The 56,228-nt window shown below is 72.0% G+C and carries 52 protein-coding genes and 1 rRNA gene (1 of these 53 running past the window's edge); 38 read left to right on the forward strand and 15 right to left on the reverse strand.

Annotated features, from left to right (window positions below; genetic code table 11):
- Together rrf and AB0M82_RS35990 are read left to right on the forward strand one after the other, a co-directional pair.
- Positions 1 to 94: ribosomal RNA gene (rrf, locus tag AB0M82_RS35985) — 5S ribosomal RNA — on the forward strand; the annotation flags it as partial.
- 114 nt (positions 95 to 208) lie between these two features.
- Positions 209 to 808, forward strand: a complete 600-nt coding sequence (locus tag AB0M82_RS35990) for a hypothetical protein (RefSeq protein ID WP_364731849.1) — start codon at positions 209 to 211, stop codon at positions 806 to 808.
- A 130-nt stretch (positions 809 to 938) separates the two neighbouring features.
- Here the strand turns inward: AB0M82_RS35990 and cobF are convergent, their stop codons facing one another.
- Entirely contained in the window at positions 939 to 1,703 is a 765-nt protein-coding gene (gene cobF / locus AB0M82_RS35995; protein ID WP_364731851.1) for a precorrin-6A synthase (deacetylating), read from the reverse strand.
- A 101-nt stretch (positions 1,704 to 1,804) separates the two neighbouring features.
- Here cobF and AB0M82_RS36000 point away from each other — a divergent pair, with 101 nt between their 5' ends.
- From AB0M82_RS36000 to AB0M82_RS36010, 3 genes are all read left to right on the forward strand, one after another.
- Entirely contained in the window at positions 1,805 to 2,011 is a 207-nt protein-coding gene (locus AB0M82_RS36000; protein WP_364731853.1) for a heavy metal-associated domain-containing protein, read from the forward strand.
- Positions 2,008 to 4,143: a heavy metal translocating P-type ATPase gene (locus tag AB0M82_RS36005; RefSeq protein WP_364731855.1), complete on the forward strand. Its 2,136-nt coding sequence runs from the start codon at positions 2,008 to 2,010 to the stop codon at positions 4,141 to 4,143. Before AB0M82_RS36000 ends, AB0M82_RS36005 begins: the two co-directional genes overlap by 4 nt.
- 69 nt (positions 4,144 to 4,212) lie before the next feature.
- Entirely contained in the window at positions 4,213 to 4,494 is a 282-nt protein-coding gene (locus AB0M82_RS36010) for a metal-sensitive transcriptional regulator (protein WP_364731857.1), read from the forward strand.
- Here the strand turns inward: AB0M82_RS36010 and AB0M82_RS36015 are convergent.
- From AB0M82_RS36015 to AB0M82_RS36025, 3 genes are all read right to left on the reverse strand, one after another.
- Positions 4,491 to 5,183, reverse strand: coding sequence for a CPBP family intramembrane glutamic endopeptidase (locus tag AB0M82_RS36015; protein WP_364731859.1), 693 nt, complete (start codon positions 5,181 to 5,183; stop codon positions 4,491 to 4,493). The two genes, AB0M82_RS36010 and AB0M82_RS36015, sit on opposite strands and share 4 nt — an antisense overlap.
- 129 nt (positions 5,184 to 5,312) lie before the next feature.
- Positions 5,313 to 6,161: a M protein gene (locus AB0M82_RS36020; RefSeq protein WP_364731862.1), complete on the reverse strand. Its 849-nt coding sequence runs from the start codon at positions 6,159 to 6,161 to the stop codon at positions 5,313 to 5,315.
- Positions 6,162 to 6,280: 119 nt separating this feature from the next.
- Complete coding sequence (locus AB0M82_RS36025) at positions 6,281 to 7,000, reverse strand: MgtC/SapB family protein (RefSeq protein WP_364732000.1); 720 nt, start codon at positions 6,998 to 7,000, stop codon at positions 6,281 to 6,283.
- A 122-nt stretch (positions 7,001 to 7,122) separates the two neighbouring features.
- Here AB0M82_RS36025 and AB0M82_RS36030 point away from each other — a divergent pair, with 122 nt between their 5' ends.
- A complete protein-coding gene (locus AB0M82_RS36030; RefSeq protein WP_364731864.1) occupies positions 7,123 to 7,794 on the forward strand; it encodes a maleylpyruvate isomerase family mycothiol-dependent enzyme in 672 nt (223 codons plus the stop codon).
- Positions 7,795 to 7,837: 43 nt separating this feature from the next.
- On the opposite strand, the gene AB0M82_RS36035 is transcribed toward AB0M82_RS36030, so the two are convergent.
- From AB0M82_RS36035 to AB0M82_RS36045, 3 genes are all read right to left on the reverse strand, one after another.
- Positions 7,838 to 9,166: a copper resistance protein CopC gene (locus tag AB0M82_RS36035; protein ID WP_364731866.1), complete on the reverse strand. Its 1,329-nt coding sequence runs from the start codon at positions 9,164 to 9,166 to the stop codon at positions 7,838 to 7,840.
- Positions 9,163 to 9,735, reverse strand: coding sequence for a hypothetical protein (locus AB0M82_RS36040; RefSeq protein WP_364731869.1), 573 nt, complete (start codon positions 9,733 to 9,735; stop codon positions 9,163 to 9,165). The genes AB0M82_RS36035 and AB0M82_RS36040 overlap by 4 nt, the downstream gene beginning before the upstream one ends.
- A 114-nt stretch (positions 9,736 to 9,849) precedes the next feature.
- Positions 9,850 to 10,545: a winged helix-turn-helix transcriptional regulator gene (locus AB0M82_RS36045; RefSeq protein WP_364731872.1), complete on the reverse strand. Its 696-nt coding sequence runs from the start codon at positions 10,543 to 10,545 to the stop codon at positions 9,850 to 9,852.
- A gap of 299 nt (positions 10,546 to 10,844) precedes the next feature.
- Here AB0M82_RS36045 and AB0M82_RS36050 point away from each other — a divergent pair, with 299 nt between their 5' ends.
- From AB0M82_RS36050 to AB0M82_RS36060, 3 genes are all read left to right on the forward strand, one after another.
- Positions 10,845 to 13,175 (forward strand): TOMM precursor leader peptide-binding protein, encoded by a 2,331-nt coding sequence (locus AB0M82_RS36050; RefSeq protein WP_364731874.1) that lies wholly within the window; start codon positions 10,845 to 10,847, stop codon positions 13,173 to 13,175.
- A 48-nt stretch (positions 13,176 to 13,223) separates the two neighbouring features.
- On the forward strand, positions 13,224 to 14,678 hold the full coding sequence (locus AB0M82_RS36055; RefSeq protein WP_364731876.1) for a SagB/ThcOx family dehydrogenase: 1,455 nt from the start codon (positions 13,224 to 13,226) through the stop codon (positions 14,676 to 14,678).
- 76 nt (positions 14,679 to 14,754) lie between these two features.
- Entirely contained in the window at positions 14,755 to 15,963 is a 1,209-nt protein-coding gene (locus AB0M82_RS36060) for a histidine kinase (RefSeq protein WP_364731878.1), read from the forward strand.
- A 71-nt stretch (positions 15,964 to 16,034) separates the two neighbouring features.
- On the opposite strand, the gene AB0M82_RS36065 is transcribed toward AB0M82_RS36060, so the two are convergent.
- Together AB0M82_RS36065 and AB0M82_RS36070 are read right to left on the reverse strand one after the other, a co-directional pair.
- Positions 16,035 to 16,640 (reverse strand): response regulator transcription factor, encoded by a 606-nt coding sequence (locus tag AB0M82_RS36065; RefSeq protein WP_364731880.1) that lies wholly within the window; start codon positions 16,638 to 16,640, stop codon positions 16,035 to 16,037.
- Between the two features lie 222 nt (positions 16,641 to 16,862).
- Positions 16,863 to 17,612 (reverse strand): AraC family transcriptional regulator, encoded by a 750-nt coding sequence (locus AB0M82_RS36070; protein ID WP_364731882.1) that lies wholly within the window; start codon positions 17,610 to 17,612, stop codon positions 16,863 to 16,865.
- A gap of 454 nt (positions 17,613 to 18,066) precedes the next feature.
- Between AB0M82_RS36070 and AB0M82_RS36075 the strand changes: the two genes are divergently transcribed.
- Together AB0M82_RS36075 and AB0M82_RS36080 are read left to right on the forward strand one after the other, a co-directional pair.
- Positions 18,067 to 18,267 carry a hypothetical protein gene (locus AB0M82_RS36075; RefSeq protein WP_364731885.1) on the forward strand — a complete coding sequence of 67 codons (201 nt, stop codon included), beginning with the start codon at positions 18,067 to 18,069 and terminating at the stop codon, positions 18,265 to 18,267.
- Positions 18,268 to 18,557: 290 nt separating this feature from the next.
- Positions 18,558 to 19,163: a response regulator transcription factor gene (locus tag AB0M82_RS36080; RefSeq protein ID WP_364731888.1), complete on the forward strand. Its 606-nt coding sequence runs from the start codon at positions 18,558 to 18,560 to the stop codon at positions 19,161 to 19,163.
- 106 nt (positions 19,164 to 19,269) lie between these two features.
- Here AB0M82_RS36080 and AB0M82_RS36085 read toward each other — a convergent pair whose 3' ends face one another.
- Together AB0M82_RS36085 and AB0M82_RS36090 are read right to left on the reverse strand one after the other, a co-directional pair.
- Positions 19,270 to 21,606: a histidine kinase gene (locus tag AB0M82_RS36085; protein WP_364731891.1), complete on the reverse strand. Its 2,337-nt coding sequence runs from the start codon at positions 21,604 to 21,606 to the stop codon at positions 19,270 to 19,272.
- A 170-nt stretch (positions 21,607 to 21,776) separates the two neighbouring features.
- The gene (locus tag AB0M82_RS36090) at positions 21,777 to 22,289 is read right to left on the reverse strand and encodes a DUF899 family protein (RefSeq protein ID WP_364731894.1); all 513 of its coding nucleotides are present in this window, start codon (positions 22,287 to 22,289) and stop codon (positions 21,777 to 21,779) included.
- 282 nt (positions 22,290 to 22,571) lie between these two features.
- Here AB0M82_RS36090 and AB0M82_RS36095 point away from each other — a divergent pair, with 282 nt between their 5' ends.
- Positions 22,572 to 23,192 carry an L-threonylcarbamoyladenylate synthase gene (locus tag AB0M82_RS36095; RefSeq protein WP_364731896.1) on the forward strand — a complete coding sequence of 207 codons (621 nt, stop codon included), beginning with the start codon at positions 22,572 to 22,574 and terminating at the stop codon, positions 23,190 to 23,192.
- A 6-nt stretch (positions 23,193 to 23,198) separates the two neighbouring features.
- Here the strand turns inward: AB0M82_RS36095 and AB0M82_RS36100 are convergent, their stop codons facing one another.
- A complete protein-coding gene (locus AB0M82_RS36100; RefSeq protein ID WP_364731899.1) occupies positions 23,199 to 23,861 on the reverse strand; it encodes a maleylpyruvate isomerase family mycothiol-dependent enzyme in 663 nt (220 codons plus the stop codon).
- 270 nt (positions 23,862 to 24,131) lie between these two features.
- Between AB0M82_RS36100 and AB0M82_RS36105 the strand changes: the two genes are divergently transcribed.
- Together AB0M82_RS36105 and AB0M82_RS36110 are read left to right on the forward strand one after the other, a co-directional pair.
- Positions 24,132 to 24,515, forward strand: coding sequence for a YciI family protein (locus AB0M82_RS36105; protein WP_364731902.1), 384 nt, complete (start codon positions 24,132 to 24,134; stop codon positions 24,513 to 24,515).
- A gap of 1 nt (position 24,516) precedes the next feature.
- Positions 24,517 to 25,785 carry a DUF6596 domain-containing protein gene (locus tag AB0M82_RS36110; protein ID WP_364731905.1) on the forward strand — a complete coding sequence of 423 codons (1,269 nt, stop codon included), beginning with the start codon at positions 24,517 to 24,519 and terminating at the stop codon, positions 25,783 to 25,785.
- A 19-nt stretch (positions 25,786 to 25,804) separates the two neighbouring features.
- Here the strand turns inward: AB0M82_RS36110 and AB0M82_RS36115 are convergent, their stop codons facing one another.
- Together AB0M82_RS36115 and AB0M82_RS36120 are read right to left on the reverse strand one after the other, a co-directional pair.
- Positions 25,805 to 26,503, reverse strand: coding sequence for a winged helix-turn-helix transcriptional regulator (locus AB0M82_RS36115; RefSeq protein ID WP_364731907.1), 699 nt, complete (start codon positions 26,501 to 26,503; stop codon positions 25,805 to 25,807).
- 66 nt (positions 26,504 to 26,569) lie between these two features.
- The gene (locus AB0M82_RS36120) at positions 26,570 to 27,376 is read right to left on the reverse strand and encodes an AfsR/SARP family transcriptional regulator (protein WP_364732003.1); all 807 of its coding nucleotides are present in this window, start codon (positions 27,374 to 27,376) and stop codon (positions 26,570 to 26,572) included.
- A 563-nt stretch (positions 27,377 to 27,939) separates the two neighbouring features.
- On the opposite strand from AB0M82_RS36120, the gene AB0M82_RS36125 reads away from it, so the two are divergent.
- The 17 genes from AB0M82_RS36125 (at position 27,940) to AB0M82_RS36205 (ending at position 50,112) form a co-directional block, all read left to right on the forward strand.
- Positions 27,940 to 28,767: an AraC family transcriptional regulator gene (locus AB0M82_RS36125; RefSeq protein ID WP_364732005.1), complete on the forward strand. Its 828-nt coding sequence runs from the start codon at positions 27,940 to 27,942 to the stop codon at positions 28,765 to 28,767.
- A 131-nt stretch (positions 28,768 to 28,898) separates the two neighbouring features.
- A complete protein-coding gene (locus AB0M82_RS36130) occupies positions 28,899 to 29,894 on the forward strand; it encodes a DUF1702 family protein (RefSeq protein ID WP_364731910.1) in 996 nt (331 codons plus the stop codon).
- Between the two features lie 115 nt (positions 29,895 to 30,009).
- On the forward strand, positions 30,010 to 30,993 hold the full coding sequence (locus AB0M82_RS36135) for a DUF1702 family protein (protein WP_364731913.1): 984 nt from the start codon (positions 30,010 to 30,012) through the stop codon (positions 30,991 to 30,993).
- Positions 30,990 to 32,963 (forward strand): CRTAC1 family protein, encoded by a 1,974-nt coding sequence (locus AB0M82_RS36140; RefSeq protein ID WP_364731915.1) that lies wholly within the window; start codon positions 30,990 to 30,992, stop codon positions 32,961 to 32,963. Before AB0M82_RS36135 ends, AB0M82_RS36140 begins: the two co-directional genes overlap by 4 nt.
- Before the next feature lies 1 nt (position 32,964).
- Positions 32,965 to 33,975 (forward strand): enediyne biosynthesis protein, encoded by a 1,011-nt coding sequence (locus AB0M82_RS36145; RefSeq protein ID WP_364731917.1) that lies wholly within the window; start codon positions 32,965 to 32,967, stop codon positions 33,973 to 33,975.
- Positions 33,972 to 35,369 (forward strand): cytochrome P450, encoded by a 1,398-nt coding sequence (locus tag AB0M82_RS36150; protein ID WP_364731920.1) that lies wholly within the window; start codon positions 33,972 to 33,974, stop codon positions 35,367 to 35,369. Before AB0M82_RS36145 ends, AB0M82_RS36150 begins: the two co-directional genes overlap by 4 nt.
- A gap of 34 nt (positions 35,370 to 35,403) precedes the next feature.
- On the forward strand, positions 35,404 to 35,973 hold the full coding sequence (locus AB0M82_RS36155) for a DUF5987 family protein (protein WP_364731922.1): 570 nt from the start codon (positions 35,404 to 35,406) through the stop codon (positions 35,971 to 35,973).
- Entirely contained in the window at positions 35,970 to 37,622 is a 1,653-nt protein-coding gene (locus tag AB0M82_RS36160; protein ID WP_364731925.1) for a GMC family oxidoreductase, read from the forward strand. The genes AB0M82_RS36155 and AB0M82_RS36160 overlap by 4 nt, the downstream gene beginning before the upstream one ends.
- 71 nt (positions 37,623 to 37,693) lie before the next feature.
- Entirely contained in the window at positions 37,694 to 38,764 is a 1,071-nt protein-coding gene (locus AB0M82_RS36165) for a carboxymuconolactone decarboxylase family protein (RefSeq protein WP_364731927.1), read from the forward strand.
- Positions 38,765 to 39,018: 254 nt separating this feature from the next.
- Positions 39,019 to 39,816, forward strand: coding sequence for a TIGR03084 family metal-binding protein (locus AB0M82_RS36170; RefSeq protein WP_364731930.1), 798 nt, complete (start codon positions 39,019 to 39,021; stop codon positions 39,814 to 39,816).
- A gap of 264 nt (positions 39,817 to 40,080) precedes the next feature.
- The gene (locus tag AB0M82_RS36175) at positions 40,081 to 45,909 is read left to right on the forward strand and encodes a type I polyketide synthase (RefSeq protein ID WP_364731933.1); all 5,829 of its coding nucleotides are present in this window, start codon (positions 40,081 to 40,083) and stop codon (positions 45,907 to 45,909) included.
- 2 nt (positions 45,910 to 45,911) lie between these two features.
- Positions 45,912 to 46,361 carry an acyl-CoA thioesterase gene (locus AB0M82_RS36180; RefSeq protein WP_364731935.1) on the forward strand — a complete coding sequence of 150 codons (450 nt, stop codon included), beginning with the start codon at positions 45,912 to 45,914 and terminating at the stop codon, positions 46,359 to 46,361.
- A gap of 1 nt (position 46,362) precedes the next feature.
- Positions 46,363 to 46,926, forward strand: coding sequence for a flavin reductase family protein (locus AB0M82_RS36185; protein WP_364731937.1), 564 nt, complete (start codon positions 46,363 to 46,365; stop codon positions 46,924 to 46,926).
- Between the two features lie 12 nt (positions 46,927 to 46,938).
- Positions 46,939 to 48,009, forward strand: coding sequence for an SDR family NAD(P)-dependent oxidoreductase (locus AB0M82_RS36190; RefSeq protein ID WP_364731939.1), 1,071 nt, complete (start codon positions 46,939 to 46,941; stop codon positions 48,007 to 48,009).
- Positions 48,006 to 48,188 carry a DUF6222 family protein gene (locus tag AB0M82_RS36195; protein ID WP_364731942.1) on the forward strand — a complete coding sequence of 61 codons (183 nt, stop codon included), beginning with the start codon at positions 48,006 to 48,008 and terminating at the stop codon, positions 48,186 to 48,188. Before AB0M82_RS36190 ends, AB0M82_RS36195 begins: the two co-directional genes overlap by 4 nt.
- Positions 48,185 to 49,894 carry an acyl-CoA carboxylase subunit beta gene (locus AB0M82_RS36200; RefSeq protein ID WP_364731945.1) on the forward strand — a complete coding sequence of 570 codons (1,710 nt, stop codon included), beginning with the start codon at positions 48,185 to 48,187 and terminating at the stop codon, positions 49,892 to 49,894. Before AB0M82_RS36195 ends, AB0M82_RS36200 begins: the two co-directional genes overlap by 4 nt.
- Positions 49,895 to 49,917: 23 nt before the next feature.
- Complete coding sequence (locus tag AB0M82_RS36205; RefSeq protein ID WP_364731947.1) at positions 49,918 to 50,112, forward strand: acyl-CoA carboxylase subunit epsilon; 195 nt, start codon at positions 49,918 to 49,920, stop codon at positions 50,110 to 50,112.
- Between the two features lie 352 nt (positions 50,113 to 50,464).
- Here AB0M82_RS36205 and AB0M82_RS36210 read toward each other — a convergent pair whose 3' ends face one another.
- The gene (locus tag AB0M82_RS36210) at positions 50,465 to 50,686 is read right to left on the reverse strand and encodes a hypothetical protein (RefSeq protein ID WP_364731949.1); all 222 of its coding nucleotides are present in this window, start codon (positions 50,684 to 50,686) and stop codon (positions 50,465 to 50,467) included.
- Positions 50,687 to 50,840: 154 nt separating this feature from the next.
- Between AB0M82_RS36210 and AB0M82_RS36215 the strand changes: the two genes are divergently transcribed.
- The 7 genes from AB0M82_RS36215 to AB0M82_RS36245 form a co-directional block, all read left to right on the forward strand.
- The gene (locus AB0M82_RS36215) at positions 50,841 to 50,975 is read left to right on the forward strand and encodes a hypothetical protein (RefSeq protein WP_364731952.1); all 135 of its coding nucleotides are present in this window, start codon (positions 50,841 to 50,843) and stop codon (positions 50,973 to 50,975) included.
- Between the two features lie 132 nt (positions 50,976 to 51,107).
- Complete coding sequence (locus AB0M82_RS36220; RefSeq protein ID WP_364731955.1) at positions 51,108 to 51,419, forward strand: DUF6235 family protein; 312 nt, start codon at positions 51,108 to 51,110, stop codon at positions 51,417 to 51,419.
- A 265-nt stretch (positions 51,420 to 51,684) separates the two neighbouring features.
- The gene (locus AB0M82_RS36225) at positions 51,685 to 52,161 is read left to right on the forward strand and encodes a DUF6423 family protein (protein ID WP_364732006.1); all 477 of its coding nucleotides are present in this window, start codon (positions 51,685 to 51,687) and stop codon (positions 52,159 to 52,161) included.
- A gap of 19 nt (positions 52,162 to 52,180) precedes the next feature.
- Positions 52,181 to 53,494, forward strand: a complete 1,314-nt coding sequence (locus AB0M82_RS36230) for an FAD/NAD(P)-binding protein (protein WP_364731958.1) — start codon at positions 52,181 to 52,183, stop codon at positions 53,492 to 53,494.
- Positions 53,487 to 53,927, forward strand: coding sequence for a DUF6187 family protein (locus tag AB0M82_RS36235; protein ID WP_364731961.1), 441 nt, complete (start codon positions 53,487 to 53,489; stop codon positions 53,925 to 53,927). Before AB0M82_RS36230 ends, AB0M82_RS36235 begins: the two co-directional genes overlap by 8 nt.
- Positions 53,899 to 54,438: a peroxidase-related enzyme gene (locus tag AB0M82_RS36240; RefSeq protein WP_364731964.1), complete on the forward strand. Its 540-nt coding sequence runs from the start codon at positions 53,899 to 53,901 to the stop codon at positions 54,436 to 54,438. The genes AB0M82_RS36235 and AB0M82_RS36240 overlap by 29 nt, the downstream gene beginning before the upstream one ends.
- 368 nt (positions 54,439 to 54,806) lie before the next feature.
- Positions 54,807 to 56,228: the 5' portion of a SagB family peptide dehydrogenase gene (locus AB0M82_RS36245; RefSeq protein WP_364731966.1), read on the forward strand. Its footprint extends 42 nt past the window's final position; only the first 1,422 of its 1,464 coding nucleotides appear in the window; it begins with the start codon at positions 54,807 to 54,809; its stop codon lies off the right edge, out of view.

Here is a 56,228-nt window from a genome sequence, read left to right on the forward strand (position 1 = left end):
AACGCCCGGTCCCATTCCGAACCCGGAAGCTAAGCCTGACAGCGCCGATGGTACTGCAACCGAAGGGTTGTGGGAGAGTAGGACACCGCCGAACTCAACATGAAGAAGAAGAGGGCCTGGGCCCGGTCGAGACATAAAAGTCTCCCGGACCCAGGCCCTCTTTTATTTCGCTGGTCGAGGTGAGGACAGCGGCCTTAACCTCGGCATCATGACGAAGTGGACCCGGTGGTTCGACCTCGACGAGGGCGGCGACGAGCTCAGACCGGACGAACACGCCTTCATCACCGCGCTCCAGCAGGCGACCGCGCAGTGGGACGTCGAATACGCCGCCAGCTGGGCGAGCCGGGACGAGGAGGAGCATCCCTGCCTGATCGCCGTCCTGACGCTCAGCGATTTCGCCAAGAAAATCAGCCTGGGCGAGTTCGGCGTCCACTACCGGGACGGGCGCGCGCAAGGTGACCGGTTGCACAGCTGCCTGCACGAACTGCCGGACGAGCCGACGCCGTTCGCCCTCGACGTGAGCGGCATCCCCGAGCAGGTGGGGGCCGAGTGCGCGGCGTGGTTCGAGACGATCCTGCGCAGGCCCGTCATCCACCAGCAGTGGCGGCACAAAGACCACGGCCGGCTCTACGCCGAGGCCTGGAAGTTCGCCGACAGCGGGGACGTGCTGAGCCAGTCCTACGACTCCGCCGCCGCGCCCCGTCGGCAGCGCAGGCGCCTGATCCGCAAGGGCTTCGTCTTCGGCCGCGGCTGGATCCAGGTCGAGGGCATCAAGGACCCACCTTCGGGCGAACGCCGCGTGCGCTAGTCGTGGCGCAGGGCGAAGGACAGCTCCGACACCTGACCCGTCGGCGTGATCAGAGCCGGAACTCGCGTGATTGAAGCCGGAAATCGCGTGTCCGGAAACGGATCTCGCGTGATTGGCGGGGCGACCCGGCTTAGGGGGTGGGGCGGCGGAGGAGGTAGGTGTCCATGATCCAGCCGTGGTGGTCCCTCGCCTCCGCTCGGACCTGGCGGATTTCGGCGGCGAGGGCGTCGGTGAGGGGGCCGGCGATCAGGATCTCGTCGGGCGTGCCGACGTAGGCGCCCCAAAAGATGTGGAGGCCGTCCGTGGTGAACCGGTCGAACGTCGTGTGGGCGTCCAGCAGGACGAACACGTCGTCGACGCCCTCGGGCCAGCCGGTGGCCAAGCGGCGGCCCGTGGTCAGCTGGACCGACCGGCCGATCTGGTTCATCGTCGTCCGGTGGCGGGCCACCAATGCCGAGATGCTGCTGATCCCGGGGATCACCTCGTACTCGAACGACACCTTGCCGCGGGCCAGTACCGCCTCGATCAGCGCGATCGTGCTGTCGTACAGCGACGGGTCACCCCACACCAGGAACGCGCCCGTCGACGACTCGCGCAGCTCCGACAACAGAAGCTCCTCGTACACCGCCGCCCGTGCCGCGTGCCAGTCGGCGACCGCCGCCCGGTAGTCCGCCGGGGTGCGGTCGCGCGGGGGGTCCTGGGCCAGCACCACGCGGTACCCGGGCCGCGTGACGAACCGGTCCAGGATCTCCTGCCGCAGCCGGACCAGGTCGGCCTTCTCCTCGCCCTTGTCGAGCACGAAGAAGACGTCGACGCGGTTGAGCCGGTCGATCGCCTGCACCGTGAGGTGCTCCGGGTCACCGGCGCCGATCCCGATCGCGTAGAGCTTCCGCATGTCGCGAGTGTGCCCGGCCCGCCGGCCACCGCCGCGACGGGGTCGATGAGTAACCCCTACCCCCGATGGGTATAAAGGACGGGGTACGAAAGGAGCGGGCGATGACCGAGTCGACCTACACCGTCGAGGGCATGACCTGCGGACACTGCGCCACGTCGGTGCGCGAAGAGGTCTCCGAGCTCGAAGGCGTCCACAGCGTGGAGGTCGACGTCGAGAGCGGGCGCGTGACCGTGACCAGCGAGGCCGCGCTTCCCGCCGACGTCGTCGCGGCGGCCGTCACCGAGGCCGGATACCGCCTGGCCGCGTGAGCCCGGCCGACGTGACCACCGTGACGCGCGTCGAGCTCACCATCGGCGGGATGACGTGCGCCTCCTGCGCCGCCCGCGTCGAGCGCAAGCTCAACAAGGTCGACGGAGTGACGGCGACGGTCAACTACGCCACCGAAAAAGCCCAGGTCAGCTACCCCGGCCGGCTGACGGTAGACGACCTCAAGGCCGTCGTCGAAGCCGCCGGGTACTCCGCACAGGTCCCCGACACCGAAGAACCCGGCGACGCGCCCACGCTGCGCAAGCGTTTGCTTCTCTCCGCGGTGCTCACCATCCCGCTTGTGGCCCTCTCGATGGTCCCGGCCTGGCAGTTCGACTACTGGCAGTGGATCTCGCTGGTGCTCGCCGCGCCGGTCGTGACCTGGGGCGCGTGGCCGTTCCACCGCGCCGCCGCGGTCAACCTGCGCCACGCCACCGCCACCATGGACACGCTCGTCTCGCTCGGCGTCGTCGCCGCGACGGCGTGGTCGCTGTACGCGCTCGTCTTCGGGATGGCCGGCGAGGTCGGCATGCGCCACGGCTTCGAGCTCATCAGCTCCGGGATGGCCGGTGACAGCCTGTACTTCGAGGTCGCCGCCGCGGTCACCACGTTCATCCTGGCCGGCCGGTACTTCGAGACGCGGTCGAAGCGCCGCGCCGGCGCCGCCCTGCGTGCCCTCATGGACCTCGGGGCGAAGGACGTCACCGTGCTCCGCGACGGCGAGGAACACCTGGTTCCCATCAAGGACCTTCACCCGGGTGACGTCTTCGTGGCCCGGCCCGGCGAGAAGATCGCCACCGACGGCGTGGTCACCGAGGGCGGCTCCGCGGTCGACACCAGCATGCTCACCGGGGAGCCCGTGCCGGTCGAGGCCGGGCCGGGTGACGCCGTCACCGGCGCGACCGTCAACGTCGGCGGGCGGCTGCTCGTGCGCGCGACCCGCGTCGGCGCGGACACCCGGCTGGCGCAGCTGGCCCGGCTCGTCGAGGCCGCGCAGAACGGCAAGGCCGAGGTCCAGCGGCTCGCCGACCGGGTCTCGGCGGTGTTCGTCCCGGCGGTCGTCTTCGCGGCGCTGGCCACGCTGGTCGTCTGGCTGGCGACCGGCGGGAGCCCCGAGAAAGCGTTCACCGCGGCCGTCGCCGTGCTGATCATCGCCTGCCCGTGCGCGCTCGGCCTCGCGACGCCGACCGCGCTGCTGGTCGGCACCGGCCGCGGCGCGCAGCTGGGCATCGTCATCAAAGGTCCCGAGGTGCTCGAGTCCACCCGCCGGGTCGACACCGTGGTCCTGGACAAGACCGGCACCGTCACCACCGGCCGGATGACCCTGATCGAGGGCGACGGCGAGGTGCTCTGGCTCGCGGGCGCGGTCGAGGCCGCCTCCGAGCACCCGATCGGCCGCGCGATCGCGGACGCCGCCCGGGAGCGCTTCGGCGCGCTGCCCGCTGTCATGGGCTTCCGGAGCACCGCCGGCGTCGGCGTGAAAGGCGTGGTCGAGGGACACGAAATCGCCGTCGGACGGGCGGCGTCCGACGGCGAGGGAACCGCGGCCACCACGGTCTCCGTGGCCTGGGACGGCGAGATCCGCGGCCGGCTGGTCGTCGCCGACACGATCAAGCCGACGTCCGCGCGGGCCGTCGCCGCGCTGCGCGAACTCGGTCTGACGCCGGTGCTGCTGACCGGCGACAACGCCGGCGCGGCCCGGGCGATCGCCGCCGAAGCGGGGATCGACGAGGTCATCGCCGAGGTGCTGCCGGAGGAGAAGGTCGCCGTCGTCAAGCGGCTGCAGGCCGAGGGCCGCGTGGTCGCGATGGTCGGCGACGGCGTCAACGACGCGGCCGCGCTCGCCCAGGCCGACCTGGGGCTGGCGATGGGCACCGGCACCGACGCGGCCATCGAAGCCGGTGACCTGACGCTGGTGCGGGGCGACCTGCGGGCCGCGGCCGACGCGATCCGGCTGGCCCGCCGCACCCTCGCCACGATCAAGGGGAACCTGTTCTGGGCGTTCGCCTACAACGTCGCGGCGCTGCCGCTGGCGGCGCTCGGCCTGCTCAACCCGATGATCGCGGGCGCGGCGATGGCGTGTTCGTCGGCCTTCGTGGTGAGCAACAGCCTCCGGCTGCGCCGGTTCCGCTGAAGCACCCGATCGATACGTGGGGTGGGTATACTCGGCCCGAGGGTTGACGACGACGGGGACAGGTGGGCGATGACGGGTTACGGCACCGAGCGGGAGGCCTATCTCAAGCGCCTGCGCCGGATCGAAGGGCAGATCCGCGGCCTGCAGCGCATGGTCGAGCAGGACAAGTACTGCATCGACATCCTGACCCAGGTCTCCGCGGCGACGAAGGCCCTGCAGTCGTTCTCGCTGGAACTGCTCGACGAGCACCTGGCGACCTGCGTCGTCCAGGCGGCCGCGGCGGGTGGCGATGAAGCCGACCTCAAGGTCCGGGAGGCCTCGGACGCGATCGCGCGCTTGGTGCGGTCCTAGCGGGCCAGCACAGCCAGGGTGAGGCCGCCCGCGTTCGTCACGAAGTGCACGATCACCGACGCGAGCACTCCCCGGCCGAGGTGCCGCCACCAGTGCAGGAAGATCCCGGCGACGCCCGCCGCGGCCATCGCCAGGACCTGCAGCACCACCACCGGCGTCGAGCCGAACACGGCGTGCACGGCGGCGTTGCGGCCGACCGCCAGCGCCGGCAGCGCGTGCCAGAGCCCGAACAGCGCGGCCGAGCAGAGGATCGGCGGCCAGCTCCACCGCTCGTCGGTCGCGCCGAACAGGCCGGGCAGCACCCCGCGGAACGCGACCTCCTCGATGAGCACCGTCCCGAACAGGATCCGGCCGCACGTCAGCCACAGCAGCTGCCCGAAGTCCGGGTCGCCGACGCGGCCGTCCTGGTACACGGTGCGCAGCGCCGGCACGGCCAGCGCGATCCCGAACACGACCGCCATCAGTGCGGCGCCGTACAGGCCGACGAGGGCGGGACGCCGGAGCGTGCTCAGCCCCAGGTCGGTCCACGAGCAGCCCGCCGCGCGTGCCAACCCGACCAGGACCGCCGCCGCCACCAGCCCGCACACCGGGTACGCCCACCCGGGCAGCACGCGGTTGGCCAGCGTGGTGGACGCGGCCAGCGTCACGACCGCGGCGACCAGGGCGAGCACCCGCCGAAGCGGGATCAACGGAGGATGTCCCGCTCGCGCGGTTCCGCCTCGGGATCGATGGCCGACGGCGGGAACCACACCTCCGAGACCACCGGCGCGGCGCTGAGCATGCCTGTGACCACCGAGTACGTCGTGACCCTTGCCAAATCAGCCGACCGCGTCGGACAGGTCGTCCGCGGGTGAGCGCCGCTGGACAGGCACTCTCTTCGACATCGGCAGAGTGGCTTCGGGGTCGAACGGCGCCGGCCGGCCGTCGAGGGCGAGGGCCGCTTCGGCCAGCAGTTCGCGGCAGCCGGTGAGGCTTGCTTTCAGCTTGTCGTGCACCTTGGTGAGGGCCGCGACCTCGCGTTCCGCGGCGCCGACCATCGCCTCGCCGCGTTGCGCGGCCTCGGCGACCAGCTGGTCGGCCTTCGCGCGGGCGGCCGCGTCCTGCTCGGCCAGTTCGCGCATCGAGTCGGCGCGACGCACCCTCATCGCCCGCGTGTGGTCCTCTTCCAGCTGGGCGCGGCGGTGTGCCGCGGCCTCGTCGAGCTCGCGCCGGCGCTGCTCGGCCGCCCGCATGAGCTCCTCGTGCTCGGCTCGCTGACGCTCGCGGTCGGCTGCCGCCGCGGCGACCAGCTCGCGTTCCTTCTCGGTGAGCCGGACGGCCTCCGCCTCCGCCTCGCGCCGGATCCGCTCCGCGGCTTCCGTTGCGTGCGCGGTGATTTCGGCCGCTTCCTCGCGGGTCAGCTCGATCATCCGGCGCGAGCGCTCCTGCAGCGCGTCCGGGGCGATCGGGGTCAGGCTGATCCGGTCGATCTTCACGCGGAGTTCACGGTTCTCCTCGGCGAGTGTGGCTCCGCGCTGCCGCGCCGAATCGCGTTCGGCGGTGAGTCTGCGGATCTCGGCCTCGGCCCACTCGACGTACTCGGCGACCTGTGCGCGGTGAAAACCGCGCCACGCCAGGTCGAATTCGGGCCGCGTGCGCGTCACGTCCTCGCCACCGCCGGGGGCCATGCCTCACCTCCGAATTGGATGTTTTCTCCTCGGCCGCACGTTTTCCTTGCGGTACCGGGATTTCGGTGTGCCCCCCAGTGTGCCGCAAAGCAGGTGCCGCGCGCCGCCCGGGCGGCCGATCATTCGTCGAGCGGTTCCCCGGCGCCGGTGGACGTGCTCCGGACACCGGGTAGTTCGGCGAGCTCGGCGGCGAGGTCGTAAAGATCACCGCGGCCGTCGAGGCGCAGCGTGACGATCGCGATCCGTTGGCCCTCTTCGGAAACCGACTCGTGGTCGACCTCGACGTGGTGCACGGACCAGCCGCGCCCGGTGCACGCGGCCAGCGCCGCGCGCAGCACGCCCTGGCCGTCGGTGTAACTCAACCGGATCACCGGTGGTTCCCGGCGGTGGCGCGCGACGAACCGCTGCAGCGGCGGAAAACCCCGTGTCACCACGAAGTGTCCGATGGTCGTGCCGACCGCGAGCACCGCCAGCCCGGCGCCGCACGCGGTGCCGACCGCGGCGGTGACCCAGATCGTCGCTGCCGTGGTCAGGCCGCGCACCGCGTCCCGCCGGACGAAGATCAGGCCGCCGCCGATGAAGCCGATGCCGGACACGATCTGCGCGGCGATCCGCGACGGATCCAGCGAGACGTGGCCGTCGGCGAGCAGGTCGGCGAAGCCGTACTTCGACACCAGCATGAACACGGCCGAGCCGACGCCGACCAGGCTGTGCGTCCGCAGGCCGGCCGCCTTCATGCCGGCTTCGCGCTCGAGCCCGATCGCGGCGCTCAGCAGCAGGGCGAGCAGGACGGGCGGCAGCAGTTCCCACTGCGCCGACGTGGACCACAGTGTGGGCAAGGTCACGACCTCCCGGAGGTTCTTCGGTGGCGGCGATCCGGCAAGCGGGAAGAAACCGCCGGGGTCGCCACCAGGGCATACTGGGCCGAGATCACCCGATCGTGCCAGGTGAGGTGGAACGTGTGACAGCGAGTCGGCCGCTCCCGGCCCCGGACTTCGTGGGCTACCCCGAAGTCCGGCGCGGCATTCGGGCCCTGCTCCAGGGACGGCCCGGCACGTACCGCCGTCCGGTCCCGGCGTGTCCGGAGTGGACAGTCGAGGATCTGCTCGGCCACCTCGCCGAGATCGCCGAGCGCGTGTTCCGGCGCCACGGCGGCACCCCGCCACCGGACCGGCCGCGTGACGTGCCCGGCCTGCTCGACCGCTGGGACGACGTCGGCGAGGAGCTCGACCGGCGGCTCGCGGACGCCGGCGGGCGCAGCGGCGAGGTGATGGTGATGGACGCCTTCACCCACGAGCTGGACCTGCGTGCCGCCCTCGGCGTCCCGCCGCCCGTGGAGCACCTGGCCTGGGCGCCCAGCTTCGAGGTGCTGGTCCGCGGCTTTTCCGGCTCGGTCGCCGGGCGCGGGCTCCCGGCGCTGCGGATCCGCACGACCGGCGGGTCGGCGTGGACGGCAGGCGCGGGCCGCCCGTCGGCGTCGGTGACCGCCCCGGCCGTCGACCTCTACCGCGCGCTGGCCGGGCGCCGCTCGCTCGGCCAGCTGGCGGCGCTGGACTGGAGCGAGCCGCCGGGCCCGTGGCTGCCCGCCTTCAGCTGGGGGCCGTTCACCCCGCCGCCGGTGCCGGGGGCGTAGCGCTCGGGGCGGGGATGTGCCGCGCCGGCCAGGAATCCGCACGTCAGCCGCCGGGCGGGGTCACCGTGAGGAGCGCGGCCAGCGCCAGGACCACGACGCTGAGCAGGACCTCCACGGCCACCGCCTGCCGCAGCCTGCGCAGGTCGGCGGTCACCGTGGTGGTGCCGCCCGCGGCCGGTGCGGCCAAGCCCCGGCGCAGCGCGCGGCGGGACCGGGCCGCCACCGCCAGCAGCAGCGCGAAGCCGGCGATCTTCAGCAGCACCAGCACGCCGAACCGGGTGGTCCAGAGGGTGGACAGCGACGGCATGATGCGCAGCGCCAGCACCGCGCCGCTGAGCGCGATCGCCGTCACCGAGCTGGCCGCGAGGCCGGAGAAGCGCGTCGCGACGGGGGCCACGTCCTCACCGGCGGCCGGGCGGTGGAGGCACAGCGCCAGCTGGACCAGCCCACCCGCCCAGACGGCGATCGCGCCGAAGTGCACGAGGTCCGCCGTGACCGAGACGAACATGATGGGGTCGGTGACCGGGTGGCCGGTGGCCGAGAACGTCAGCAGCACGAGGAACCCGGTCACCATGGCGAGGTTTTCGAAGCGCGACCGCAGCCGGTCCGGCAGGCCCGGCCGCAGCAGCCGGGGCAGCACGAAGACCAGCGCGGCGACGGCGGCCAGCCGGAGCAGCAGCAGTTTCCCGTAGGCGACGCGCAGGGTGTCCGCCAGCAGCCCGGTGTCGAACACGGCTTCGAGGTCCCGCCCGGCGGCGTACGGGCCCTGCAGCACGAACGCCGCGACGGTGGTCGCCGCGAGGAGCCCGGCGCCCGCGTGGAGCAGCCGGCGGGCCCGGCGGTCGGTGCGGGCCGCCGGGCGGCACAGCACCACGAACGCCAGGCCGCCGAGCAGCACGACCCCCAGGTAGGCCAGCCAGCGCACCGCCGTGGACACCGCGTCGACGACCGGGTCGGTGCCGGTGGCCGCGGACACCGCGCCGGCCGAGGTGACCAGCGGCCCGGCGCCGACCACGAACGCGAAGGTGCCGCGCACGGGATGCGAATCGGCCGAGACGAAGGCGTATTCGACGAGGTAGCTGCCGTCCGGGAGGTCCGGCTTCAGCCGCACCGCGACCTGCTCCGCGACTTCGCCGGGCTGGAACACCGGCCCGGCGCTGACCTCACGACCTTCGAGGTCGAGGACCTTGATCGACCCTGGCTGGATCCCGACGTTCTCCGAAAGGGTGACCGACACAAGGGACGGCGCCGCGCTCAGGCGGGCGCCGTCCCCAGGGGCCGACGAGACGATCTCGACGTGGGCCGAAGCCGGAGTGGCGCCGAGCACCAGCCAGCCGAGGAGGAAGGCCAGCAGGGCCAGCGCCCGCTTCACGCCGTGAGCGCGGGCTGCTTCGGCTGACCGCAGAGGCACTGGGTCAGCTTCCGCTCGGCGGCCGAGGCGCGCCGGTGCAGGACGACGGCGACGATCATCGGGATGGTGACGATCGTGTTGTAGAACAGGTGCAGCTCCACCCGCGGGACCAGCAGCTGGATGATGCTGGTCGGCACCTTCTGCCCGGCCAGCCGCCAGCCGGACTGCGCCTGGACGAACAGCAGCAGGTGCTCGATGTGGTGCCAGAACTGGATGCCCAGCGCGAGGTTCCACCACTGCCGCGAGCGGCCGGCGAACCCGTGGCGGAGCACCCACAGGAACACCAGCATCACGAGCGCGTAGCCGTAGTGCAGCCACTCCTGCGAGATCAGCCACGGGAACGGCACGCCCAGCACACCGCGGGCGCGGGACGTCGGCCACCCGAACCCGTAGATCTGGACGGCCTGGACGATGTGTTCGGCCCAGTGCGCGACCACGATGATCATGAACACCGCGAGCGCGCGGTGGTGGTTGCGGCTGTTGAGACCGCCGAGGAACCCGGCCGGGCGGGAGAGTTCGGACGTCGACATGCTGTCCCCAGTTTCACGAAGGCGACGGTATTCGTCGACGATAGCCCGTCCCGGCGCGTCTTCCGTTACTCCAGATTGCCGAAGATTGCCGATTGTGCAAGGAAAATTCGGCGGTCAGTGCACCGAGAGCCCGGTCGAGCGCTCCGGGGCGGGCGGGATGTGGAACAGCCGGGTGAACAGGTCGAGGTGCGCCGGGTCGCCCTCGACGCGGACCTTGCCGCTGGCGATCGCGTCCTGGGCGGACAGGTTGCCCCTGAGCAGGTCGAGGATCGCCGGCCCCTGCGGCGCGATCACCAGGTCGGCGGCGGGCAGCGCGCCGGCCGACGCCTTGAGCGCGCCGTTGTCGACCATGGCGTGCACGATCATGTCGCCGTCGAAGTGGTGCAGTTCGTAGTTGACGTGCACGCCCGCGGCGGCCTCCTCCTGGAAGGTCGTGTAGAGCGAAAGGATCGCGGCGTCGAGGGTGTGGACCTCGTCCGGCCGCGGGTAGTTCAGCGAGCGGGCACCCCACAGGCTGAGTTCCAGCACGATGTGGTCGAGCTCGCAGCCGTACTCGGTGAGCTCGTAGACGACGCCGGCGTCCAGCTGCGCCAGCACGCGGCGGCGGACGACGCCCGTCTCCTCGAGTTCGTTGAGGCGCGAGGTCAGGATGCTCTCGGGGATGCGCGGCAGGGTCCGCTGCAGGTCGTTGAACCGCTTCGGCCCGAGCATGAGGTCACGCACGACGAGCAGCGACCAGCGCTCGCCGACGATCTCGAGCGCCCGGGCCAGGCCGCAGAACTGTCCGTAGGTGCGAGCGGAGGTAGGCATACTCGGTCCTCACTTGTCTTCGGGGTCCCAGACCGGGCGCCGCCCGGCTCGCGCACGTCCGCGAGTTCGGTTACGGTGCCCCCGTGACGCGCCGCGCTGCCACGGGCGTCGCTGTCTACGGTGACGGTTCCCCGCCGCGCGCGGCTAGTGAGCCGCACACCGCTCACCCCTGTGTTTTCCACGTTCGAGCATGCGTTTCGCATGACTTCCCCGTGCTTACAGCACTGGCCGAGTAGACCTCGCGTGGAGCACGATTCTGGTCTCTCGTCCCGCCCATCCGATGACTGGCAGGAGAGCCCATGCGCACGACAGCGGTGGACACACGCGGGTTCTCCGATGATGGCGGAGCCGGCGGCACCGCCGGCGCGCCGTCGCCCCGGCGGGCTCCGGCGTTCCGGCGGCACCTGCGGGCCGAGGTCCGGGCCGGGAAGGGCGCCTACCTGTTCTCGGAGCAGGGCGTGATCGCGATGCGCGGGGCGCGGATCGAGTCGCTGGCGGCCCTGCTGGACGGCACACACGACCTGGACCGGCTGCTGCGTGGCCGGCCCGGCGGGATGGCGCCGGAGGAGGTCGCCGCGCTGCTGGCCGAGCTGGTCGACGCGGGCCTGGTGACGTTGCGCAGCCGGCGCGACGACGAAGGGCTCGGCGACGAACGCGCGCTGGCCTACTGGGACGCGTGCGGCGTCGACGCCGACGTGGTCGCCGCGCGGCAGGGCACTGTGCGGCTGATCGCGGTGGGCGAGAGCGCCGATGGCGACGACCGCGGCGCGGTCGAACGGGCACTGGCCGGCGCCGGCCTCGGGGTGGTGCGCGCGGACGCCCGTACCGCCGACCTTTCGGTCGTGCTGTGCGCGGACTACCTCGACCCGCGGTTGGCCGGGATCGACGCCGCGCACCGCCGCGCCGGACGGCCGTGGCTGCTGGCGCGTCCGTCCGGGGCCCAGGTGTGGATCGGGCCGGTGCTGCAGCCGGACGGCGCGTGCTGGCACTGCCTGACCCACCGGCTGTGGGGTCACCGCCACGCCGAGGCGTGCGTGCAGGAGGAGCTGGGGCACGCCGGCCCGGCGCGCCGGCCGCTGCCGGCGCTGCCGCCGCTGACCGCCGCCGCGGCGCACCTCGTCGCGCTGGAGGCGGCCAAGTGGGTGGCCGGGTACCGCCATCACGGCCAGCAGTGCGTGTGGACCCTCGACACGCTCGACCTGCAAGGCCGGTTGCACGAGCTGCGCCGCCGCCCGCAGTGCCCCTGCTGCGGCGACCCGTGGCAGGTGGTGTGGCGCTCGACGCGCCCGGTCGTGCTCCGGTCGGCCAAGAAGGCGACCACCGGCGGCGGCGGGCACCGCACGGCGACGCCGTCGCAGATGCTCGAGCGGCACCGGCACCTGGTCAGCCCGGTCACCGGGATCGTCAAGGAGATCCAGCCGGACCCGGCCGCGCCCGCGTTCGCCAACGCCTACCGCTCCGGGCCGAACATCGCCCGCGGCATCACCGCGATGGCCGCGCTGCGCGCCGGTCTGCGCTGCCAGAACGGCGGCAAGGGGGTCAGCCCGCTCGACGCCGAGGTCGGGGCGCTCTGCGAGGCCGCGGAACGGTTCTCCGGCACCTTCCAGGGCGACGAGCTGCGCATCCGCGGCTCCTACGACGAACTGGGCGAGGAAGCCGTGCACCCCAACGCGTGCATGCTCTTCGCCGACCGGCAGTACGCCGAGCGCGCGGCCTGGAACCCCGAGCACGGCGACTTCCAGCGGGTCGGCGAGCCGTTCGACGCGGGCGTCCGCACCGACTGGACGCCGGTGTGGTCCCTGTCCGGGCGCCGCCGCCTGCTGCCGACGTCCTACCTGTACTACGGGACCCCGCGCGAGAGTGCGGCGCGCGGGGTGAGCGCCGACTCGAACGGCGCCGCGGCGGGCAGCAGCCTGGAGGACGCGATCCTGCAGGGCACGCTGGAGCTCGTCGAACGCGACGCCGTGGCGCTGTGGTGGTACAACCGCACGCCGGTGCCGGGCGTCGACCTCGCGTCCTTCGCCGACCCGTGGCTGCACGAGATGACCGCGGGCTATGCGGGGATCGGCCGCGAGATGTGGGTCCTCGACGTGACGTCCGACCTCGGGATCCCGGTGACCGTCGCGCTTTCGCGGCGGATCGACGGCCCGCACGAGGACATCATGATGGGCTTCGGCGCCCACCTCGACCCGCGGATCGCGGTGCGCCGCGCCGTGACCGAGCTCAACCAGATGCTGCCCATCGTGCAGGCCGCGGGCCACGAGGTCGGCGACCCGGACGCCCGGCGCTGGCTCGCCTACGCCACCGTCGCGAACCAGCCGTACCTGCGGCCCGCGGCGGGCGAGCGGATGCGGGCCGCCGCGGACTTCCCGTTCGTCGTCCGCGACGACGTCCGCGACGACGTCGAGGCGCTGGCCCGGGTGTTCGACCGCGCCGGCCTGGAGTTGCTGGTGCTCGACCAGACCCGCCCGGACGTCGGGATCCCCGTGGTCAAGATGCTCGCGCCGGGGATCCGCCCGTTCTGGGCCCGGTTCGCGCCGGGCCGGCTCTTCGACGTCCCGGTCCGGCTGGGCCGGCTCGACGCGCCGACCCCGTACGAGCGGCTCAACCCGTTCCCCATGTTCCTGTGAGAGCCCTCGCGGGCGCTCATTGTTCGCCTCGCGCTTGAGGAGTTGGCCTTGCCTGCTTACCCCCCGGAGGGGATTTCGGAGACCGTCCGGCTCTGGTCCCTCACCGAAGACACCTTGCTGGAGCCGGGGGACGACGACACGCTCGTCGCGATCACCTGGTGGGGCGAGTACGAGCTGGCGGGCGTCCCCGGGCCGGTCCGCGAGTCGCTGGGCCGGATGGCGCTCGGCCCGGTCTCGATGGGCAATCTCGCGGCTTCGGCGGGCGGGTCCGCCGAAGCCGGGGCGAGCACGCTGCGCAAGGTCCTCAACCAGCTGTCCGGCTCGGTCGTGCACTCGCTGGCGCTCAACGACGGCCGCGGTCCGCTGCTCTCGGCCATTCCCGTGACCCAGGCGCCGGTCTTCCCGGCCGATCCGGTGCCGGCCGGCCGGATGATCAAGCTGTCGCGGTACTCGGCGCTGCGCCCGCACGGCGGCGGGCTGCTGCTGGAGTCGCCCCGCGCCCGGTACCGCGTCGCGCTGCTGCGGCCGCCGGCGGTGACCGTGGCGTCGTCGCTGGCCGGGCCGGTCACCGTCGCGCAGGTCGCCAAGGACTCGGGGCTGGCCGAGCCGGTCGTGGCCGACGTCGTGGCCTTCCTGGTGGCCGCGGGCGTGGTGCTGATGGCCGACGACTGGGCGGAGTTCGCCGAGGACACCGACACCGACCTGGCCGTCTGGTCGCCCGACGACCTGATGTTCCACGCCCGCAGCCGGACGTGGCTGAAGGGCGCCCCACCGGACCCGGAGGCGCACCGGGCGGGCGCCGAGCCGCCGGTGGTCAAGCAGATCACCGCCGGCCCGACCTTCCCGCTGCACCGCCCCGACCCGGCGGTGCTCAAGGCGACCGACCCGACGCTGGCCACGCTGCTCGAACACGACCACACGTGCCCCGAGGTCACCGAACGCGCGTTGTCCGCCGCCCAGGTGGGCGAGTTCCTCTTCCGCGCCGCGCGAGTGCGGTCGATCGGGCCGGCGTACCTGCCCGGCGGGCCCGGCCACGAGGCGTCGCAGCGGCCGTACTTCAGCGTCGCGTGCCTGTATGAGCTCGAGATCTACGTCGGGATCAACCGCTGCGCGGACCTCGCGCGGGGGATCTACCACTACGACCCGCTGTGGCACACGCTGACGCTGATCAACGACGACCTCAGCGTCCTGGACGGCATGCTCGACCTGGCGATGATCGGGGCCGGCAGCCACCGGCGGCCCTCGGTGCTGCTGACGATGACCGCGCGGATGTCGCGGATCGCGTGGGTGCTCGGCAGCGCCGCGTACGCGACGACACTGGTGCACGTCGGCGCTCTGCAGCAGGTGCTCTACCTCACGGCGAAGGCGATGGGACTCGCCGCGCACGCCGTGCCGGTCGACGCGGGTGACCGGGTGGACCGCTCGCTGAAGCTGGAGTGGCCGGCCGAGGTGAGCGTCGGCGAGTGCGTGCTCGACTTTCCCGGCGGTAACATGATCGGCTGACGAAACGACGCCTCTGCCGGAAACGTTCGCCCTGTTACCTTTGAGGCACTGGGGTGCGGGTGAGGTGGGAGGCGCCGTGGCAAATCCGGTACGGATCCGCCGGAGATGGCGAGTATGGGCCGCGGCACCGGTGGGCGAGGGGGCCGGGCAGCCGGTCTTCCACGCGCTCGTCGCGGGTGCTCCGGTCGTGGCCGCCGCCGGGGTCGCGCTCATGGCGTCGCTCCCGGTCCTGGCCGGGCGGGAGCCTTGGATCTCGTGGCTGCTCGCGCTGGCCTGTGCCGCGGCACAGGCGGGGGTGTACCTGGCCGCGTTCGCACCCGGCCGCGTCCGCCGGCCTGGCCTGGCACTGGCCGCGCAGGCTCTGCTGGGCTACCTGCCCATGCTGCAGCTGGGAGCCCCGTGGAGCACCGCGGGCGGGTTCTTCGCCGGGAGCTTGCTGCTGGCGGTCCGGCCGGCCATGGCGCTTCCCGCGGCCGCTCTCGTGTGCGTCGTGGCGGGGCTCGTCTCCGCACGGGGGACCGCTTCGGTGGACGCCGGGTTCGCGGCCGCGGTGTCCGCCGGGGTCGCCGCGCTGCTGCTGTTCGCCGCGGGTGCGGCCGCGCGGCTGATCACCGAGCGCGAGGAGGAGCGGCGCGAGCTGAAGCGCAGCGCGATCGCCGAAGAACGCAAGCGGTTCTCCCGCGACGTCCACGATCTGCTTGGTCTCAACCTTTCGGCGATCACCCTCAAGGGTGAACTCATCGACCGGTTGGTGATCGGCCAGCCGGGGCGCGCCAAGGAGGAGCTGGCCGAGCTGCTGACGATGTCGCGACGCGCGCTGGCGGACATCCGCAAGGTCGCGGCGGGGTACCGCGAGCTGTCGCTGGACGACGAGTGCCGGGCCGCGGCGGCGGTGCTGAACGTGGCCGGGACCCGGGTGACGGTGGCCCGGTCCGGCACTGAGGACCTGCCATCGGAGGTGGCGAACGCGCTGGCGGCGGTGTTGCGCGAAGGGGTGACGAACGTGATGCGGCACAGCACCGCGAGCTGGTGCGCGTTCTCGGTGAGCAAGGAGGACGGGACGGCCTGGCTGGAGATCGTCAACGACGGCGCGGGCGGCGCGGGGTGCGACGGCGGCGCGGGTTCCGGTTCGGGACTGCGCAACCTCGTCGACCGGGTCGAGTCCCTGGGTGGAACGCTGGCGACGGAGGTGGACGCGGGCGGGACCCACCGGCTGCTGGCGGCGATCCCGCTGGGCTGTGCCGGCGTCCGGCGTCGCCGGACGCCGGACGAGCTGTCGGCGTAACGCTTTCCGGATGCTTCCGGCCGGGCGCGCGGGTTTTCGTGCCTGGCCGACCGGCGCTCACTTGCTTGGGGCTACAGCCATTCCGCTTCCGTCGCGATGCGGATCGCGTGGACCCGGTTGCGGGCGTTGAGCTTCGTGACCACCGCGGCCAGGTAGTTGCGGACCGTGCCGGCCGACAGGAACAGCTCCGCCGCGATGTCGGCCACGGTGCGCCCGCGTGCGGCCAGCGACAGGATCTCGATCTCGCGCGGGGTGAGCGGGCAGTCGTCGGTCTCCCACGCGGCCAGCGCCAGCTCGCTGTCGATCACGCGGCGGCCGATCGCGACCGAGCGCACCGCGTTCGCCAGCTTGTCCGACGGCGAGTCCTTGAGCAGGAAGCCGTTCACCTTCGCGTCCAGCGCGCGGCGCACGGTGCCCGGCCGGCCGAGACTGGTCAGGATCAGCGTGTGGACGCCGGGGAGGCTTTCGTGGATCTCCACCGCGGCCGACAGCCCGTCCTTGCCCGGCAGGTCGATGTCGATGATCGCGACGTCGGGCTGGGTCGCCTTCGCGGCGGACAGGATCTGGTCGCCGGTGGACACCTCGGCGACCACTTCGATGTCGGACTCCAGGTTGAGGAGGGCGACCAGGGCGCCGCGGACCATGTGCATGTCCTCGGCCAGCAACACCTTGATCACGACGCTACCTCGCACCCCAGTCGATCACTCCGGACCATAATTGTACGCCATTGTCCTACCCCGACGGTGTTTTGAAGAAGCGCGCCCGGGAATGGCCGGGAATTCACCGGCGGCGCGCGGGCGGGTCCCGCTGGGCCGAATGGCTGCGGGGAACCGCGAACCGGTGAGTCCACCGTCCGCGGATTGACGGACGGCGGATTCGGGGTACCGGAATTGCCCGCCTCAGACCGCCATCGGGCGGGCGATCGCGGACCGGCGCAGGTCCGGCAGCGCCAGCAGGACCGGTGGGTCGAAGCCGTGCCGCGGCCGCAGCCGGACGTCGGCCAGGCTCGCCGTGACACCGCGGTGCACGGTCACCGGGCCGGCGAGGCCGGTGTAGGGCCGCAGGGTGTGGTTGTCGACCTCGCCGCACCCGTAGGCGTGGGTGAGGACGTACCACGAACCGAGCGGAACGTCGGTCAGCGAGTACGGTCCCGGGCCCGGCAGGATGGCGTACCGGGCCGGCGCGCCCTCGGCGATCCGGGCGGCGAACAGCCCCACGAAAACCGGTCCGACCTCGGCCGACGGCCGGGCGCGCAGCTGGCCGCGCACGGTCGTCCCGGAGCCCGTCTGTGCCTGCCGGTCGGCGACGCGCGGCGCCATGCCGCGCAGCTGGCGGTAGCCCGACGGCGAGACGCCCACGCTGCCGCTGAAGCGGGCGCTGAACGTGCCGACGCTGTTGTAACCGACCTGGTGGCTGATGTCGGCCACCGAGATGACGGTGGTCGCGAGCAGGCGTTTCGCCTCCGCGAGCCGCAGGGCCGAGAGGAACCGGCCCGGTGAAAGCCCGGTGACCCGCAGGAACACCCTGGTGAAGTGGAACTTGCTGAACATGGCCGCGCGGGCGAGGTCGTCGATCGTGAGCCGCTCACCCAAGTTGTCTCGCATGGTCACGATGGCGCGTGCCACAGCTTGCCGGACGATCTCATCCATGGTGGCCGTCCCTCCCGGTCGACAATGCGCACCCGGACCTTCCCGACGAAGGCTTCGATGCGTGGATTTGGATTCGACCAAACTGTAGGTCGGCGGGCGTCTACTTCTTAAGTGCTCTGTGCAACCGTTCCGGATGGATTTCACCGGTCCCGGACATGCGTTTTGCACATCGGGTGTGACCCGGGGTCCGACCGGGAACTCTCACCATGAACGCATGTGCGTTTCGCATACCCCCGGTAGCGGGCCGGGTTTGCGCGACAGCGCTAGGTGACGAAAATGCGGCCATTCGACCCCGTTCGATGGCCTTGCTACCCCGTTCGGCGTCTGCGTTGTAACCGCACGGACCATGTGTAAGGCACAGCGCGGCGATGATGCGGGCACTGGTTGATGCTGTGTCCCTGGGCGACGATTTGTGGCACGTGAAGCATTCATCTTCGCCACTGGGGAGTACACAATGCCCGCACAGATTTCCACTGACATCCGCGCGCTTTTTTCCGATCTGGGAGTCTCGATTGCGGGGAGCGAGCGAGACGCGGTTCTCGTGATCGACCGGTTCGAGCACCTGCGCAACCCGATCGAGAACGGTGCCAATGCCGTGCCCGGCTGCGCCGGCTGCCTCGGCACCTTTGCCGACGTCTTTGCCGACGCGGCCTGACTGTTTTACCAGGTCCGCACCGATCGTGTGAGCCGGTCACGACTGCGCCGTGTGCGCGGATCGCGGCCGGCTCGTTCGGTGGAAGCGGTGAAGGGTTCACGTCGCCGGAGCTCCCGGACCGCTCACGGGCGGTAGCCGGCCGATCGCCGGTCGGCGTTTTCGGTCACGTCCTTGCTTTTGCGTGACGCATTCCTGGGCGGCGTCGCCGAATGCTGCCCGATCGGTGCAACCGATTCGCCGAGCAGAATGGTTGACTTGGCGTCTGGGGAATCGTGAGTGCGGAGGCACCCGTGATCAGAGTGCTGATTGCCGAGGACATGCACATCGTCCGGGGGGCGCTGGTCGCCCTGCTCGGGCTGGAGCCCGACATCGACGTGGTCGCGGAGGTCGCGTCGGGGCTGGAGATCCTGTCCGCGGCACGGGCGAACCAGGCGCAGGTCGCGGTCATCGACATCGACCTGCCGGGCAAGGACGGCCTCACCGCGGCCGGTGAGCTGCACGAACAGCTCCCGGAGTGCCGCACCCTCATCCTCACCAGTCTCGGCCGGCCGGGGACGCTGCGGCGCGCGCTGGACGCGAAGGTGAGCGGATTCCTGCTCAAGGACGCGCCCCCCGCCAAGCTCGCGAACGCCGTGCGGGGCGTGCTCGCCGGCCGCCGCATGGTCGACGGCGACCTGGCGCTGGCCGCCTGGGACACGGTCGACTGCCCGCTGACCGCCCGCGAGCTGGACGTGCTGCGGATGACCGCGGAGGGCTACGGGACGGTGGAAGTCGCCGCGCGGCTGTACCTTTCCGCCGGGACAGTACGGAACTATCTCACGACCGTCGTCGCGAAACTCAACGCCCGCAACAGGGTGGACGCCATCCGCATCGCCGAGCAGTCCGGCTGGCTGTGACCGGCGGAAAGGTCCGGACCACGCGCGGGTGACATCGCGCCGCCGCTCGCCGCGGACTCCGCCCGCCGGTACGAGCTCGATCGCGGAGGTCCCGGAGCGCGTCGCGTCAGACCGGAACGGCCGCGCGCAAGCGGAACCGGCCGTCCGGCTCGACACCCGCGCTCAGTTCGCCGCCGAGGTCGGCGACCCGGTGTGAGAGGTTGCCGATGCCGCTGCCGGGCGAGCTGCCGCCGGGCACCGGCTCGGGCTCGGCGGGCCGCTCTCCTGGCGTTTCGACGCCGTCGTTCACGATGTCGAGGCTGACCCCGTCGGACGTCCGGCGCAGCGCGATCTCACAGCTTTCCACCCGGCTGTGCCGGAGCACGTTCGTGACTCCCTCGCGCAGCACGACGGCCAGCACCGTGCGCACCGGCTGCGGCAGCTCGTCGTCGAGCATCTCCATGCGCACGCGGACGTCGGCCGCGGCCAGCACGGACCGCGCCATCCGGGACTCGCTGTCCAGGGACAGCTCGCGGTAGCCGCTGGCCACCGAGCGGACGTCGGAGAGGGCCTGGCGCGTCAGCCCGAGGACCTCGCGCAGCTCCTCCGCCGCCCGGTCCCGGTCCAGGGGCAGCACCCGGGCGGTCAGCTCGCTCTTGAGCGCGATCGCGGACAGGCTCATCCCGAGCAGGTCGTGCAGGTCGCGGGCGAAGCGCAGGCGCTCCTCGGCGACGGCTGCTTCGGCCAGCCGCCGCCGGGTGCTGTCCAGCTCCGTGACCAGCCGGACCAGCCAGAGCAGGCTGAACACGGTCAGGCTGCTCATCACCGTCGCGGCGGTGAAGAAGATCGCGAGGTCGAGGCCCTGCGCACCCACCTGCTGCATCCAGGCGTAGAAGGCGACGTTGAGCACGAAGAAGGTCCAGCCCGCCGCGGGAGGCATGACGAGCAGCGCGCTGCCGACCAGCAGGCTGGGCAGGCTGACCCAGTGGTCCTGCAGGGCCAGCAGGGGCAGGTAGATCAGGCAGGCCTGGACGAAGAGCATGCCGTAGCTCTGCGCCGACCGCAGCCGGGTGGTGGGCCGGTCGAAGTAGGTGAACTGCAGGACCAGCAGGCCCAGCAGCGACCCGGCAACCAGGGCGACCTCCCAGAACTCCGTGGTGATCAGGAGCAGGTGGATGACCACGCTGAGAGCCATGCTGCCGAACACCACGGGCAGCATCCTGCCGACCCACTTCGATTCGGCCCGCGACTGCGAGCCGGTGTCGTCGGCCGTCACCGACGGCGCCGTCATCACCGGCAGCTCGACGTGCAGCCGGAACCGGCCGCCCGCGTCGGCGCCAGTGGTCACCCGGCCGCCGAGCGCCTTCACCTCGTCGGGCAGCTGGGTGAGCGGCCTCCTGTCGTCGGCGATCAGGTCCTCGGCCGTCACGCCGTCGTTGACGATGTCGAGGGACACCTTGCCGTCCTGCTGGTGGATCTGGATCTCGCAGTGTTCGACGTCGCTGTACCGGAGGACGTTCGTGACCCCTTCGCGCAGCACCTTGGCCAGCAGCGTCCGGGCCTGGACCGGGAGATCGGCCTGGTCCAGGTGGACCTTGACGGCGATGTCCGAGGCGGACAGCAGCGACTCGGCGGTCCGGGACTCCCGTTCCAGGGAGAGCTCGCGGTAGCCGTGGGAGATCGCGCGGACGTCGGCGAGCGTGCGCTGCGCGGTCGAGGTGATCTCGGCGAGCTCGGCTTTGGTCTGCTCGAACGACTTCCGCATGAGCCGGTACGCGAGCTCGCCCTTGAGCGCGATCGCCGACAGGCTGATGCCGAGCAGGTCGTGCAGATCGCGGGCGAAGGCGAGCCGCTGCTCGGCGACCGCGTGCCGGGCCAGCTCGGTGCGGGCCCGGTGCAGCTCGCTGACCATCCGGACGAGCCGGGCGAGCAGGCAGAAGATCAGGCCGTAGACGACCGTCGCGAGGGTCGTGTAGACGGTGCTCAGGAAGTCGTTCCCGTAGCTGGCGTACAACCAGGCGACGGAGACGCCGACGAGCGCGGACAGCGGCCAGGCCAGCCGGGCGCGCAGGGCCAGCAGTGCGCCGGCGACGACGAAGGACGGCATCACCAGCCAGGGTGAGCCGAACGTCAGGATGGGCACGTACGCCGGCAGCGCCAGCGCGGCCAGGAGGATCTTGCTCTTCGTCGAGTCCAACCGGGTGGCCGGACGGCTGAAGTAGAACAGCTGGATCGCCAGCAGGGCGGCGACCGCAGCGATCCCGTACGCGCCGGTGAGCAGGTTGACCGGCGCCGCCAGGAGGGCGCTGTACAGCCCGGTCACGCAGAAACCGACCATCACCAGCGTGACGACGGAGCCCGCGAGCCGGGAGGCCAGCCGGGGGCGCCGGTCGAACCCGCTGGTGCCGCGGGGTTCGGCCGTGGCGGACAGCTCCACGGCCGGCTCGAGCGTGGCGAGCGACATCGGCGGAACCCCCGGGGTCTCGTCGGCGGCCGGGCGCCCCAGGTGGGCCGGCCAGGGCGTGCTGCCGACAGATCGTAGCTCAAGCGAGGGCTGTTTCCCTGCGCCGAAAAGACGTGGCGCCGGTGCGCGGCGGGCTCGGGACGGTGGCATGGGGCGGCGGGGCACCGGGCTCAGCGGCGGCCGGTGGCGGACCGGAGGCGGTCGGGGACGCCGAGCAGGCTCAGGAAGTCCAGGTGGGACACGGCGACCGACCCGGTGTGCAGTACCGAACCGCGCTCCCGCTCGAAGAAACTGAGCCCCGCTTCGTCGTCGTTCCAGAACTCGCCGCCTGCCGCTTCGTCGAGGCGCCGGGACGCCGGGAAGCCGGTGGCGAACGCGCCGGCTGCCGAGTACGTGGGCAGGTCCTGGCCGAAGTGCCGGCGGTACTGCTCGAGCTTGGCGTAGGGCGCGCGGGAGACCAGTACCAGCCGCAGGCCGGGGTCGTGCAGCGCGGCGGCGATTTCGGCGGCGGGCACGACGTCGAAGGGGCCGCTGCGGTCCGGCATCGTGTGGTGCACGGCCAGCCGCGGCCTGCCGTCGAAGAGGTCGGCCAAGGAAATCCGCCCCTCCGGGCCTTCGAACAAGTACTTCGCCTCGGCGACGGTCCGGGGCCGGTCCAGCTCCGGCACGCTCAGCTTCGTCATGGCTCGCCCTCCCTGGTGTGGTCCTCCTGCGGAGTGTGACGCGAGTGCCCGGGCGAGCCCCAGCGTTCGGCTCGGGAACCGCAAGCTGGGAGACGCACCCGGAACCCCGAAATCCCGCTGTGACAGCTGGGGCTTCGCCCCAGGCCGGGGGCTTCGCCACCCGGAACCCCCGAAACCCGGTCGTGACAGCTGGGGCTTCGCCCCAGGCCGGGGGCTTCGCCACCCGGAACCCTCGAAACCCCGTCGTGCCCGCCGGCGGCCCGGACCCTAGGCTCTGCGGTCATGGCACGCTATTTCGACCTGCACCCGGAAAACCCGCAGCGCCGGTCGCTGGGCCAGATCGTCGAGATCCTCAAGAGCGACGGCCTGATCGCCTACCCGACCGACTCGTGCTTCGCGCTCGGGTGCCGGCCGGGCAACCGCGACGGGCTGGACCGGATCCGCACCATCCGCAAGCTGGACCACCGGCACCACTTCACGCTGGTGTGCCAGGACTTCGCGCAGCTGGGCCAGTTCGTCCACGTCGACAACGCCGTGTTCCGCGCGATCAAGGCGGCGACGCCGGGCAGCTACACGTTCATCCTGCCCGCCACCAAGGAGGTGCCGCGGCGGCTGATGCACGAGAAGAAGAAGACCGTCGGCGTGCGCATCCCCGACCACCGCGTCACCCAGGCGCTGCTGGCCGAGCTCGGCGAACCGCTGCTGTCGAGCACGCTGCTGCTGCCCGGCGAGGGCGAGCCGATGACGCAGGGCTGGGAGATCAAAGAAGAGCTGGACAACCAGCTCGACGCGGTGCTGGACTCCGGCGACTGCGGGGTCGAGCCGACGACCGTCGTGGACTTCTCTTCCGGGGAACCGGAGATCCTGCGCGTCGGCGCGGGGGATCCCGCCCCGTTCGAGTGATATCGGTCAGTTCTCGAGCAGTTCCAGCCATTCGGCGGTGTGCTCGCCGCTGAACGTCAGGGCGAGGTCTTCGGCGTGGCGGCGGCCGGTCACCAGGAGGCAGAAGTCGTCGGCGGGGCCGGTGACCCGGTCGGTGGCCTCCTCCGGGCCGAAGTCCCAGCGTGTCCCCGACGGCGCCCGCAGCTCGAACCGGAACGGCCCGGGCGGCGTGACCCGGTGCCGGTGGTAGGCGCGGTCCCTGGTCCGGACGCCGTAGTAGGCGACGTGCCCGATCTCGTCGCCCCGCCGCGGGCGGGCGCCGAGCGCGTCCGCGATGTCCTGGCCGCACGCGAACAGCTCGGTCAGCGCGGCCGCGGCGAGCACCGACGGGCGCAGCGGGCCGTCGCTCCACGGCAGCTCCTGCTTCGCGGGGGCCGAGGTGAGCAGGGCGTTGGCCTTGCGCTGCTCGATCAGCCAGGTCACGAGGGCCTCGTCGAGCGAGTCGTAGGAAATCTGCGGGGTGACGCCGAAGGCATCCGGGTTCTCGACGCTGAGCCGGACCAGCCGCGCGGTCGACGTCAGCCGGGCGAAGTGCCCGGTGATGTCGGGGCCGGGGCCGTACCCGTGGCGCTCGGCCAGGTCGGCCAGCGCCTCGGTCTCGGTCTGCAGGTCCGTGAACACGTCGGCCATCGGTGCCAACCTCCTGGTTCCGGGTGCTGTGCCGATCGTCGCCGATCCGGCCGCGGTCACGGCCGAATGGCTTCGTGGTAACGGTTACGTGCCGCGTGGGGGGCGGCCTGCTGTTGGCCGGATCGGTGACCGGGACTGCCCGGATCCAGGCTGGCAGGCGGCCCGGCGGCGGCTCCACTCCGCGCTTGCGACGTGCCGCCGCGGGCGGCGGGCGCGGTCGGCTATCTTCATGCCACGGACGAGGCGAGGGCGGCCGAAGGGAGCCCGGACGTGAAGTACCTGCTGGCGATGTACCTCAACCCCGACGTGATGGCGAGCCTGTCCCAGTCGGACATGGACGCCATCATGACCGGGCACCAGGACTTCATCCGCACGATCCGGGAGTCCGGCGAGATGATCGGCACGCAGGCGCTCGCGCCGGTCGCCGACAGCACCGTCGTGCGGGTGCGTGGCGGCCTGCCCGCGGTCACCGACGGCCCGTTCCTGGAGTCGAAGGAGTTCCTGGCCGGCTACTACCTCGTCGACTGCGCGAGCAAGGAGCGGGCCGTCGAGCTCGCCGCGATGATCCCGGACGCCGCCATCGACGGCTTGGCCATCGAGGTGCGCGAGATCGTCTTCTTCGCCGACGCCGAGTCCGAAGTCCCCGGTTTGTGACGTGACCGCGCCCGCCCCGGTCGCCGAGGTCCTGCGCCCGCTGGTGCCGCAGGTGCTCGGGGTGCTGGTGCGCCGGTACGGCCAGTTCGACGCGTGCGAGGACGCCGTCCAGGAGGCCCTGCTGGCGGCCAGCGAGCAGTGGCCCGCCGAAGGGGTCCCGGACAACCCGCGCAGCTGGCTGGTCACGGTCGCGACCCGGCGGCTCACCGACCACTGGCGCAGCGAGAGCGCGCGGCGCCGGCGTGAAGAGTCGGTCGCCGTGCGGGAGCCGGCCGGCTCGGCGGTCGTCCCCGGCCCCGGCGAGGAACAGCCCGCGGGCACCGACGACACGCTGAAGCTGCTGTTCCTGTGCTGTCACCCCGCCGTGTCGCCGCCTTCGCAGGTCGCGCTCACGCTGCGCGCGGTCGGCGGCCTGACCACGGCGCAGATCGCGAGCGCGTTCCTGGTGCCCGAGGCGACGATGACCCGGCGCATCACCCGCGCGAAGGAGAGCATCGCCGCCGCGGGGTCGACGTTCAGCGAGCCGTCGCCGGACGACTTCGGCGACCGGCTGCGCGTCGTCCTGCAGGTGCTGTACCTGATCTTCAACGAGGGGTACACGGCGACGTCGGGGGAGAACCTCCTGCGCGCCGAGCTGGCCGCGGAGGCCATCCGGCTGACCCGCGCGGTGCGCGCGCTCATCCCGGACGAGGGCGAGGTCGCGGGCCTGCTCGCGCTGATGCTCCTGACGGACGCGCGGCGCGAGGCCCGCACCGGCCCGGACGGCGAGCTGGTCCCGCTGCCGGAGCAGGACCGCGCCCGCTGGGACGCGGCGATGATCGCCGAGGGCGAGGCACTGGTGGACGCGACGCTGGGGCATGCGGCGCTCGGGCCGTACCAGGTCCAGGCGGCGATCGCGGCGCTGCACGCCACCGCGCCCAGCACGGAGGGGACGGACTGGCCGCAGATCGTCGAGCTGTACCACGTCCTGCAGGCCCTGATGCCGAGCCCGGTCGTCACGATCAACCAGGCGGTGGCGGTGGCCCAGACCGCGGGCCCGGCCCGCGGCCTCGAACTGCTGGACACGGTCGACGCCAAGCTCGACGTGGCCCGCCGCCTGGACGCGGTCCGCGCGCACCTGCTCGAGCTGGCGGGAGACCTGCCCGGCGCGCGCGAGCACTACCTGCGCGCCGCGGAGCGGACGGCGAGCCTGCCCGAGCGGCGGTACCTGATGAACCGGGCCGGGCGGATCGCGCCGGGCGCGGAAACGCCGGCCCGCCCGGGAACGTAGCCCGGGCGGGCCCGCGAACTCAGCGGACCACGATGCCCGAGGGCGGCTCCGGGGCGGCCGGGACGTGGAACAACCGAGCCAGCAGCTCGAGGTCGGCGACGTCGCCCTCGAGCACCAGCTTGCCGGTGCGGACCGCTTCCTGCGCCGACACGTGCCCGCTCATCAGGTCCAGCATCACCGCGCCGCTCTGCACCTTGACGACCAGGTCCGCGCCGGCGAACCGGCCCTCGCCGACCTTGACCGCGCCGTCTTCGACCAGTGCGTGGACGATCATCCGGTCGTCGTAGCGGATTTCGTAGGTGATCTGGACGCCCTCGGCCACGTCGGGGCGGAACGTCGTGTACAGCGACAGGATCGCCGCGTCCAGCGTGAACACGTCCTCCGGGCCCGGCTGGTGCAGGGAACGGGCGCCCCACAGCCCGAGGTCGAGCAGGACGTGGTCGAGTTCGCTGCCGTACTGGGTCAGCTCGTAGACCAGGCCCGCGTCGAGCTCGGCGCGGACGCGGCGGCGGAGCACGCCGGTCGCCTCGAGCTCGTTGAGCCGGGCCGACAGGATGGACGGCGGGATCTTCGGCAGACCGGCCTGCAGTTCGTCGTAGCGCTTCGGACCGAGCACCAGGTCGCGGATGATCAGCAGCGACCAACGCTCGCCGATGATCTCTAGAGCGCGGGCGAGGCCGCAGAACTGGCCGTAGGCACGGGTGTTGGGAGCGGGCATCGAACTTTCCTCACTTCTTTCTCGGGCGATGCGATGGAACGCGGCCGAAGCCGGGGAAGCGGTGGTTCAGCGGTGGTCCCCTTCCGAGATCAGCTCGCGGTGCAGCACCTGGAGGTCGTCACACGGTTCGACGCCCAGTTCCCCGGCCAGCCGGGACCGGAGCCTGCGGTAGACGGCCATCGCGTCGGAGCGCCGGCCGCTGCGGCCGAGCACGCGCATCAGCTGGCCGTGCAGCGCTTCGTCGAGCGGGCTGCCGGTGGCCAGCGAACGCAGCTCGCCGATCAGCTCGCGGTGCTTGCCGCTGACGATTTCCGCCTCGATCCGCAGGTGCAGGACGCTGCGCCGCTGCTCGAGCAGCTCCGTGCGATAGGCGGACAAGATAGGTCCACAGTGGACGTTCGCGAGCGGCGGGCCGGACCAGAGGTCGAGCGCCGCGCGGTAGGCCTCGGCGGCCGCGGCGTGGTCGCCGGCGTTCTGGCGCTCGTGGCCGAGCTGCTGCAGCCGGACGAACCGGTGGGTGTCCACCCGGGACGGATCGATGTAGAAGGTGTAGCCGGACTGCTTGGTGGCCAGCATCTTCTCGCCGTCGGCGGCCAGCCCGTTCTGGTCGATGCACCGGCGGAGGTGGTAGACGTAGGTGTGCAGGGTGGTCCGGACCGTCCGGGGCGGGTTGTCCGACCACAGCTCCCGGATGAGGGTGTCGATGTGTACCATCCGGCCCGGGCGCATGACGAGCACGGCCAGCAACTGGAGCACCTTGGGCGTGGTCGGCGCGTAGTCGACCCCGCCCCGCAGCACTTCCAGCGGGCCCAGGACGGTGAACGTCACTTCACCGTCGTCCGGCGCGTCCGGTCGCGGCAGTTCGGAGTACATGTCAGCCTCCAGCGTCATCAATACGTCCTCGCGCTCCCCAGTTCGTGCCGCGCGGGTCGGGGGACGGCCGACTCCGGGCTTCTCACCGAATGTGACAGAGCGTCGTTCCGTCGACCAGTGACTCACCCACCAGAGTCAACGTGCGTTTATCCCGTGGCCCCGTGCGTTTCGCAGGTTCGGCTCGGACGTTCCGCATGGTCCGCCATCCGGCCCAACCTGGGCTTCGGCACTCGGCGGCGTCGCTGGAACGGACCAGTCGCGGGTGCGGCGGGGCCGCCGCGGTTCACGCGGGCGAGCGTGCCGCACGCCGACGCCGTGCGTTTTCCACGAGATGTCCTCTGTGGAACGCCCGCGCCGGCGTCGGTGTCACACGTTCGAGTGCGTTTTCGCCCGGGAGCCTCCATCGCTCGTCGATCGATCTGCAAGGAGCGCCGTCTTCCCTGACACCAGGAGAACTGCCATCAGGGGAATTCGAGGTTGGACGGATGATGTTGCGGTCTATTGCGGCTGTCGGACACGACAGCGAGTTCGATGATCCGCCCCGGGTGCCGGCCCTCGAGCGGATGGAGAAGTCGGTCCGGCCTGCCGTGCTGCAGGCCATCTCGTCGATCCGGGAGCGGTACTTCGAGCCGATCACGCTCGCGGAGCTGGCGTCCGAGGTGTTCGTCAGCCGGTTCCACTTCTCCCGGATGTTCGCCGACGCCACCGGGGTGACGCCCGGCCGGTTCCTCACCGCCGTGCGCCTGTTCGAGGCCAAGCGGCTGCTGCTGACGACGTCGCTGAACGTCTCCGACATCGTGTGCAGCGTCGGCTACAGCAGCGTCGGCACGTTCACGAGCCGGTTCTCGCGGGCGGTCGGGATGACGCCGACGCAGTACCGGGAACCGCAGGTCGCCGAGCTGCTCGTGGCGATCTCCCCGACGTTCCAACGGCTTCCGCCGCTGCGCACGCTGCGCGAGGCCGGGCGCAGCTGCGCCTCGCTGCAGACGGGCACGGGGGTGCTGTCGATGCGGCTGGACATGCCCCGCGGTTCGGCGCCCGCGGACACCCTGGTCGGGCTCTTCGCCGACCCGGTGCCCCAGAGCGGCCCGGTCGCCTTCGGCGGCATGGCGAACATGAGCTCCGGCGAGCTGACCATCCACGGCGTGCCCGCCGGGCGGTGGACGGCGATCGCGGTCGCGCAGCACCGGCCGGGCACGGCCGGGCCGCGGTTCTCGATCGGCTACCTGCCCGTGAACGTGGCGCCCTACGGCCAGACCACCGCCCGGGTGAGCCTGCGCCCGCCGGCCCCGACCGACGCGCCGATCGCGATCACGCTGGCGTCGAAGCAGTCGCCGTTCACCCAGCGCATGCTCGCCGCCCAGCGGCCGCACCTGCGCGCTGTCGCCTGATCCTTCGAAGAGCTACTGATCCGGCCAAAAGCAGGCCGGCCCTCGAACGGTACGTGCCATTGCCGCGAAAGCCATCCGGTCGTGGCTCTGGCCGGATCGGTAACAACCGACACAGTTAGGTGCCACAAACGATGTCCACTGTCATCGGGGTGCTCCGCAAGCGCTTCCTCGCTCCGTCGCTCGCCTCGGTCGGCTTCGCCGAACGCGGGTTCCCGGTCGCCCACACCGACGCGACGGCCCGGCTGGAGGCGGTGCCGCAAGCGGTGGTGTGCGGGTTCGAGTGGGCCATCGAAGGCGCGTCGCTGTGGGAGATCGAGCGCCGGCTGGCGCTGGTCGAACCCGAGCAGCGCGGCTTCGCCTACGAGGGCGCGACGATGGGCTACACGATCCTCGACGCCATGCCGGGCGGCGGCCGCGACCGTACCCGGGAACTGCTGGAAGGACCCGGGCGCCCGCACATCTTCTTGACCTACATCGGGATCGGCTTCGCGATGGCGCGGCTGCCGCGTCCACTGTGGAAGAACATCCTGCCCGAGCTGACCGGGGTCGCCTACCACCCGGTGATGAGCTGGCTCGCCGTCGACGGCTACGGCTTCGACCGGGCCTACTTCGACACGAAGAAGTGGGTCGACGAGCAGGCCGACCCGGTGCCCTACCCGTGGGCGGGCCGCCCGGAGTACTTCGGCCGGGCGTTCGACCAGGGCGTCGGCCGCGCGCTGTGGTTCATCAACGGCGGGAACCCGGACGCCGTCGCGAAGGCGGTCGTGCGCTTCGCCGAGCACCGCCGGCCGGACCTGTGGAGCGGGGTCGGGCTGGCCGCGACGTTCGCCGGCGGCAGCGACCAGCGAGGGCTGGCCCGCCTGCGCCGGGCGGCCGGGGAGCACTACGACGAGCTCGCGCTCGGCGTGGTGTTCGCGGTGAAGGCGCGGACCTACTCCTCGTACGTGCCCGCCCACACCCACCTCGCCGCCGGCGTGCTCACCGACCTTTCCGTGCAGGCCGCGCAGAACCTCGCGGACCGGACCGAACAGGCCGACGGCGACGACGGGCCGGAACCGCCCTACGAGCTGTGGCGGCAGCGGATCCGCGCGGAATTCGACCAGGCCGCCCAGCGGCGCACGGGCTGACGAGGCCGCCGCCGTGCTCGCGGGCAACCGCGGAGTAGAGCGCTGACCAGCGAATCTGTGACCGTAGAAGCGACGAACCGAAGTTGATCCTAGTGACCCTAAGGGGGAGAGTGCGTTGGGCAATGGTTGGCGTACGCTCAGGCGCCGCGTCCTGACACCCGATGTCTCGGAGACCTTGCTGGAAAAGCGAGGCTTCCACCGGAAGAGCCCAGCCGCTCAAGAACGACTCGAGACAGTCGGGGAGATGTTCCTCCTCGGGTACGCCCACGCTGTCGAAGCGAAGTCGGTCGAGCAGGCCGAAGAATGGCTCGATCGCATTCCCCCGCAGTTCCGTGGGTTCGCCTACGAAGGCGCCGGAATGGGGTACGGCGTGCTGGACGGCCTGCCGTTCGGCAAGAGCACGAACACCGCCGAGTTCCTGGCCGGCCCCGGCGAGAAGCACGACTACATCATCTACGTCGGGGTCGGCTGGGCGATGGCGCGGATCCCGCGGTTCACCTGGCCGAAGGCCGCGGACTTCGACCCGCTGCTGCGCTGGCTGGTGCTCGACGGCTACGGCTTCCACCAGGCGTACTTCAAGACCGGCAAGTACATCGGGCAGCAGCACCAGGACCGGAACTTCTCCTGGCCGGACCGGCGCTACGACGGCTACGCGCTGCGCGCCATCGACCAGGGCATCGGCCGGGCGCTGTGGTTCATCTGCGGCACCGACGTGTCCCTGGTGACCAAGACGATCGAGGGATTCCCCGAGTCGCGTCACGGCGACCTCTACGCCGGCGTCGGGCTGGCCTCGACCTACGCGTGCGGCGTCACCGCCGACGAACTGGCGGAACTGGTGGACCGGGCCGGGATCCACCACGGACAGCTGGCGCAGGGGAGCGCCTTCGCTGCCGAGTGCCGGGTGCGTTCGGGCCTGATGGTCCCGGAGACCGAGATGGCGGCCCGGGCGATCTGCGGACTGTCCGCCGAGCGGGCCGCGGCGATCACCCAGGAGGTCCGTCCGGCCGTCGTCGTCGACGGCGACGACGTCCCGGCGTTCGAAATCTGGCGGCAGCGGATCGCCGAAGAAGTGCTGACCCACGGAGGGAAGAACAAATGACCGCGACTTTCGGCTGGCTGCGCAAGCAGCTGGCGGGCATCGTGGCGCTGGCGCTGATCCTCGGCCTGTTCCTGGTCGCGCGGCTGCCCAGTGTCTCGGCCGCCGAGCAGGACGACATGGCGGGCAGGTTCCACTTCACCCCGATGACGATCGCGCTGCCCGCGGCGGCGAAGTCGCAGTCGATCCGGACGGTGAACAAGGAGTACGAGCACATCGCCGCGTGGATCTCCTCGGTCGGCGCCGCGATCGCGATCAACGACATCAGCGGCAGCGGTAAGGCCAACGACATCTGCCTGGTCGACCCGCGCAGCGACCAGGTCGTCATCACGCCGACGCCGGACTCGGGCCCGCGCTACGCGCCCTTCGCGCTCGACCCCGCGCCGGCGCTGCCGACGTGGGACTACCTGGCGCCGATGGGCTGCGTCCCCGGTGACTACAACGAAGACGGCCGCACCGACATCCTGGCCTACTACTGGGGCCGGACCCCGGTGCTGTTCCTGCAGAAGGCCACCGCCACCAAGTTCGACGCCTCGGCGTTCCAGCCGACCGAGCTGGTGCCGGGCAACCACCGCGGCGCGGACGGGAAGTACAGCGGTCCGCTGTGGAACACCGACTCCGTCACCACGGGCGACTTCGACGGCGACGGCCACGTCGACATCTTCATCGGGAACTACTTCCCGGACAGCCGGGTGCTGGACCCGAACGCCGACGGCGGGATCACGCTGAACCAGTCGATGTCGCACGCGGTGAACTCGGGCGCCAAGTACATCTACCGCTGGACCGGCGCCACGTCCGGGGCGAACCCGAGCGCGCGGTACGCCGACGCCTCCGCCGGCATCCCGGAGACCGCGCGTCTCGGCTGGACGCTGGCCTCCAGCGCGACGGACATCGACGGTGACAGCCTGCCGGAGCTGTACATCGCCAACGACTTCGGGCACGACCACCTGCTGTACAACAAGTCCACGCCGGGGCACGTCGAGCTCGCCGAGGTCGCCGGCGTCCGCGGGATCGACGACCCGAAGTCGAAGGTGCTGGGGCACGACTCCTTCAAGGGGATGGCGGTCGACTTCGGCGACCTGAACGGCGACGGCCTCTACGACCTGTTCGTCAGCAACATCACCACGTCGTGGGGTATCGAAGAGTCGAACTTCCAGTTCATGAACAAGGCGAAGGACACCGGGGACCTGACCCGGCAGCTGAAGGACGGCGTCGCGCCGTTCCACGACGACAGCGCCGCGAACGGCACCGCGTGGTCCGGCTGGGGCTGGGACGTCAAGATCCAGGACTTCAACAACAGCGGCGAGAACCAGATCGCGCAGGCGACCGGGTTCGTCAAGGGCCAGGTCAACCGCTGGCCGAACCTGCAGGAGATCGCCACGGCCCACGACGGCCTGCTGTCCAACCCGCTGTGGTGGCCGAACGCCCGCGCCGGTGACGACATCGGTGGCGACCAGACGCTGCACTTCTTCGTGAAGAGCGCGGACGGCCGGTACACCGACCTCGCCCCGCAGCTGGGGCTGGCGGTGCCGGTGCCCACCCGCGGCATCGGGGTCGGCGACACCAACGGGGACGGCCTGCCCGAGTTCGCGGTGGCGCGGCAGTGGGAGCAGCCGATCTTCTACCACAACGACAGCCCCGCCACCGGGAAGTACCTGCAGCTGAAGCTGACCACCGACGCCCCGGTGGCGGCCGGCCCGCTGCCCGCGGCCGGTCCGCCCGCGATCGGCGCCCAGGTCACCGTGACGACCGCGGACGGCAAGAAGTACCTCGGCCGGGTCGACGGCAGCAGCGGGGAGGCCGGCCGGCGCAGCTTCGACGTCCAGATCGGCCTCGGGGCGAACGTCAGCGGTCCGCTCGACGTGCACCTGCAGTGGCGGGACCGGACCGGCCGGCTGCGGACGCAGAACCTGAAGCTCGAACCCGGTTGCCACATGTACCAGCTCGGCGCCACGGCGAAGGAAGCGATGTGACATGACCACCCCGACTCTGACCAAGGTGGACAGTGCGCCACCGAAGCGGACCAACAAGGTCATCACCGCGCTGCGGCGCTTCGCGATCTCGATCACGATCTTCAACATCATCGGCTACACGATCCTCGGTTTCGAGCAGCCGTGGCTGTACCCGTTCGTCGCGCTGGCGACCGCGTACACCACGGAGATCGTCCTCGAGATCATCAACGCCCGGGTGACCCACCGCGACGTCCGGTTCCGGGGCAACGGGTTCAAGGGGCTGGTGGAGTTCCTCCTGCCCGCGCACATCACCGGTCTCGCCCTCAACATGCTGACCTACGTCAACGACCAGATCCTGGTGATGATGTTCGGGGTCGCCGTCGCGGTCGGCACCAAGTGGATCCTGCAGGCGCCGGTGTACGGCCGCATGCGGCACTACATGAACCCGTCGAACTTCGGCATCACGATCATCCTGCTCGTGTTCCCGTGGGCCAGCATCGCCCCGCCGTACCACTTCACGGAGCAGATCCCCACCTGGGGCGGCTGGCTGATCGTCGGCATCATCCTCGTGTCGGGCACGGTGCTCAACGCGCTGCTGACCAACCGGATGTGGCTGATCGCGGGCTGGCTGAGCTTCTTCGTCATCCAGGCCTTCGTCCGCGGCTGGCTCTTCGGCACGTCGATCCCCGGCGCGCTGGCGATGGGCACCGGTGTCGCGTTCGTGCTCTACACCAACTACATGGTGACCGACCCGGGCACGTCGCCGTCGAAGCCGGGTGCGCAGTTCCTCTTCGGATCCGGCGTGGCGGTCGCGTACGGCTTCTTCACCGCCGTGCACGTGGCCTACGGGCTCTTCCTGGCCACCGCGACCATCTGCCTGATCCGCGGCCTGTTCCTGTGGGGCCTGCACTTCTCGAACAAGGCGCGGATCAAGTTCGAGGCCGACCAGGCCGCGCAGAAGGCGAAGCTGGAGCTCGCGCCGGCGCTCGCGGCGACTGGGGACGACGAGAAGCCGGGAGCAGTCGCGGCATGACCGGACCGCAGCACGAAGCCCGGGCGGCGCGCACCACGCCGCCCGGGCCGCCGCGCCGGGCGACCATCCGGTTGCTGAAGCAGCTCTTCACCGACCGGCTCGCGCTCATGGGTGACAACGCCGGGACTTACGGCGACGTCGTCCGCATCGCCATCGGACCGAAGGCGATGTACCTGGTCAACCACCCCGACCTCGCGAAGCACGTCCTCGCGGACAACGCCGCGAACTACCACAAGGGCATCGGCCTGCAGGAGGCCCGCCGGGCCCTCGGCGACGGCCTGCTCACCAGCGACGGGGAGACCTGGCGCAAGCAGCGCCGGACCATCCAGCCGGTGTTCCAGCCCAAGCGGATCTCGCGCCAGGCCGGCGTCGTGGCGGCCGAAGTGGAGGCGCTCGTCAAGCGGCTGGCCACGCACGAGGGCCCGGTCGAGATCCTGCACGAGATGACCGGGCTTACCCTCGGCGTGCTCGGCAAGACGCTGCTCGACGCCGAACTCGGCGGCTACGAAACGCTCGGCCACTCGTTCGAGGCCGTGCAGGACCAGGCCATGTTCGAGGCGGTCACGCTGAGCATGGTGCCGCAGTGGGTGCCGCTGAAGAAGCAGCTGGAGTTCCGCACCGCGCGCGACGACCTGCGCCGGATCGCCGACGAGCTCGTCGACCAGCGGCTCGCTAACCCGGTCGAGAACGGCGAGGACGTGCTGTCCCGGCTCATCGCGACGGGGTCGGCCGAAGACTCCGGGGACGCCGGCGCGTCCCGCGAGCGCATGCGCGACGAGCTGATCACCCTGCTGCTGGCCGGGCACGAGACCACGGCGAGCACGCTCGGCTGGGCGTTCCACCTGATCGACGAGCACCCCGAGGTCCGCGAACGGCTGCACGCCGAGGCCGTCGAGGTGCTCGGCGAGCGGCTGCCCGGGTACGAGGACCTGCGGCGGCTGACGTTCACCGTGGCGGTCGTCGAGGAGGTCATGCGGCTGTACCCGCCGGTGTGGCTGCTGCCGCGGGTCGCCCAGGCCGACGACGAGATCGGCGGGTACCACGTGCCGGCCGGCTCCGACGTCGTCGTCGTGCCCTACACGCTGCACCGGAACCCGGAGTTCTGGACCGACCCGGAGCGCTTCGACCCGGGACGGTTCGACCCGGCCAACCCGGCCGGGCGGCCGCCGCGGTACGCCTACCTCCCGTTCGGCGCCGGGCCGAGGTTCTGCATCGGCAACAGCCTCGGGGTGATGGAGGCGGTGTTCGTGCTGGCGATGACCGTCAGGGACCTGGAACTGCGCAAGGTGCCGGGCAAGGTCGTCGAACCCGAGGCGATGTTGTCGCTGCGGGTGCGCGGCGGGCTGCCGATGACCGTGCACCCGCGGGCGGCCCGGGCGCTCCGGGACGCCTGATTCTACTGTGGACATTCGACGAGGAGGTAGGCCGGTGCAACCCGAGGCCACCGAAGAAGAACGCGTCAAGAACATGACCCTCGAGGCCTACGCGGACACGATCGTGCCGGGGGAGAAGCGGTTCGACGGCGACCGGGCGGTCGCCGGGGCCGCGCCCGGCCCGGGGTCGGTGGCGGCGGGCGCGCTCGACCTGCTGAACTTCGACGCGACCGGCGTCACGGCCGGCCTGCCCTACCTCGCGCAGTCGCTCAACGACCACGCGAAGTCCTACGCGGGCGAGGTCGAGCTCGAGCTCGACGACGACGTCCCGCCGTTCGTCGCGCTGCCCTACGCGCACCGCCGCGAACTCGTGCGGCGGCTGACCACGCCCGGGCACCCGGAGAAGGACGGCTGGGTCAGCCTCGCGCTGTTCTGCAACATGGCGTACGACAGCGCCCCGCACCTGCACACCGCCGACGCCATCCGCGACGGGCACCCCGGCCTGCTCGCGCTGGGCTACCGGCCGCCGGACGCGGACGGCTTCTGGCGGTTCCCGAAGTACGGCTACGGCCGCAAGCTGGCCGAGCTCCACCCCGACACGACACCTTCCGGGAGCCCGGCATGAGTGCGATCGACCAGACCGACGTCGTCATCGTCGGCAGCGGTTTCGGCGGGTCCATCCCGGCCTACCACCTCGCGGCGGGCGGAGCCAAGGTCACCGTGCTGGAGCGCGGCCCCTGGCTGGCCGCGGACGACTTCGAGCACGACTACCTGCTCGGCTCGTCCTACACCCGCGCGTTCGACTTCGTCGTCGGCGACGGGATGAGCGTGCTGGGTGGCAACTGCGTCGGCGGCGGCAGCGTGGTGTACTTCGCCGCGATGCCGCGCGCGCCCCGGTTCGTGTTCGAGCGCCACGGCAGCATCGGGCGCCGGATGTGGCCGTCCGAGATCTCCCGCGACACGCTGGAGCCGTGGTACGACCGGGTCGACGAGTCGATCCCGGTGTCCAAACAGGACTGGAGTGACGTCTCCTACGCCGGCGGGCTGTGGGCCGCGGCCTGCCACCACTCCGGCCGGACGGCGAACCCGGCGCCGGTGGCGGTGGACAACGCCACCTGCGTCAACTGCAACTTCATGATGGCGGGCTGCAAGTTCGACGCCAAGCGGTCGATGCTGACGAACTACCTGCCCGCCGCGCTGGCGCACGGGGCGAAGATCCGGCCGCTGCACGAGGTCCAGCGGCTCGAACGCACCGAAGACGGCGGCTACCGCGTCCACTTCGACATCGTGGACGAAGAGGACTACCGGGTGCACACCGGCACCGGCGTGATCGAGGCGAAGGTCGTCATCATCGCCGCCGGCGCCGGCGCGACCCCGGTGATCCTGCAGCGGTCGGAGGCCGCGCTGGGCACCATGCCGCACGGCGTCGGCCGGTACTTCTCCGGCAACGGCGAGCGGCTCAACACCGCGATCATCGACGAGGACCGCGTCCGCGAGGTGCTGGGACTGTCCCGTGAGGACGGTCCGGTGTACTCCGCCAACCACATCGGCAAGGGCCCGACCGTCGCGAACTGGGACAAGCTCGACGGCTCGCTGCCGGAGTACGAGCGGTACTCGCTGGAGCAGCTGTACTTCCCGCCGGGCCTGGGCACCATCCTCGCCCAGGTGCCCGGCGGCGAGGAACCGCGCTGGTACGGGGCGGAGAAGAAGGAAATCCTGAAGCAGTGGGCGAACTGGCTCACGATCTTCCTGATGACCGAGGACGACAACGAGGGCGTCTTCGGCGCCCCGCCGCCCACCGGCAACGCCTACCGCATCTCGCAGCAGATGCTCGGCCGCGGTTCGCTGCGCTACGACCCGACCGAGAACACCCGCCACGGCTGGGCGCTCGCGGACGCCGACTGCAAGGCGATCATCGAGAAGGACGGCCTGGCGAAGGTCGCGCCGTGGACGAACGACGTCGTCGGGGCGTACACCGTGCACCCGCTGGCGTCGTGCCGGATCGGCGACGACCCGGCGACGTCCGCGCTGCACCCGAACCACGAGCTGCGCGACCACCCGGGCATCTTCGTCACCGACAGCGCGTCGGTGCCGGGCGCGCTGACGGTGAACCCGGCGATGACCATCGCCGCGCTCGCCGAGCGGTCGGTCCCGGGCATCGTCCGGGAGCTGCAGGCGCGCGGGGTGGACGTCAAGTACGGCGCCCCGGCCCCCGACGGCTCGATCACCGGCCGCCGGGCGGTGTCCAAACTGGACCTGGTCGCCGGCAACTGATGCACGGGTACATGGAACTCGCGCTCCTGGGGTCCTGGGAGCGCGAGTCCGCCGGTTCTCGAGGAGGAACGATGGCGCCCGGATTGGTGCGGTTCGCCCTGCGTCGGACGCTGCGGGACGTGAAGTACGTCGAGGCCGTGCGGCCGGGGCGGGCGCGGGGGCTGGTCAGGGACGTGTACCGGCAGGTGGAGCGGGACTTCGGGATGCTCGCTCCACCCGTCGCGCTGCACTCGCCGGCGCCGGAGGTGCTCGCCGCCGCCTGGCTGATGCTGCGGGAGTCGCTGGTCGCGGGCGGGCTGGCGAGCCGGGCCGACAAGGAGGTCGTCGCGGCCGCGGTGTCGGCGGCGAACTCGTGTCCGTACTGCGTCGAGGTGCACGCGATGGCGCTCGGCTCGCTGGGGGACCCGGCCGCCGCCGCGGCCATCGAGGCCGGCGACGCCGGGGCCATCCCGGACCGGGACACCCGGGCCCTGGCGGCGTGGGCGCGGGGCGAAGGCCTTCTGCCCGCGGACGTGCCCGCCGGCACCGCCGCCGAGTTCACCGGCGTGGCCGTGGCGTTCCACTACCTCAACCGGATGGTGAGCGTGTTCCTCGGCCCGTCGCCGCTGCCGGACGCCGTTCCGCCGTCGGCACGGGCGAAAGCCCGGGCGGTGCTGGGGCTCCTGCTCAAACCGGGGGACGCGCCGCCGGCCGGGGAGGCGCTGGGCCTGCTCCCGGCCACTCCCGCCGACGGCCCGGGCTGGGCGCCACCGGGCGGCACCCTCGCGGACGCCTTTTCGCGCGCGCGGGCGGCGATCGAAGCCGCCGGGGAACGCTCGGTGCCGCCCCGGGTGCGGGACCTCGTCCGGCGCGAGCTCAAGGCGTGGGACGGCAGACCGCCCGGGCTGAGCCGGGCCTGGGCCGAGCCGGTGCTCGCCGAGCTGCCCGCCGGCGAACGCGCGGCGGGCCGGCTGGCGCTGGGCACCGCCAAGGCGGCCTACCAGGTCGACGCCGCCGACATCGCCGCCGTCCGTCCGGAAAGGACGGACGATCGTGGCCTGGTGGAGCTGGTGTCGTGGGCGGCTCTCACCGCGGCCGTGGCGGCCGGTGAGCGGCTGTGGCACCGCCCGCGAAGAGAAGACTCCCCAGGTCGGCGCGGGTGATGATCGAAAGGTCAGATCGCCCGCCGGGGCGCGCAGCACCGGGACGCACCGAGTTCGCAGCCCGGTCCGTGCCGTCGCCCCGGGGATCCCGATCTGACGGACGGCGGTCGCCGCGACGGTGGCCCCTTACCCCGCCATTCCCGCGGCGGCCGCCGTCCCACCATCTTTCGGGGGTCCGGGTGGCGGAGCCCCCGGCCCGGGGCGGAGCCCCGATTGTCACGGAGAAGACGTCGCACCGGTGAGAGGACTGACAGGTGACTGACACCACGGGCGTGATCGCCGACTTGACCGCCGAGGCCGCCGAAGTGGACGCGCTCGTCGCCGGTCTTCCCGAAGCGGGGTGGGACATTCCGACCCCGGCGCCGGGCTGGGCGGTCCGGCACCAGATCGCGCACCTCGCGTTCATCTTCCGGATCGCCGGCCTTTCGGCCGCGCAGCCGGAGGCCTTCGTCCAGATGACGAAGTCGCTCGCGTCGGTCGGGTTCGAGAAGGCCGTCGAAGGCGCGTTGCAGGAGTTCGTCCACGACCCCGCCGAGGTGCTGCTGAGCCGCTGGCGCGCCGAGCGCGACACCGGGATCAAGGCCCTCGCGGCCGTGCCCGGCGACCGGCTGGTGCCGTGGCTGGTGAACCCGCTGCCGCCGTACGTGCTGGCCTGTGCCGGGATGATGGAGCTGTTCGGCCACGGCCAGGACGTCGCCGACGCGCTGGGCGTGCGCCTCGCGCGCACCGACCGGATCAAGCACCTGGTGGGGTTCGCCGTGCGGGTCCGGGACTTCGGCTACGAGGCGCGGAACCTGACGCCGCCGGCGGAGGAGTTCCGGTACGACCTCACCGCGCCCTCGGGCGCGCTCTGGTCGTTCGGGCCCGCCGACGCGACCCAGCGGGTGAGCGGCAGCGCCGAGGACTTCTGCCTGCTCGTCACCCGGCGGCGGCACCGCTTCGACCTCGACGTACGGGCGGAGGGCACGCTGGCGGACCAGTGGCTCGACATCGCCCAGGCCTATCGCGGGCCGGCCGGCCAGGGCCGCCGTCCCGGCCAGTTCAACGACTGACCATGCCTGTCTGTCCTCAGTGGACAGTGCAGATCCTTGTTCCAGCGTGCTGACGTGCGGGCCGGGGCAGGGAGAAAGAAGACGGTCCGCACCGGCCGGGAGATGCTGACCCGGTGGCCCGGTGCGACCGGGTGAACCGGGCGGCGGCGCCGCCGCCGCCCGAGAAGACAGACCGGCGACGGGACCCCGTTCCGCGCCGGAGGACAGCGGGGACCTGATGGTTCCGGTGATACGGGGCTCGAGAGCCAGTGGGAGTGCGGTGGCATGAGCGTAGAGCGGATTTCGATCGTCGGTATCGGGCTCCGATACCCCGACGCGAGTTCTCCGGAGGAGCTCTGGGAAAACGTGCTGGCCGGGCGCCGGGCGTTCCGCAGGCTGCCGGACGAGCGGATGAACCGGGCGGACTACTACTCGCCCGACCCGAAAGCACCAGACCGCTTCTACGCGCAGAAGGCGGCCGTGCTGCGGGACTACGAATTCGACCGGGTGGCGCACAAGGTCGCCGGCAGCACCTTCCGGGCGACCGACACGACGCACTGGCTGGCGCTCGACGTCGCCGCCGCGGCCCTCGCGGACGCCGGCTTCGGCGAAGGTGAGGGTGCCCCGCGGACGACCACCGGTGTCGTCATCGGCAACAGCCTCACCGGGGAGTTCTCCCGCGCCAACATCATGCGGCTGCGCTGGCCGTACGTCCGCCGCACGGTCGCGGCGGCGCTGAACTCCCGCGGCTGGGAGGACGAAGACACCGCGAGCTTCCTGCGGGAACTGGAGGTCCAGTACAAGGACCCGTTCCCCGAGATCAACGAGGACAGCCTCGCGGGCGGCCTGGCGAACACCATCGCCGGCCGCGTCTGCAACCACTTCGACTTCGCCGGCGGCGGGTACACCGTCGACGGCGCCTGCTCGTCCTCGCTGCTTTCCGTGGTGACCGCGGCCAACGCGCTCGCCCAGGGCGACCTCGACCTCGCCATCGCCGGCGGCGTCGACCTCTCGATCGACCCGTTCGAGGTGATCGGCTTCGCGAAGACCGGCGCGCTGGCCAAGCGCGAGATGAAGGTCTACGACGCCGACTCCAACGGCTTCTGGCCCGGCGAGGGCTCGGGCATGCTCGTCCTGATGCGCGAGAGCGACGCGCTGGAGCAGGGCAAGCGGATCTACGCGTCGATCGGCGGCTGGGGCGTCTCCTCCGACGGCAAGGGCGGCATCACCCGGCCCGAGGCGGCCGGGCACCGGCTGGCCCTCAAGCGCGCCTACGACCGCGCCGGCTACGGCGTCGAGACCGTTTCCTACTTCGAAGGCCACGGCACCGGCACCGCGCTGGGCGACGCCACCGAGATCGAGGCGCTGTCCACCGCCCGCCGCGACGCCGACCCGCTGGCCAAGCAGGCCGCGCTGTCGACCATCAAGGGCAACATCGGGCACACCAAGGCCGCGGCCGGTGTCGCCGGCCTGATCAAGGCGACGCTCGCGGTCTACCACCAGGTCATCCCGCCCGCCACCGGGCACTTCGACCCGCACGAGTCGCTCACCGGCTCGTCGGCGCGGATGTACGTCCCGCGCGACGCGACGCTGTGGCCGGAGGACCAGCCGGTCCGCGCGGGAGTCTCCGCGATGGGCTTCGGCGGGATCAACTCGCACGTCACGGTCACCGAGGCGCCGACCGCGCCCCGCCGCCGCGAGATCGACGAGCGGGCCCGCTCGCTGGTCGCCGGCCGGCAGGACGCCGAGCTGCTGCTGTTCGACGCCGTCGACGTCGCGACCCTGCGCGGCAACATCGCGGCCACGCTGGAAGTCGTTCCGAAGCTGTCGTTCGCCGAGCTGACCGACCTCGCCGCCCAGCTGGCGAAGGACCTGTCGGGCAAGCCGGTGCGCGCCGCGGTCGTCGCGGCCAACCCGGAGCACGCCGAGCGGAAGCTGACCAAGCTGCTTGAGCAGCTCGAGTCGGGTGACTCGATCTTCGACGCGGCCGACGGCATCTTCGCGAGCAACCGCGGGGCCGCCGCCCCGAAGATCGGCTACCTGTTCCCCGGCCAGGGGTCCGGGCGCGGCGGCGAGAGCGCCCTGCGCCGCCGGTTCACCGTGGCCGACGAGATCTTCCGCGCCGCGGCGCTGCCGGCCGCCGGCGACCAGGTCGCCACCGAGGTGGCCCAGCCGCGGATCGTCACCGGTTCGCTGGCCGCGCTGCGGGTGCTGCGCTCGTTCGGCATCGAGGCCTCGACCGCGACCGGGCACAGCCTCGGCGAGCTGACCGCCCTGCACTGGGGTGGCGCGCTCGACGAACGCGGGCTGCTGGAGCTGGCGAAGGTCCGCGGCAAGGTGATGGCCACGACGACCGGCGACGGCACCGGCGCGATGGCGGGCATCGCCGCCTCGGCCGGCCGGGTCGAGGAGCTCGGCCTGGGCGACGACGTCGTCATCGCCGGCTACAACGCACCGGAGCAGACCGTCATCTCCGGGCCGGCCGAGGCGATCGACCGCATCGTCGCCAGGGCCAAGGCCCAGGGCGTCGGCGCGACCCGCATCAAGGTCTCGCACGCCTTCCACTCGCCGGCCGTCGAACCGGCCGCGAACGCCATGACCGAGCGGCTGGGCGAGTTCACCTTCGCCCGGCTGGAGCGGCCGGTGGTCTCCACTGTCAGCGGCGACGTGCTGCACGCCGCCGAGAACCTGCCCGAGCTGCTGCGCGACCAGATCGTGCTGCCGGTCCGCTTCCGCGAGGCCGCCGCCAAGGTGGCCGAGCGCAGCGACCTGGTGGTCGAGGTCGGCCCCGGCCGGGTGCTGACCGGGCTGTTCGAGGAGATCGCGCCGGGGACGCCGGTACTCGCGATCGACACGGACAACGCGTCGCTGCAGGCCCTGCTGCGGGTCGTCGGCGCGGCGTTCGCGCTCGGCGCGCCGATCTCGGTCGACGCGCTGTTCGAGGGACGCGTCGTGCGTGCCCTGCCGGCCGACGGGGTGTACAACTTCCTCGCCAGCCCGTGCGAGGCGGCCCCGTCGATCGACAGCGAGCTGGCCGCCGAGCTCGCCGCGGAGAAGGCCCAGGCCGCCGAGGCCGACGCCGGAACCGCCGACGGCGACTCCGGCTCGACCCTGGACCTGCTGCGCAAGCTCGCCGCCGAGCGCGTCGAGCTGCCGCTGGAAGCGGTCACCGCCGACACCCACCCGCTCGACGACCTGCACCTGTCGTCGATCACGGTCGGGCAGCTGGTCAACGACGTCACCCGGGCGCTGGGCCGGCCCGCGCTGGAAGGCATGCCGAACTTCGCGACGGTGTGCCTGGGTGAGCTCGCCGAGATGATCGACGAGCTGGCGCAGACGGCGAAGCCGAGCGACACGGGCAAGGGCGAGGCCCCGGGCGTCGGACCGTGGGTCCGGCCGTTCGCGGTCGAGTACGTGCCCGCGCCGCGGCCCAACGCGGACCTCACGCCGGGCGCAGGCCACGCCGAATGGCAGGTCTTCTCGACGCCGCGGCACCCGCTGGCCGAACCGCTGAGGGCCGCGCTCGCGGCGTCCGGCGCCGGCGACGGTGTGGTGCTCTGCCTGCCGGCGGACTGCGACTCCAGCCACGTCGGCCTGTTCCTCGACGCCGGCCGCGCCGTCATGGCCGCCCCCAACGGCACGCGCTTCGTGGTCGTGCACCACGGCTACGGCGCCGCCGGCCTGGCCAGGACCCTGCGGCTCGAGGACCCGTCGGCGAAGACGACGATCATCGACTTCGCGAACCCGACACCGTCCGATGTGGACGAGATCGCCGAAGCCGTGCACACCGTGGTGGCCGAGGTCGCCGCGACCACGGACTTCACCGAAGCCCGCTACGGCGCCGACGGCGGGCGCACGGTGCCGCGGCTGTCCGCGCTGCCGGCGCCGAAGCCCGGCCCGATCCGCGACTCGCTGGACTCCTCGGACGTCCTGCTCGTCACCGGTGGCGGCAAGGGCATCACCGCGGAGAGCGCGCTGGCGCTGGCCAAGGACTCCGGGGCCAGGCTGGCCCTGCTCGGGCGGTCCGACCCGGAGTCCGACAGCGAGCTGGCGGAGAACCTCGACCGCATGGAGGCGGCGGGCATCCGCTACCGCTACGAGCGCGCCGACGTCACCAGCGCCCCGCAGATCGCCGAGGCGGTCGCCCGGGTCCAGGCCGAGTTCGGCCCGGTCACGGCGATCCTCCATGGCGCGGGCCGCAACGAACCGGCCGCCCTCTTCAGCCTCACCGAGGACAGCTTCCGCAAGACGCTCGCACCGAAGATCGGCGGGCTCAACGCGGTGCTCGCCGCGGTGGACCAGGACAAGATCAAGCTCCTGGTCACCTTCGGCAGCATCATCGGCCGGGCGGGCCTGCGCGGGGAAGCGCACTACGCCACGGCGAACGACTGGATGACCGAGCTGACCCTGCGCTTCGGCCAGGAACACCCGCAGGCGCGGGCGATCGCGCTGGAGTGGTCGGTCTGGTCGGGCACCGGCATGGGCGAGAAGCTCGGCGTCGTCAGCGCCCTGATGCGCGACGGCATCACGCCGATCCCGACGGAGGAGGGCATCACCATCCTCCGCCAGGTGCTGGCCGACCCGGCCGCGCCGCCGGTGCTGGTGGTCTGCGGCCGCACGTCGGGGCTGGCCACGCTGCCGATCCAGAAGCGCGAGCTGCCGCTGACCCGGTTCGTCGACCGCGCGGTCGTGCACTACCCGGGCGTCGAACTGATCACCGAGGCCGACCTGTCCGACGGCGCCGACCCGTACCTGACCGACCACCTGCTCGACGGGCAGCTGCTGTTCCCGGCGGTGCTCGGCATGGAGGCGATGACGCAGGCCGCGGCGGCGACGCTGGACCGCACCGGCACCCCGGTGCTCTCCGACGTCGAGTTCCTCCGGCCGATCATCGTCTCGCCGGGCGGGTCGACCACGGTCCGGCTGGCCACGCTGGCCCGCGACGCCGACACCGTCGACGTCGTGATCCGCAGCGAAGAGACCGGCTTCAGCGCCGACCACTTCAAGGCGCGGCTGAGCTTCGCCCGGCCGGCGGAGATCGGCGAGTGCGTCCCCCGCGACGTCGCGCTGCCGCCGGTCCCGGTGGAGCCGATCAGCGAGCTGTACGGCTCGGTCCTGTTCCAGGGCAAGCGGTTCCAGCGGGTCCTCGGCTACCGCCGGGCGAGCGCCCGGCACGCGGTCGCCGAGATCTCGACCAGCGCGGACCACTACTGGTTCGCCCCGTTCCTCCCGCAGGAGCGGCTGCTGGCCGACCCGGGCACCCGCGACGCGATGATGCACGCGATCCAGTGCTGCGTCCCGGACGCGACGCTGCTGCCGCAGGGCATCGAGAAGCTGTACCTGGCCGAGCCGGGCCGTCAGCACGACGAGTACGTCCTGCTGGACGCGAAGGAACGTCTCCAGGACGGCGACAGCTACATCTACGACCTCGACGTGCGCAACCCGGACGGCACGCTGGTCGAGCGCTGGGAAGGCCTGAAGCTGCGCGCGGTCCGCAAGCGCGACGGCGCCGGGCCGTGGGTCCCGTCGATGCTCGGGTCCTATGTGGAGCGTGCGTGCGAGCGGCTGCTCGGCGCGACGCGGTCGGTGGTGCTGGAACCGGACCCGATCGGCCGCCCGGCCGAGGGCATCGCCGAGCGGAGGGCGCAGACCGCGCTCGCCGCGGGCCGCGCGCTCGACCGGCCGGTCGAGGTCCGGTACCGCCCCGACGGCAAACCTGAGTGCGACGGCGTCCAGGTCACCGCGTCGCACACCTCGCAGCTGACCCTCGTGGTCGCCGGCGCCGACCAGGTCGCCTGCGACATCGAGACGGCGATCGAACGCACCGAGGAGGACTGGGCCGGGCTGCTGGGCGAAGAGCTCCTCGCCCTCGGCCGGCTGCTGGCCGCGGACACCGGGGAGCCGATCAGCGTCGCCAACACGCGGGTCTGGAGCGCGCTGGAGTGCGTGCGCAAGACCGGCTCGATGACCCAGGCGCTGACCGTGCGCCAAGTCGACGCCGACGGGTGGGCCCTGCTCGCCTCCGGCAGCGCCCGGATCGCCACCTGGTCGACCACCGTCAACGACCGGACCGACCCGATCGTGTTCGCCGTGCTCCACGCAGAGGGGATCTGAAGATGACCGACTACTACGAGATCCGCCACACGGTCGGCTTCGAAGAGACCAACCTGGTGGGCAACGTCTACTACGTGAACTACGTGCGCTGGCAGGGCCGGTGCCGCGAGATGTTCCTCAAGGAGAAGGCGCCGGCGGTGCTCGAGGAGGTCCGCCACGACCTCAAGCTGTTCACCCTCAAGGTGGAGTGCGAGTTCTTCGCCGAGATCACCGCGTTCGACGAGCTGTCCATCCGGCTGCGGCTGGAAGAGCTCACCTCGACGCAGATCCAGTTCGCCTTCGACTACGTCCACCTCCGTGAGGAGGGCGAGGTGCTGGTGGCCAGGGGACGGCAGCGCATCGCCTGCATGCGCGGGCCCAACACGGCCACCGTGCCGTCGCGGGTCCCCGAGCAGCTGCGCGAGGCACTGGTTCCCTACTCGACGGCCGCGGTCAACGGCAAGGGAGTCTGAAGTGGGCTACGAATCGGAGCCTCCCGTGCTGAAGCGGCTGCCGAGGTCACCAGGCCGCCGCCTCGCCTCTCCTCAGCCGGGACTACGGCAGGTGATGTCGCAGTTCGCCACCGGGGTCACGGTGCTGACGGCGGGCGGGGAGAACGCGCACGGCATGACCGCGAACGCGTTTTCCTCGGTGTCGCTGGAACCGCCGATGGTGCTGTGCTGCGTGTCCAAGGCGGCCCGGATGCACGACGCGATCGTCACCGCGGGCTCGTTCGGGGTGAACATCCTCGCGGCGGACCAGCAGGAGACGTCGAAGTACTTCGCCGACTGGCGGCGGCCCGACGGGATGGCGCAGTTCGAAGCCGTCGCCTACACGCCGGGGCGCAACACCGGGGCACCGCTGCTGAACGGTGCGCTGGCCTGGCTGGAGTGCGAGCTGGCGCAGGTGCTGGAGGGCGGTGACCACTCGATCTTCCTGGGCCGGGTGCTCGCCACCAACCGCGGCACCGGCGAGCACGCGCTGATCTTCTACGGCGGCGCCTACCACCACGTCGACGGGCAGGCCCGCGCGGCCTGAAGGAGGACGGTCATGCTGATCGCGGTCACGGGCGGCACCGGCTTCCTCGGCGCCCACACGGTCGCGGCGCTGCTGCGGCGGGGGCACCGGGTCCGGCTGCTCGCCCGTGACCCCGCCGCCGTTCCGTCGACAGTCGACGTGGTGGCCGGTGACGTCACGGATCCGGCCGCGGCGTCGCGGCTGGTGGCGGGGGCGGACGCGCTGCTGCACGCGGCCGGCGTCTACACGTTCGACAGCCGGCGCCGCGACGAGCTGCGGCGGGTGAACGTCCGCGGCACCGAGGTGGTCCTCGCCGCCGCCCGCCGGGCGGGCACCGGCCGGATCGTGCACGTGTCGACGGTCGGGGCGCTGTACCCGGCGACCACGCCGTCGATCGGGGTTTCGAGCCCGGTCGGCGGATCGCGGGAGCCCTACCTCGCGTCGAAGGCGGCGGCCGAGCGGATCGCGCGGCAGCACCGGTCGGCAGGCGCGCCGGTCGTCGTCACGTATCCGCCGGCCCTGCTCGGCCCGGACGACCCGCGCCTGAGCGACCAGAACGCCCGCCTGCGGGACGTCCTGCGCGGGCTGACGCCGATCTGGCCGGGCGGCGGGCTCCCGATCGGGGACGTCCGCGACTCGGCGGAGCTGCACGCCCGGCTCCTCGGCGGGGAGGTGCCCGGCGCCGCGTTCTTCGGGCCGGGGCACTTCCTGACCACCCGGGAGTACCTGGCCACGGTCCGGGCGGCGACCGGGCGCGCGCTGCCGGCGGTGTTCCTGCCGCCGCGGGCGCTGTACCCGGTGGGGCGGTTCGCCGACCGGCTGCAGCGCGGGTGGCCGTGGACGTTGCCGGTGCAGTACGGCGCGATCCACGTCTGCGCGACGGCGGTGCCCGTCGCCCGGGACGCCCCCACCGGGGGCGTGCCGGCGCGGCCGGTGTCCGAAACCGTCCGCGACACGGTGGCCTGGTTGCACGCGACCGGGCGGATCACGGACCGGCAGGCGGGCACTCTGTCCACTGTGTCCCCGCCGGACGTCAGCAGGCATCGAGCAGTTCTCACCGGTCCCGGACCCGGGGCCGTCCAGACCGAGGAGGTCCTGCCATGACCACCAGCGACGCCGGGCACGCGGACACCGGTGACCGGTACCCCGCGGCGGTTTCCGCCCTGCCGACCGGCGATGCCCTGGTCCGCCCGATGCCCCGGCTGGGCCGCGGCATCGTGTGGTCCGACATCGTCGCCGAGATCGAGCGGGACCACCGGGCCCGGATGAGGGATGCCGCGTGAGCGGAAGCCAGGAGTCCGGCGCCGCGCGGGCCGACGACGCCGAGGTGGTGCCGGTCCCCGACACGCTCCGGCGCCGCCGGATGAGCCGCTCGACGTCGTCCGGGGACGCCGAGGTCATCGAGCTGGCCCGCGCCGCCGACCTGGCGCGGCCGTCGCCGCCCGACATGCCGCTGCTGCGCCGTCGCCGCGAGGAGCTGCGCTCGCACATCCACGAGGGCAAGCTCGACGCCGTCCGGCGCCAGCACTCGCTGGGCAAGCTGACCGCGCGCGAACGGCTGGCCCTGCTGCTCGACGACGACTCCTTCACCGAGATCGAGCCCTACCGGCGCCACCAGGCGAGCGGGCCGGGCCTGGCGGGCAACCGCCCGCACACCGACGGCGTGGTCGCCGGCTCCGGCACGATCGACGGGCGCCGGGTGTTCGTCTACGCCCAGGACTTCACGCTCTTCGGCGGTTCGCTCGGCGAGGCGCACGCGGCGAAGATCCACAAGGTGCTCGACCTCGCGGTGGCCAACGGCGCCCCGGTGATCGGGCTCAACGACAGCGGCGGCGCCCGGATCCAGGAGGGTGTCCTCGCGCTCAACGGCTACGGCGGCATCTTCCGCCGCCAGGTCGAGGCGTCCGGGGTGATCCCGCAGATCAGCGTCATCCTCGGCCCGTGCGCGGGCGGCGCGGCGTACTCGCCGGCGCTGGCGGACTTCACGTTCATGGTGCGCGACACCGCGCGGATGTACCTGACCGGGCCCGACGTCGTCGAGGCCGTGAGCGGCCAGCGCGTCACGCACGAAGAGCTCGGCGGCGCGGACGTCCACGGCAGCGCCTCCGGCGTCGCGACGGTGGTGCACGACGACGAGGAGAGCTGCCTCGCCGACGTCCGGTACCTGGTGTCGCTGCTGCCGTCGAACTACCTCGACCTGCCGCCGGCGACCGCGCCGACGAACGCGAAGGACGACTACCGGCCCCGGCTGGCGGACCTGGTGCCGGTGGAGCCGAACCAGCCGTACGACATGCGGGACGTCTTCGCCGAGGTCGCCGACGACGGCGAGTTCTTCGAGCTGCACGAAGGCTGGGCGCGCAACGTGCTGTGCGCGCTGGCGCGGATCGACGGCCGCGTGGTCGGCCTGGTCGGCAACCAGCCGATGGTGTTCGCCGGCGTGCTCGACGGGCCGGCGTCGCAGAAGGCCGCACGGTTCGTGCGGTTCTGCGACGCGTTCGGCATCCCGCTGGTGAGTCTCGTGGACGTGCCGGGGTTCCTGCCCGGGGTGGAGCAGGAGCGCGGCGGCATCATCCGCCAGGGCGCGCAGCTGCTGCACGCGTACTGCGAGGCGACGGTCCCGCGGATCCAGGTGATCCTGCGCAAGGCGTACGGCGGCGCGTACATCGTGATGGACTCGCGGTCGATCGGCTGCGACCTGTCGCTGGCGTGGCCGACGAACCAGATCGCGGTGATGGGCGCGGAGGGCGCGGTGAACGTCCTGTACCGCCGCGACCTCGCGGCTTCGGCCGACCCGGCGGCACTGCGGGCGAAGCTGGTGGCGGAGTACACGGAGGAGTTCCTGAACCCCCAGTACGCGGCGGAGCGAGGCCTGGTCGACGACATCATCGACCCGGCAGAGACCCGCGCGGCGGTGGCACGCGGGCTGGCGATGCTGCGCGACAAGCGCAAGCCGGCCCCGGGCCGCAAGCACAGCAACCTGCCGATCTGAACCGGCGGACGGAGGTGGTCGCGGTGTCCGCGATCCGTGTGGTCCACGGCGCCCCGGACGACTGCGAGCTGGCGGCCCTGGTGGCGGTGCTGCAGGCGGTCCGGGTGGCCCGGGAGCCGGCGGTTCCGGGGTCGTCGGCGTGGGGAGATCCGGCTTGGCGGGCCCGAGAGCCGCGGGCCGCGACGGGGGCTTGGCGGATGTCGGGCCTGCCGCACTGAGAGCGCGCGGGGTCCGCTCGGTGTCGTGCGGTCGCGTCCGGCACGAGGGTCCCGGTGTCGCGCGCGGAGGCGGCCGGCGCGCGGACCTCCGAAGTCGAGTCCTACCGCCGGTAACCCGGATCTCGCGTGATTGAGCACGTAACTCGCGTGATTGAGCACGTAACTCGCGTGATTGGGGCCGGATCTCGCGAGTTACGGCTTCGATCACGCGAGTTACGGCTTCGATCACGCGAGTTACGGCTTCGCCGGCCCCGCACCGCGCGGCCGTGGCCGGTTGCCCGGCCCCGTGCAGACTCCCGGGGGCGCGGCGATGTAGTCATTGCTGTCGGCCGAGCGCCGTCCGGGAGAGGCCTCAGGCCACGCGGCCCGGCATCTCCCGCAACTTCCGCGCCGCCGCCTGCTCGCGGCTCGGTGAGTGCGTCGTGTGGTCCGGGTGGACCGCCACGTACCGCACCTCGCCGTCCGAGAACGCCTCCACGTCCGTGCGCTCGCCCGGCCTGAACTCCGCTCCGCACACCGCGCACGTGCGCTGGCGGTCCGCCGCGCCGCCGAGGGTCTTCCGTTCGTCCGTCATGCGCGCACCTCGCCGTCGAGTGTCGTCGCTTCCAGTGCACCTCGCGCCGCCCGCCCGTGGCCACTCGAAAGCTGCGCACGCCAGCGGTTCCCATCCGATCCTCGACCCTCGCGGCGCATGGTGATCCCACACACCGACACCACGGAGGAACGCCATGACAGCAGCAGCGGTCCCGGCCGACGACTGGACCCCGCCACCCACCGAGGACCCGCGCGGGCTCCGGCTGGTGGCCGCGCCCGAGCCGGCCGAAGAGGAGCTCGGCGAGCACATCGTGCTCGGCTACAACTGAGCGGCGGGCTCCGGCGCCGGACACGGACGGTGCCGGAGCGCAAGCTCGGAGATGAGCACCGCACCGCTCGCCGTGGAGAATTGACGATGTTCGGGCCGGAGTGTCACCGCAGCACGGTTGGGAGGCCGGCAGATGGCAATGCGCCTCCAGCTCACGGCGGGCATCGAAGTCCTCGAAAGCTGGGCCGAGACGGCGACGCAGGCGGAGCGGAACGTCGTCTACGAGGCATTGTTCGCTGTCGGCGACGGTTCCGCCTTTCTCGTTTACGACATTTTCGGCGACCCCCACGATCCCGGCAATTTCCTCGTCATGGTGAAACCGGGACTGGTCATGAAAGTGATGGTGCAGCGCGCCGATTCCGCGTTCGAAATTCGCTACGTCGGAGCGGTCGAAGACCCGGTCGATGCCGCCGCCGCACCTCAGGAGACGTCCAGCCCCGAGTGACCGATCCGGGAAAGTGCTGGTCCGAACGGCCTAATGTGAGTTCGCGGCCGGTCGCGCGGCGTTCCCGCCGATCGGCCGCCGGATATCGGGCGCCAGGACGTGTATTCCTCACCTTGACAGCGTATCTTGCGGTGTGAAAGCCTTTGTGTGTTCGCTGGTCAGGCCGCTATTTCTGGGGTGGGTAAACGTAGGAGGCTGCACCATGTCTTCACCGGAATTGCCAGGACTCGATGTTTCCAGCCGCGTGCGCGCCCGGGACGTCCAGATGACCGGGACCGCCGACCTCGGCCGCCGGGTGCTCATGATCACCGGCGCCATCGACACCACCGACCACGACGTCTCGGTGAGCGTCAGCCTCCCCGAGCCCGGCCGCTGGCAGGTCATCAAGGCCGAGACCAACCTGACCGACCAGACGTGGGTCGCGATGCAGGCCGTGATGGACGAGGACTCGACGTTCCTCGACGACGAAATGCTGATGTCGCCGCAGTTCGCGAAGAGCTTCATGACGCCGGACCAGCGCCGCCTCACCTTCTACGAAGGCGAGGTCCGCCCGGGCGAGACCGTCCTGAAGACGTATTCGATGGAGACCGGCGGCCGCAAGCCGACTTACTTCTACTCGCGCTACAGCCCGATCGCCACCGACAGCGCCGAGCAGTCCCAGCAGACGCTGGACGAGCTGGTCACCAACGGGATGGGTCAGCGGCCGGTCGTGGAGCTGATCGTCCCCGTCACGGTGCTCTGAGCCGGCGGCGGGGCGAGCAGTGATCTCGTTCGTACCGGAACCGCACCTGCTCGACTCACCGCGTGGCCGTGACTGGCCGCGCCTGCGGGCCCCGGTGCGTGACCAGGATGCCGCGCCACCGCCGTTCGCCGAGGTCGCCATCGTCGGAGCCGGTCCCGCCGGCCTCGCGGTGGCCTCGGCGCTGTGGCACCACGGCGTGCGCGACGTCGTCCTGCTCGACCGGGCCGGTGAGCCCTGTCAGCGGTTCTTCGGCCGGATCGACCTGCTCGGCCAGCGGGTGCTGCGTTCGCCGTACGAACACCACCCCGGCGTCGAGGGCTACCGCGACTGCGAGCTGCTGGACTTCGCGCGGCTGCACTGGTCGCGGCTGACCCCGGTGGAACGCCGGGAGATCCGGATGGCGCAGGCCGGGCACCGGTCGGTGGTCCCGGTCGACGTCTTCGACGCCTACTGCGCGCACCTGGTCGCGAGCCACCACGTCGCCGAGCGCACCTGGCGCGCGTCCGTCCGCGAAGTCCGGCCCACCACCGACGCGGTCACCGTCCTCGCCGACCGCTTCACGGTCACGGCCCGGCATGTGGTGCTGTGCCTCGGCGAGGAACGGCGTCCCGCCCCGGAATCCTGGTGGGGTGGCGGCCGTCCGCCGTCCGGTGTGTCCTATTGGGACGAACCGCTGCCGCGCGGCGGACAGCGCCAGATCGTCGTCGGCGCCGGGCTGACCGCGGCCCACCTGATCGGCAACGCGCTGGCCGCCGGGCGGGAGGTGCACTGGGTGATCCGGGAGACCGGAGAACGGTTTCAGTGCGCCGACGTCAACTCCACGTTCTTCCGGCCCGAGGGCCGCGCCCGCTTCGACCGCGTCACCTGGGACGAGCGGCTGGGGCTGATGGCGCGGTTCCGGCGGGCGTCGATCATGTTCGAGTTCCGCCCGATGCTCGAGCGGGCCGAAGCCGAGGGACGTCTGGTCGTGCACCGCGGCGAGGCGGTCACCACGGTGGCCGACGGCGCCGCCGTGCGTCTCGACGGGGGCCGCGTGATCAGCGGCGACCTCGCGGTGCTGGCGCTGGGGACGGCCCCCTCGATCGGCACGCGGCTGCTTCCGCCGGACCTCGTCGCGGAGCGCGACGGCTGGCCGTCGCTGGACGAGCGGACCCTGGGTTACGAGCGGGCGCCGCGGGTCTCGGTGGTCGGCGCCGCGGCCGGGATGGTGCTGGGCCCGGCGGCCCGCAACATCGACGGCCATCGCGTCGCCACCGCCCGGGTCGCGGCCGCGATCGCCGGGCGGCTGAGCCAGGAGAGCGTCGCGCCGCAGCGGGTGGTGGCGCGTGTCTGACAACCGGTTCGTCCTGCCCGCGGTCGACGAGCCCGGCACCACCGAAGCCGGCATCATCCTGCTGGGCCTGGACGTCGACCGGCTGCTCGCCGGCGTCGGCTTCGCCCGGCTAGCCGACGACGCCGCCCTGGTCACCCAGGCCGTCGACCAGGCCCGGCACGGCGCGTTCGCGGTCGACCTGGCCGAACTGGTCGAGCTCGGCCTGGAGCGCTGGCTGGCGGTCCGGAGCACGCTGCCCGAGCCCCGCTCCGGCGAGCCGGGAGCGTTGCGCCGGGAGTGGGAGCGCGCGCTGGACCGCGTCACCGACGCCGTCCCGGACGCCGGCCCCGCCTCGGTCGGGTATCTGACGGCCTGCCTGCTGCGCCGCACCGAAGTCGACAGGTTCGCCGAAAGGGGAGAGCCCGATGTCCTACCTGAGATCCCTGCCCGCTGAGACGACCCTGCTGCAGGTGTTCCGGGCCAACCCGGATCCGGCGCGGCACCTGCTGGACCTCCACGAGGTGGTGATGCGCGGCGAGTCGCCGTTCACCGCGGGGGAGCGCGAGCTGATCGCGGCGTACGTGTCCGGGGTGAACAGCTGCGGCTACTGCCACGGCATCCACACGATCACCGCGGAGGCGTTCGGCGTGCCGGAGGGGCTGCTGGCGGCCGCGGTCGCCGACCTCGACTCGGCGCCGGTCGACGACAAGATCCGGCCCGTGCTGGCCTATGTCGGCAAATTGACCCGCACGCCGTCCCGGATGACCGAGGAAGACGCCGAAGCCGTGTTCGCCGCCGGCTGGGACGAGCAGGCGCTGAACGACGCGGTACTGGTGTGCGCGCTGTTCAACTTCATGAACCGCATGGTGGAAGGGCTGGGAATCCGCGCGGACGAGGCGTATGCGACGACGTCCGGGCTGCGGTTGAAAGAAGGCGGATACGCGGGCCTGGCCGAATTGCTGTGAGAACGACGTTTTCGTCGTGAAGAACCCGTTCCGTCAGCGTCGCGCGTCCGAGGTTCGTTGACAGGGACCCGGGGTTGCGCCCCAATGTGGCGTTGGTTGCGTCTGACGCACCGAACGCCACATTGGGTGCGTTGGACGCACCGAACGCCACATTGGGGCGCTTGGCCCGAACGTCAAACAACTTGCGTCAGGCAGCCGACGCAGTGACAGATTGCTTGCCGCCCGGCCACACCCGGCGCGGATGTGTCCCCTCATCCGCGAGCCGGCCGCCGTCGGCGCTATTCTTCCGCGCACACCGCGGCGCCCGGCGCCGTTCCGCGAGACGCGCGCCCCAGCGTGGGGGCGCCGAGTGCAGTGGGAGTAGCAGGGTGGCTTTCGACGCGGCGGGCAGTTCGGCGGAGACGATCTCATTGTGGTCGCTGGCCGAGGACAGTCTCGTCGAATTCGGTGACGACACGTCGCTGGTCGTGGTCACTCGCTGGGGCGAGTTCGATTTCCCGGACGCCGGGCCGCTGGTCCGGGAAGCGCTTCGCCGGATGGCGCTCGGCCCGGTTTCGCTGGCGAACGTGGCCGATTCGTGGGACGAGGGAGAGGACCGGGCGCGCGCGGACAGTCTCAGCTGGACGGTGCCCGGCGCGGTGGCGCTCAACCGCGTGCTGACCGCGCTCAGCGGGTCGGTCGTCCGTTCGCTGGGACTCAACGACGGCAAGGGGCCGCTGCTCTCGGTGGTGCCGGTGGTCCCGGAACCGGTGTTCGTGCCGGCGGAGATCGCGGCGACCCGGCCGGTCCGGCTCTCGCGCTTCGGCGCGCTGCGCCCCGGCGACGGCGGGCTCTGGCTGGTGTCCCCGTCCGCGCCGTTCCGGGTGCTGCTGGCCCAGCCGTGGGCGGTGCGCGTCGCGGCGTCGCTGGGCAAGGCGACGACGGCGGCGGAAATCGCGGCGCGGGAGGAGATCCCGGCGGAGGTCGCCCGGCCGCTCGTCGGCTATCTGGTGGCGTCGGGCTGCGTGGTGGCCGGCGACGACGGCGGCCGGTTCGCCGAGGACGCCGACCCCGGGCTGAACCTGTGGTCCTATGAGGAGCTGCTCTTCCACGACCGCAGCCGCACCTGGCAGGCGAACGGCCTGCCGGAGACGGCCGAGCCGCCACGCTCGCCGGTGGCCAAGCCGCAGGGGCCGGGCCCGGAGATCGTCCTCCACCGGCCGGACCTGGCCGACCGTGCCGCGCTCGACCCGTCGCTGACCGAGCTGCTGGAGACCGACCACGCCGCGCCGGCGTTCACCACCCGCGAGCTGTCGGCGGAGCAGATCGGCGAGTTCCTGTACCGGGCCGCGAGGATCCGGTCCAGCGGCCCGGCGAGCCTGCCCGACGGCACCGCGGGCGAGGTGTCGCAGCGGCCGTACGTCAGCATGGCGCGGCTCTACGAGCTGGAGCTCTACCTGACGGTCAACCGGTGTTCCGGGCTGCCGCAGGGGATCTACCACTACGACCCGGCCGGGCACCGGCTCGTCCTGGTCTCCGCGGACGCCGTCGACCGCGCGGTCCTGCTGGACATGGCGATGGTCGCCGCGGCCAACCACCGCCGTCCGGCCGCGCTGCTGAGCGTCACCACCCGGATGGCGCGCACCGCGCCGGTGCTGGGCAGTCGCGCGTACGCGGCGGCGTTGCTGCACCTCGGCGCGTTGCAGGAGACGCTCTACCTCACCGCGAAGGCGATGGGGCTGGCCGCGCACGCCGTCTCGGTGGACGCCGGTGACCGCGTCGGCCGCGCGCTGCGGCTGGACTGGCCCGCC

It is taken from the genome of Amycolatopsis sp. NPDC051128, from assembly GCF_040682715.1.
In the GTDB taxonomy this organism is placed as follows: Bacteria; Actinomycetota; Actinomycetes; order Mycobacteriales; family Pseudonocardiaceae; genus Amycolatopsis.

What these genes read in the sequence shown, in the direction of transcription:
- AB0M82_RS36165 (WP_364731927.1), top strand. Translation starts at nt 37,694, where the DNA reads ATGGCGCCCGGATTGGTGCGGTTCGCCCTGCGTCGGACGCTGCGGGAC.
- AB0M82_RS36075 (WP_364731885.1), top strand. Translation starts at nt 18,067, where the DNA reads ATGCCCGCACAGATTTCCACTGACATCCGCGCGCTTTTTTCCGATCTG.
- AB0M82_RS36050 (WP_364731874.1), top strand. Translation starts at nt 10,845, where the DNA reads ATGCGCACGACAGCGGTGGACACACGCGGGTTCTCCGATGATGGCGGA.
- AB0M82_RS36125 (WP_364732005.1), top strand. Translation starts at nt 27,940, where the DNA reads ATGGAGAAGTCGGTCCGGCCTGCCGTGCTGCAGGCCATCTCGTCGATC.
- AB0M82_RS36175 (WP_364731933.1), top strand. Translation starts at nt 40,081, where the DNA reads ATGAGCGTAGAGCGGATTTCGATCGTCGGTATCGGGCTCCGATACCCC.
- AB0M82_RS36010 (WP_364731857.1), top strand. Translation starts at nt 4,213, where the DNA reads ATGACGGGTTACGGCACCGAGCGGGAGGCCTATCTCAAGCGCCTGCGC.
- AB0M82_RS36130 (WP_364731910.1), top strand. Translation starts at nt 28,899, where the DNA reads ATGTCCACTGTCATCGGGGTGCTCCGCAAGCGCTTCCTCGCTCCGTCG.
- AB0M82_RS36115 (WP_364731907.1), bottom strand. Translation starts at nt 26,503, where the DNA reads ATGCCCGCTCCCAACACCCGTGCCTACGGCCAGTTCTGCGGCCTCGCC.
- AB0M82_RS36195 (WP_364731942.1), top strand. Translation starts at nt 48,006, where the DNA reads ATGACCACCAGCGACGCCGGGCACGCGGACACCGGTGACCGGTACCCC.
- AB0M82_RS36120 (WP_364732003.1), bottom strand. Translation starts at nt 27,376, where the DNA reads ATGTACTCCGAACTGCCGCGACCGGACGCGCCGGACGACGGTGAAGTG.
- cobF (WP_364731851.1), bottom strand. Translation starts at nt 1,703, where the DNA reads ATGCGGAAGCTCTACGCGATCGGGATCGGCGCCGGTGACCCGGAGCAC.
- AB0M82_RS36150 (WP_364731920.1), top strand. Translation starts at nt 33,972, where the DNA reads ATGACCGGACCGCAGCACGAAGCCCGGGCGGCGCGCACCACGCCGCCC.
- AB0M82_RS36100 (WP_364731899.1), bottom strand. Translation starts at nt 23,861, where the DNA reads ATGGCCGACGTGTTCACGGACCTGCAGACCGAGACCGAGGCGCTGGCC.
- AB0M82_RS35990 (WP_364731849.1), top strand. Translation starts at nt 209, where the DNA reads ATGACGAAGTGGACCCGGTGGTTCGACCTCGACGAGGGCGGCGACGAG.
- AB0M82_RS36240 (WP_364731964.1), top strand. Translation starts at nt 53,899, where the DNA reads ATGTCCTACCTGAGATCCCTGCCCGCTGAGACGACCCTGCTGCAGGTG.
- AB0M82_RS36225 (WP_364732006.1), top strand. Translation starts at nt 51,685, where the DNA reads ATGACCGGGACCGCCGACCTCGGCCGCCGGGTGCTCATGATCACCGGC.
- AB0M82_RS36090 (WP_364731894.1), bottom strand. Translation starts at nt 22,289, where the DNA reads ATGACGAAGCTGAGCGTGCCGGAGCTGGACCGGCCCCGGACCGTCGCC.
- AB0M82_RS36095 (WP_364731896.1), top strand. Translation starts at nt 22,572, where the DNA reads ATGGCACGCTATTTCGACCTGCACCCGGAAAACCCGCAGCGCCGGTCG.
- AB0M82_RS36040 (WP_364731869.1), bottom strand. Translation starts at nt 9,735, where the DNA reads ATGTCGACGTCCGAACTCTCCCGCCCGGCCGGGTTCCTCGGCGGTCTC.
- AB0M82_RS36070 (WP_364731882.1), bottom strand. Translation starts at nt 17,612, where the DNA reads ATGGATGAGATCGTCCGGCAAGCTGTGGCACGCGCCATCGTGACCATG.
- AB0M82_RS36085 (WP_364731891.1), bottom strand. Translation starts at nt 21,606, where the DNA reads ATGTCGCTCGCCACGCTCGAGCCGGCCGTGGAGCTGTCCGCCACGGCC.
- AB0M82_RS36160 (WP_364731925.1), top strand. Translation starts at nt 35,970, where the DNA reads ATGAGTGCGATCGACCAGACCGACGTCGTCATCGTCGGCAGCGGTTTC.
- AB0M82_RS36215 (WP_364731952.1), top strand. Translation starts at nt 50,841, where the DNA reads ATGACAGCAGCAGCGGTCCCGGCCGACGACTGGACCCCGCCACCCACC.
- AB0M82_RS36145 (WP_364731917.1), top strand. Translation starts at nt 32,965, where the DNA reads ATGACCACCCCGACTCTGACCAAGGTGGACAGTGCGCCACCGAAGCGG.
- AB0M82_RS36020 (WP_364731862.1), bottom strand. Translation starts at nt 6,161, where the DNA reads ATGGCCCCCGGCGGTGGCGAGGACGTGACGCGCACGCGGCCCGAATTC.
- AB0M82_RS36210 (WP_364731949.1), bottom strand. Translation starts at nt 50,686, where the DNA reads ATGACGGACGAACGGAAGACCCTCGGCGGCGCGGCGGACCGCCAGCGC.
- AB0M82_RS36180 (WP_364731935.1), top strand. Translation starts at nt 45,912, where the DNA reads ATGACCGACTACTACGAGATCCGCCACACGGTCGGCTTCGAAGAGACC.
- AB0M82_RS36045 (WP_364731872.1), bottom strand. Translation starts at nt 10,545, where the DNA reads ATGCCTACCTCCGCTCGCACCTACGGACAGTTCTGCGGCCTGGCCCGG.
- AB0M82_RS36190 (WP_364731939.1), top strand. Translation starts at nt 46,939, where the DNA reads ATGCTGATCGCGGTCACGGGCGGCACCGGCTTCCTCGGCGCCCACACG.
- AB0M82_RS36140 (WP_364731915.1), top strand. Translation starts at nt 30,990, where the DNA reads ATGACCGCGACTTTCGGCTGGCTGCGCAAGCAGCTGGCGGGCATCGTG.
- AB0M82_RS36000 (WP_364731853.1), top strand. Translation starts at nt 1,805, where the DNA reads ATGACCGAGTCGACCTACACCGTCGAGGGCATGACCTGCGGACACTGC.
- AB0M82_RS36220 (WP_364731955.1), top strand. Translation starts at nt 51,108, where the DNA reads ATGGCAATGCGCCTCCAGCTCACGGCGGGCATCGAAGTCCTCGAAAGC.